We start from the raw sequence: 41,131 nt of genomic DNA on the forward strand, positions 1-41,131 counted from the left end.
CCGCTTCGTCATGGGCTGACGCCGGGGATGGCTCCGCCGTTGCAGGCTGCGCCTCGTTTAAAGCGGCTTCAGCAGCCAGCGCGGCGGCCTGCGTGTCCGGCGTTTCCGCGGCGGCGACGGGCTCAGCCGGCGTCTCGATCGCGGCTGCTTGAACCATAGGTTCCGCCTCGTCGCCGACCACCGCCGGTGACGGCTCCATCACAGGCGTCGGCGCGTCGCTCAACTCGGTTTCCGCCGCCGGCACGGCAATGGCTGCGGCCGTCGGTTTCAGCCCATCCAATTGCGTCTGCAAACGCTGCAGGCGCTGTTCTATTTCCACGTCTCTTTGCTCCAGCGCCAGGAATAGCGGGTCGTCAGCGTCGATCCGGACATCCCGCGGCTGCGCGAACCCAGCTTGCAGCGACTGCGCGACCAGCACGCAGTCGCACAGCAAATCGATCAGCAGGTAATAGTCTTCTTGCGTGGGCAGCGCGCCATGCTGGAATTGCAATTTGAGCCGGGTGCGCAACGCTTCCAGGCGCGTCTGTTCGGAAGGGAAAGCGAAGAGTGTCATAAGTATCCAGTCAGTGGGGAAGGACAAGGTCGAGGCCAATGCGGCCAGCGCCGATCGGCATGGGGGGGGCGGATGGCAAGGGGAAGGCCACTTCAAAATCGAATTCGATTTCCATGGCGCCGACGCCTTCGAACAATTGCCCGCTGTCAGACAATTGCACGAACAAGTGCTGCTCCGCCGGCACCAGCAAGTCGGCCTGCGTCAGGCTGCCGAGACGCGCGGCGGTGTCCAGCCAGGGCTGGTAGTTGGCGATCCAGCCGCCCTGCTCGTCCTGATAGGCACTGCGCAACGCCACCACGTCTTTCACTTCGGGCTGAGCGCTGAGAAAGTGGCTGATGTCGCTGAGGTAGACCGCGCGGCCTTGCCCGCGCTGCCAAGGCGACAGGAAATCCACCAGTCGCTGGTTCAAGTTTTGCAAGGCCTGGCCGGCGTCGTAATCAGGATTCAGCACCAGGATGTTGGTGCAACGGAACACACGGTAGCGCGGCGGACTGATGGTCATGGCCACGCCCGGCGGCAGGCGGCCTGCCATATAGGCGGCGATGTCGTTTTGCAGCTTGCGCGTGGGCTGCGGTTGCAAGAGACCGGGCCGATCCGGTCGCGGCGCCACGATTAGCCTTACGCGGGCGGGGCCTGACAGATCGCGCTCCGCCCGCGCCAGCGCGAGTTTCGGGAACGCGTCCAGCGCCAGCCGCTCGTAATCTCGCGCGGACAAGGCCCGGTTTTTATGGCTGAGCCGCTCTGCGGCCCGGATGGCGAATGCCGCGGCATCCTCCCCGGGATGGCCTTCTTGCGATTGCGCCGGTTGCGCGACCCCGCTGATTTCGGGCCGAGGCGGCACTAGGCCGACGATGGTTCGCGCGGGCAAGGGGGCGGCCAAATGCGTTTCATCTTCTCCCACATAGCGAACCCGCACCGCATGCAGGTCCAAACGCAACAGGCGCGAAAAAGCCGGTGGCGCGACCTGGGATTCATTGTCCGCAGGCTGTTCGATGGCGATCCAGCTCAAGCCTTGCGCGTCTTGCCACAGCTTGGGCAGACGCAAACGGACAATGCCGCTGTTGCACAAACCATTGCTTTGGTCGCTCAATACCGCGGCGATATCGCCGGCCTGGCCTTGCTTGTCGGTTTGCAGCCGCAGCCAGCCCGTCGGCGTCAACACCTTCCACTGCAGGGGGGCGGCCGGCGGCGCGCTGTTCTGGCTGACGACATCGGGACGATGCGTCAGCACGCAAGGCGTGGCCAGGCTAGCGATTCCCAGATACAAGCCGCTGCCGGCGCCCATTTCGCCGGCGACCGGCGAATACGGCAGCGCGGGACTGACGCCAGCTTGCTGAGGCGAGGACAACAGGCCGATCGGGTGGTATTGCAGCAGCGTCAGATCCTGCCCCAGACGGGCCTCGCTGACGTAACCGACGCGGACAGCGCTCAACCGCGGGGTGTACGGCGGCGGCAGGAATGCCGGTTGCGGCAGCGGCGGCGGCGTCAATTGCAAGGCCAGCGTGGCCAGCGTAATCGCCTGGCCCGGCGCGGCATCGGCCTGATAGCGGTAATAGCGATAGCCGGTTTGGCCAGGCAAGGCATAGACCGCGCGGCCGTTGGCCAGCGCGCCGGCGTCCACATCCAACAGCTTGCGCCAGTTGATGCCGTCCGCGCTGGCCCACAGCTGTGGATTGGTGCCCGCGAAGGCTCCGGCTTTCCCGCCGATGTCCAATGCCAGACCCGCGGCGAATACTTGCCGGTCATAGCTGAGCGTCAGCTGCTGCGCCGCCTTCTCGTCGCTCGTCCAGCTGCACCTGGAATTGTTGCCGTCCGCGATGACGACCGGCGGCGATACGCTGTTCGATTCCGCGCGCAGCGTCGCCGCCGAACCGGCTTGCTGGCTCCATTGCAGCAAGGCGGCGGTATAGCGCCCGGCCAGCACGCTGCCGGCCTGGGCCTCTTCGGCGTGGCCGAAACTGCCGCCGCTCCACTCCAGCGCGAACCAGTTCGGCCACTGTTGCGGGTCGGACGGCAGCGCGTCCGGCAACGGCGCCAAGCCAAGCGCGGCGTCGCGCGACAAGGAGAAACTCAAATTTTCCGTATCCGCGTTCAGAATGCTTTGGCGGGACTCGCCGTCGCGATAGCCGCTAGTCGGGTTCACGACCAGGCGCACAGCTGCCGCCGGTGTCGGCATGCCGACGGTGTCTTTATAAAGTTGGTAATAGCTGTCCAGGCTAGCCGGACGGCCTTCCCAATCGAGCGCAACCTTCAGCTGGGTCAGCGGCTTGTTCCACCACTCGCCGTGCGCCAGCCATAAGCGGGCGCCATTGCTCACCGGTCCCGGAAAAGCGTCGAAAGCGGCGCTGACATCCACTGTGCCAGCGCTGTTGCGCCCCGCCTGCACGGGCAGGCCGTCGCACTCGGTCCGCAGGACAAGGTCGGCCCATTGCAAGCTCTGCCAGCTGTCCAAACCCAACACCCGGCCGCCGTCGTCTGGGCGCAAGGTCAAATCGAGCCACGGCGTTTCGCCGGCTGCGCCGCTGATCGGCGGCGCCGTCGGCTCCAAGTTCCAGCGCATCGCCAGCCCTTGCCCCTCCCATTTCAGCTCGGCCGGTCCCAGCGGCAAGCTGCCGTCAGCCAGACTTAGCTGCGCTTGCCAGCGTTGATTGAAACAAACGGCGAGCGCAGGCAGCGCATTATCGGCAAGCCGGCCGACTCGCCGCAGCGCCTGGGTCCAGCCCAAACTCTCCGCCGCCCCGAAGACCAGCGTGACAGACCGCCGCCCCGCGGAGAGCGACAGCAAGGGCGAAGCAAGGCGGACGCCCAAGGTTTGCCATTGCTCGCGCGCCGAGTCCAGGGTGGCGCGCGGCGTTTCGCCGACCACCTGGTTGCCGTCGGCAGCCCAATCCAAGCCCGCAGCCGCATCCTGGCAGCGCCGGCGCAGCAATTGCGCTTGGGAAAGACCAGACGCCGAATCCGGACTGCGGCTTTGCCCGAGGCTGACCGTCTGTTGCAAAGAGGCATGCGTCAACGGCAAGGCATCCAGACTGCGGTACAGTCTTTGCGCGCCGTTGTCATCCAATCCGGCGTCAAAATCGCAGCCCGCCGGCAGGGTGAAGGCGGTGAAATCGTCATTCAGCGTCAACAGCACATCGGCTTCGTCCGGCTGGCCTGGCTTGGGCGACAGCGCCAGCCGGCGACGATAGTAGTCCTGGCGATGACGCTCGGTCAGCGCGGCAAAGGCCGCCCGCGGATGGCGTTGCAGCCGCAGGAAAGCCAGCAGCAACGCCATGTCGGGTTGGGCCGCGCGCGCTTGCAAGGCCGCCGGCAGCGGCGCGCCGTGATCGACCCAGGCCGCCAGGGCGGGCCAGTTATCCGGCGATGGCAACAGGCGGGTCCAGCGTCCGGCTTCCTGACCGTCCAGGCCATAAAAGCGCAATCGTTCCGTTAGCGCCTGCCACACGGTCAACCAATCCAAGCTGTCGCGCTCTTCCACGCTGAAAGTGGCCGGATCTTGCGCCGACAACGCGCGTTGCGTTTGCAGGCTGCCGCTGGACGGAGAAACATTTGGGGTATCGGAAGGCATGGGGAGCTCAGGGAAAGAGGAGGAAAAAGCGTCAGACGGTTTTCAGCTTGCCGGGCGGGGCGATGGGGGTGCCGCCTTGCGGCGCCAGGTATTCGCTGTTGCTGTCCGGTTGCGGCGGTGCCGGCGGTGGATTCGGCTTCATCGCCGGCGCGGTTCGCTTAGCCTTGATAGGTGCCGCGACTTTGAGCAGGACCCTCTTGCGAATCACCTTCAGCTTGGTGCTCAGCTGTCCACTTTTTTCTTTGTCGGCCCGCAGCAACAGCACGCCAGGAATGGCGAAGGCACCGGCGATATATGGTGCCGGCAGCTTGGCTTTGCCAATGTCCCTTTCCAGCACCACTGGCTTGCCGCCCACTTTGAGCTTATGGCCAGTGCCGGTGAGCGGCAAAGGCACCGCGCCCAGCAGCATGGCCTGGCCTAACATGCCCTTGCACAGTACCTGGTCGCCGCCGACCAGCACTTGCTTGCTCATAGCGAGGCCTCGGTCAGATAGAAGGGATAGACCAGATTGCTGCGGGTATTGGTATCGCGCACGGTGTAATCGATGGCCAGCAGCACGCAGCCGGGATCGTCCCCCATGCTGGCGGACACATCGTTGACGTCGATGCGCGGCTCCAGCTTGAGCAAGGCGTCCTGCACGCTGTGTTCCAGCTCGTGCAAGGTGTCGGAGTCAATGCTGGAAAACAGCGACGAAGCCAATTGCGAGCCAAAGTCCGCCCGCATGATTCGTTCGCCCGGCCCCGTGCCCAGAATCAGACGGATGGACTGCTGCACCAGCGTCTCGCCGGCCAGCAAAACGGGTTGGCCAGGTTGGCTGAAGCGCGGCGGAAAGGCCCAGCCCTGGCCCAAGAACGCGTATGAATCCATCGGATGGTCCTCAAGAGATATTGACGAAGGTCTTCACTTTGATCTCGATCTGGCCGCCAGCCTGCATGTCTATGCTGCTATCGGGCGCGGTAAGCAGCAGGCCCTTCTTGCCGCGAAGCGCGAGCTTGCTTTGGCTCGACTCCAGCGCCAGCCCCTCCTTGGCGGAAAGCTTGAACTCGGTCTTGTCGTCGCTGCCCAAAACAATGTTCTTGTCCTTGGCGTCGAAAGCCAGCTGCAGCTTGTCTTTCTCCAATACCAAGGCGTGCTTGGGCATCTCTTTGCCGTATGGGAAAGGCGGTTTTTGCCTGGGGTTATGCACAGCACCGAGGATGACCGGATGGTCCCAACACTCGCCCAGAAAGCCGACGATGACTTCGTCGTTGGCTTGGGGCGGCAGATACAAGCCGCGCTCTTTGCCCGCCAAAGGCGTGGCCAGGCGCGCCCATACCACATTGTCCGGCTCGGACAAGCCTTGCAGCTTGACCGGCAGCCTCTGCAAGGCGTCTGGATCCTCCTTATAGGCCTGGATCACGCCATGCATCAGCGGCGGCGGCGGCAAAGGCGCGGGCGGATCGAAGCGTTCGGCGTCCAGCCCGAGCTGCACAACGGTGCGCAATCCTTGGCGATCCAGTTCGAGGCGGACGCCGCCTACCCAATAGGGCCCCTGCAAGGCCTTAGGCGCCTTGTCGATTTTGATCTGTCCTCCCGGACTCACCGCCACATAGCCTTCCAGCTCGATGCTGCCTTGCTGAAAGGCCAGCGCCGCGCGCGTCACGCGCGCCAGCGCCTCGGCTTCGCACACTGCCTTGCTGGCGGGGTCGCCGCGGCGCAGCGTGATGGTTTTGCGTCCCAACTTGCCGGCGACCGTTTTGAGCCGACCCGCGCTCTGGCTGCTTTGGGTGCCGACCGCCTTTTGCTCTTTGATGCTCCAGGCGTCCACCTTGGCGGCGGGAACAGCGCGTTCGCCGTTCTGTCCCAAATCCATGCCTATGATCTGGTGATCGGCCATTTTCAAGAGCAAGGGGGTGCCTTGGGCCAGCGGCTTATGCAGCTTGACGCCATCCTTGTCGCTGAGGATGACCAGACCATTTGCAGCCGCCAGATGACGTACAAATAGCCAGGGGCTGACTGGCGGCAGGACGCGTTGCGAATATTCGGCCTTGGCCGGCGCCTGGGCGCCCGCCAGCGTCACCCCGGCTTTCTGCAATACTTCCTTGAACAGCGCGTCGTCTTGGATCTTGCTGTTCTTGGCGTAGCCGAGCACGCCCTCGCCCGCTTTGAGAGCGCTGCAATGACAAATCAGCTCCATATGCAACTGTTGGTCTTCCAGACAGTAGCGCCGCTCGCTGAAAACACCCTTGAACAAGAGCAATGGCGCCTTTTGCTCCGGCGGCGTCAGCTGAAAGCTTGCCGCACTGCCGATCGCCAGCGCTTCAATAGACTTAATCCATTCAGGCTTTTCATAAAAGCCGGCTTCGACCCGCACGCTGAGCCGAGTCGGTTGGTTGGCGCAGGCCTCGTATTCGAGCCGATAGATATCCACCGTCTTGAGCGTAAGCGAGCCTATGGTGCATTGCACTTCGGTCATGCCGCGCCCTCCTCGCTTTGATACGGCGGAAACGCTATCGTCATGCCAGGGCGCAGCAAGCGCGGGCTGTCCAAGTCGTTATTGCGGGCGATTTGCGCGGTGAGCGCGCTATCGCCATAGATGCTCCAGGTCTTCAGGTCCAATCTATCGCCAGCCACCACCTGACGCACATGAGTCAGGTCAGGGGAATTCAGCTTAGCGGCCTTGAGCCGCTGTTTGCGGCTGATGCATTCCTCGAACTGGCATTCGACGGCCATCGTGCTGGCCTTGCCATCGGAGCTGACACTTTCCGCCTTGAGCCGGATGCTGCGCAGCACGCCTAGAAATTGTTTGCGCCCATAAGGCAGGGGTGTCGTTTTATCCCATTGCAGCTTGAGAAAACGCGGTTGATGGCTGCCGCCGTCGATGCTGTAGCAGCAGGCGTAGAGCTGGGACAGTTGGCCTTGGATGCTGTTGAGGCCGGCGGTGAACTTAAACACATCTCGATACACGCCTTCGTACAACAGAAAAGTCACCGTCAATTCGCTGCTGCCGCCGCCCTGAAAGGATAAACCGCCGCTGGGGCTGCCCAGACTGCGGTCCTTGGCGTATTCATTGTTAAACGAAAGCTGGAGGCTCTCGCTGCGATAGGCCAGCGTCAGCGGCCTGCCTGTTTTGCTGATGCGATCAATGTCGCTGTAGGCCTGCAGCGTGAGCTCCGGCAATTCATTCGGATTCATCGGCACTCCTTCGAAAAACTACCAGCGCCGCAATTGGCGTTGGCGTTGCAGAACCTGCCGCCATTCGCGGCGCTGGCGCTCGGCTTCGGCGAGGCGGTAGCCTGGCGGAGGCACGGCGACTGGATCCGTTTGGCGCGACACCACATCGACGCGCACGCTCAGTTCTTTGATCAGAATGGTCACAGCGTGAAGGGCCGTACTTTTTTGCAGCTGAATGTCATGGTTTCAATAATCAGCTTGCCGGTTTCCGCGTTGAGGTCCCCCCACGCCACATTGGTCAAAATAGCGCGATCAAATTTCCACGCGGCCTTGGGCACGCCTTTCATGTCGATGCTGGCGACCAGGACGTCTAAGGCCAGCAGCCGGCGCTCCCATAAACGAAACTGCGCCAGATTGGTCGCCGACAGCATCGAGACGGCGCCGTCGGCAATGGAGGTCAAGCCGCGTTGCAGCGTGAGGGTCTTGGGTTCGCCCTCCTTGATGGCGGGGTAGTTCTTTTCCCAGTTCAGCGTGCGCGATAGCGACAGGCCGCCAACTGATTGGAAGCGCACATCGGTAAGAAAAGGCAAGATTCCGGCGGAGATGAACACGGCGAAACGGTAAGCCTGCAACGGCAAAGGGGGGCTGGCGACGGCGCTCGCCGCTTTCTTGGCCAGGCTGGCGATCGGTTGCAAATGCGCTCTCCCTGTAGAAGACCGGGCCGCGCGGCGGCGGCCCGGTTTGCGGCTTAGTGGAAGGTGACGGTGATGTTGTCCGCCATCAGTTCAAGCTGCTCGACCGATACCTCGTTGGAGCCGCCGTTGAAGCTCGGCGCGGCCAACTTTTTGGGAAAGGCGTTGGAAACGCTCCAGGTGACCACCGGTTTTTGACCAGTAGCATCGGTCAGGCTGACGGTGATGTCGCGCTTGTCGACTTGATTGAGCGAGATGGAGTGGATCCAGTCGTAGAACTGGGTCTGCTTCTTCACCAATCCGCGTTTGAGCGTAATGTTGATGTCCGACTGCTGGCCCGGCATATGGATCTTGCCTAGGCCATGCTTGTAGGTGATGGTCTCGTAGGCAATGTCCAGACCCGACACTTCGGAGAAAGACATCGACTCGCCGCCGACGGAGACGACGAAACGATAGACCGGAATAGGATAGGTATTGGCGATATCTGAGGCTTTGACGGCCATGTCAGGCTCCTAGCTTAGGCGCTGATGGATTTGTGGGAGAAGGCCAGCTCGATGAACTCGGCCGGGCGCACGGCGGCGAGGCCGATCTTGATGTTCAAGCGACCGTTGTTGATGTCGTCTTCGGTCATGGTGGTGCCGAGGCCCACCACGACGTAGAACGCTTGCTCGGCGGTATCGCCAAACAGCGCGCCTTCGCTCCATAGATTGATCAGATAGGTGTCGATCATCGATTTGACCTTGAGCCAGGTCATCGGCGCATTCGGCTCGAACACCGCGAAAGCGGTGGCCAGCTTGACCGATTCTTCCACCATATTGAACAGGCGGCGCACGTTGATGTAGCGCCACTCGTTGCTGTTCCCCGCCAGGGTGCGGGCCCCCCATACCAGGGTGCCCTGGCCGGTGAAAGCGCGAATCACATTGATGGATTTGCCGCTGATAGGATCAATGTTCAGCTTGCCTTGCTGATCGGCGGTGACGACCAGGCTCGGGCCGCTGACCGCGGCCAGCGGCACATTGGCCGGGGCCTTCCACACACCGCGGCTGCCGTCGGTTTGCGCATAGACGCCGGCGACCGCAGCCGAAGGCGGCAACACCGGATACTGTTGCGCCAGGAAGGCCATGATTTGAGCGTACTCGGCTTGACCGGGGTTCAGCTTGTCCAGCGTATTGACTGGATTGTTTGCGCTGTCGTTGATGTTCACCAACGTGATTTGCGTCGGATCGACCATAGGGGACAGCGTCGTGCTCAGATTCGGATAATAAGCGGCGCCGTACTTGAGCGTGTCGAGCGTACCAGTGACGTTATCCCGCAGCGCTTTGGCGGCGGCGGCGTGATCCACGTCAGGGACGGTATCGATCAACACAAAGCGATCACCCAGGTCGCTGGCCTGCTTCAGCATGCTCTGGACGATATTGGCGTAGTACTTGGTCTGAGATACGGCTTCCGGCGCCAGCAGCAAGGTGACTTCATCCAACTCCCTCACCTTCTCTATGCCCTTGGTGAAGTCGTCGTCGAGATGGGTGCCGCTATGGGTGCCCACGGCGATGATGTAGGCATCGCCGCCGCCGTTCAGGTAGAAGTGCTGCACGGCGTAATACAGATAGTTGTTGGCGATCAGGGCGTCGGCATCGCTCTGGTAGCTGAATTGGCCAGAGGCAGACTTGGTCACCTTGCCTTTCAACGACGCGCCGCCGCCAAAGTATTTTTGGTAATCCAACATCGAGCTGATGCGTCGCGTCACCGGCCCTTTTTTCAGGTCTTGCGCTTGGCCATTATCGTCCAGCGCGGTTTGCACATAGCCGATAAAAGCGGGAATGGCGGTGGGCACCTGCGCCACCGACGGCGCCAGGTTGGACACTTCGGTCACATAAACGCCAGGCGTGGTATACGGTTTACTAGCCATGAAGGGAAATCCTTAATCTGACCCGGGACACGCCGGCCCATCGTTTTACGACGGGCCGGGTTGCGGGGCGGGGCTGTGGGAAGGGATAACGTACGGGGCAGGCGCTTGCGGGCAAGCTTAGAGCCGGAAAACGGACTGGGCCGTGAAAGTGGGGCTATCTTAGCTGGCGTTAGCCGCCTTGCGGCAAAGACGCGCCACCATGTGTGAATACCAAATTAGTCACTTAATCTTTTTCATCTTTCCATTTGTAAGTCATAATATAAATGACTTGTTAAGTGACATGATTCGCTACCGACGGGCGGTATGGAACATACGTCACATAATCGATCATATAAGTGACAACAAGGATACGACTATGCTGATAGGCTATATGAGGGTGTCCAAGGCGGACGGCACCCAGGCCACCGACCTGCAACGCGACGCTCTGACAGCCGCAGGCGTCGCAGCGGAGCAATGCTACGAGGACCGGGCTTCGGGAAAACGTGAAGACCGCCCAGGCCTCGCCTCGTGCCTGAAGGCGCTGCGCCCCGGCGATACCCTGGTGGTGTGGAAGCTGGATCGGCTGGGCCGCGACCTGCGTCACCTGGTCAACACCGTGCACGAGCTGACCGCGCGTGGCATAGGTCTCAAGGTGCTAAGCGGGCACGGCGCCGCCATCGACACCGCCAGCCCTGCCGGCAAGCTGGTCTTCGGCATCTTCGCCGCGTTGGCTGAGTTCGAGCGAGAATTGATTTCCGAACGCACCACGGCCGGTTTGGCCGCGGCGCGCGCGCGCGGCCGCCATGGCGGCCGCCCCTATAAAATGACCGCCGCCAAACTACGCCTGGCTCAAGCTGCGATGGGTCAGCCCAGCACCAAGGTTGCGGAACTGTGCGCCGAGCTGGGGATCACCCGTCAAACGCTGTACCGCCATGTCTCCCCCTTGGGCGAGCTGCGGCCTGATGGCGAGAAACTGCTGGCAAGGGGTAGATCGCGATAAGCGTCCTGGCTTTCTTCCACTCGGCGCCCATCTGGCGATCCATCTCGTCTTGATGATCCCCACCGCAGTGTATAGGCAGGCGCTTTCCCTCTCATTGCTCGAATAGATCATGGTTTGGAAACCGAATCGCACAAGTCTTGGACCGCATCCACAGCCGGATTTTTCCATCGCGTGTTGGAGCGCCGCCCAGAACACAGCCGGTTGTAATCACGCCGGTTCCCGGCGGTATTACAAACCCTACCCTGTCCTCGATGAAGGTCTTACTTTCAGCCCGTCTAGGCGATACGTGATTTGCATGGAGGGAAACCATCAAGCATCCATGATGGAAAACAGGAAGCAACGGCAAAGAGACATCGCCAGAGGACGAACATTTGAACAGAGCGCAAACACATCGGACAGGCCGGTAAGCGAAAGATCATCCTTGGCCAAGAACTCGTGCTTGGCGGGCTTTTATCCAATGATTGAACTCAAAAGCGAGAACACCGTGGAAACGGTTTCGGAAACATGCGGAATCTCTTCGCGGATCAAGATGGCCAGTCGATTAAAACATATCGGAAACACATGCTTTTACATTGGTTTTGTTGTAGAAACCAAATACAACCTTTATGATGTTTTTTGTTTTTACAACCTGAAAGCTGTATTTTAGGAGTTCTCCATGCACTACCCTGTCCGTACTCTGGAGCAGCTGCGCCCACTATTGCTCGGCCTGCGCAAAGCGGCGGGGCTGACGCAGGCCCAGCTGGCCGCGCGCCTCGGCGTTACCCAGCAAAGCTACGCCCGCCTGGAGGCCAACCCCGCAGCGGCCAGCGTGGAACGGCTATACCGGGCCTTGCGTGCGCTGGATGCAGAGTTGGCTTTGTCTGGTCCGGACTCCTCACCTTCGCGGTCCGTGGTAGCGATGCCCGGCGAGGACTGGTGACATGGGACGCCGCAAGCAGCAACGATTGCATGTGTGGATGAACGGTCTGCTAGTCGGCAGCTGGGAGCTGGGTCGCGCTGGCGAGCGCCTGGTTTATTTCGATGACTGGCTAGCGCACCCACAGGCGCGTCCCTTGTCTCTATCCCTCCCCTTCCTCCCCGGCAACACGCCGCATCAAGGCGCGCCAGTCACCGCCTTTTTCGATAATCTGCTGCCTGACAGCGAAGCCATCCGCCGAAGGCTGGCGCAACGTCATCGCCTAGCCGAAACGTCCCCATTTCAACTGCTTTCGGTCCTGGGACGGGATTGCGTCGGCGCAATCCAGCTGCTGCCTGAAGATGAAACACCTCTCGATCTACAGACAATTCGTGGCGAGTCGCTGGATGAGGCGGGCATCGCGCGCTTATTGCGCCAGGCCGTGGCGGTGGAGCCGATCGGGCAGCGGGAAGAAGACACGGATCTGAGGTTGTCGATCGCCGGCGCTCAGGAAAAAACCGCGCTATTGCTCCATGATGGCCGCTGGGTATTGCCGCGGGGCAGCACCCCCACCACGCACATTTTCAAGCTTCCATTGGGCTTGGTCGGTGGCATGCAGGCGGACATGAGTCATTCGGTGGAGAACGAATGGCTATGTTCGCGCCTGGTCGCAGGTTTCGGTTTGCCGGTGGCGACGTGTCAAATGGCGCGGTTCGAAGAACAAAAGGTTCTAGTCGTCGAACGTTTCGACCGCAGGCTGTCGGCAAACGGCGATTGGATTCTGCGCCTGCCGCAGGAAGACATGTGTCAGGCGACAGCCACGCCGCCGCATCTCAAATACCAGGTTGATGGCGGACCCGGTATTGGCCGCATTCTGGATATTCTGGGCGGCTCGCAAACGCGAGAGCGCGATCGCATGAATTTCTTCAAGACCCAGCTAGTTTTCTGGCTGCTGGCAGCGACAGATGGCCATGCCAAGAATTTCAGCCTGTTCCACCTGGCAGGCGGGCAATATCAGGCCACACCCTTGTACGACATTTTGTCCGCTCATCCCATCATTGGAACAGGACGCGGCAGGATCGCGTTGCAAAAGGCCAAGCTGGCCATGGCAGTGCGCGGCAGCGCCAACCACTATTTGTTGGAGCGTATTCGTTATTCCCATTGGCTGGCTCAAGCCAGACAGGCCGGGTTGGCATCTGCCTTGGCTGCGGATTGGATCGATGAACTGCTGGAAAAAACTGAGTTGGTATTGCAAACCGTCTCTCAAGAATTGCCGGCGGATTTTCCTCAGGATGTGGCTGTCACCATTTTTCAGGGAGTCCGTCGCCAGCGGGACAAATTGGCAGCGGGAAAGCTTGCCGGCGAAAAATAGATTTTGCAGACATCAGTCACCCTACCCTGCCGCGATAAAGTGTGAACCTTATTAAAAGCCTCTTCATCTTAAATATACGAATGTTTCGGAATATCCTTGGTAGAAAGCAGCCGGCTCATCTACGAGAAATGAACCGGATATTAAGTTTTTTAGTTAAGTAACGCGCGCATATTACAGTGTAAAATATTTATTTGTATTCAGATGGTTACCCATTCTTTTTGCGTTTGCTTTCCCGTTGCAGCGTGGGCAATTGCCCGTTCATTTGGCATGAAACGTGGCTGTTTTCCCGGCGCCAGATCATGCGGCTACCTTTCAACCGTGGGTGGAGTCCCGATAAAGGCTGATCCATATTCATGACTTGCAACTGATCTCTGATGGCATCCCATAGCAGTTGGTATCCCGGCAATGGGCTTTCCGCCAGCACGGTTTTCAACATGCGTCGAAACTCGCGCCGGCTGGACTGGCTGCCGCTTTTCAGATGCAAGGCGTCGATGCCTATGCGCCACTCCCGTTGCCGCCCACAATGTTTGCGAGCCATTTCATAAAGGCGCTTAGCCAACGGTTTTCTCAGTTGCAGATATTCAGGATGCAAGCTGAGTACTTGGCGCCGCTGTACCGCGTCCAGCAGCCAGGACGGCAGTTCGACTTCTATCCGCTGTTCTCCGGAATATGAGAGTTTGACCCAGCTTGCCAATAGCGGTTGTTTGAGCTCCAGCAGGCCCTCCTGGCAATAATCAAATTCTGTATTGCATAAGCGCTGAAGACTCTTCTCCACCGCACGGTAGCCCCGCCCTCCCTGGTCTCTGCCGGTATCGCGCAAGAATCCAGCGATGCTGAAACGCAGTCGGTTTGTCAGTGAAGATCCTTGAGATTGATGTTGGCATAGCTGAGAACAAAAATAGATCAATAATTCCCGGTCATATATCGTCGCGCGGCCTAAAGCGGGATCTTTCACCCGTATGCAAAGCTGACGGCTACCGCCACGATTTTGCCACTGCCATATTCCAGTAATATCCTGACCACTTAACGCAAATAGTGGCAACTCCAAGCTGAAAATATCGCTTTTCCAAGACCGTATCTCCAAGCTTTCTAAAGGCGTTGGGGATAAGGTGCTGGTTGGAAACGTTTTCAGTGGCTCAGGCGTGATTTTACGAAAGTTCAACAAGCGTAATAGCAATGCAAGGCGTTGCTCACTTTTCTGCTCAAGAAATTTCAGTTGGACCCAATCCTGCTTTTCTTTGGCTAATAGCCAGCTGATTTGTTCAGGCAGGGTGAGCAAGATATGCAGGGCATTTTCTCGGTGAACTTGTTGATTTAACAGGTGTAGATAGTTTTGGCGTTGTTCTTTTGGCAGTTGAAGGAACTGTTGCAGCAAGCTGTCCATAATTTAAATTGACATCTTTCAAGATTAAAAATCTTGCTTAATAACAGATATCGATTGAATCTTGAGATATTCAACTAACGAAACGCCATTATCGGGAGAAAACGCCCACACCGTATGCGTTAGAGAGACGTTTCCATACAGCGGTGTTTCCGATCGATTGCGATGAAAGGGTAACCGGGGGGGGGAGGTTGGACTTTCCCGTGTAGGACGGAAGCGGAACTGCAACAGTGTAGCAAGTTGCTACACTTGTCTGGACTTTCCTTTTTTCTCGGCGTATCTTACACGAAAATACATCCTATCGAACACGGTATTGGACAACGATATGACCAAAGTCATTGCAGTCGCAAACCATAAAGGGGGCTGCGGCAAAACCACCACGGTCATCAACCTGGCGGCGGAATTTGCTCGTAGCGGCCTCAACGTCTTGGTGGTGGACATGGATCCGCAAGCCAACGCCAGTTTGCATCTTGGCAAGAAACATCCTAGCGAAGTACCTATCACATGCGCTGAGTTGTTGTTGTCGGAAGTGGAAAAGCTGCCGGCGGCCATCTACGAGGACAACCATATTCCAGGTGTTGGATTAATCTACGGCTCTCTTCAACTCGGCAAGGCCGAGGATGAGTTAAAGGATGATACGCCACGGCCATCTGAAGAACTCAGACAAAAGTTGGCGCCGTTGATGGGACTATACGACGTCATTCTGATCGATTGTCCACCAAGCCTGAAACTGCTGACTAGCAACGCCTTGGCCGCGTCCACTCATGTGATCATACCAATTGAATCCGGCTCGCAGTATGGCATGTATGGTATGACCGATCTGCTACGCCATGTAAACCGCATCCGCCGCATCAATCCGCAGCTGGAACTGCTGGGCGCTTTATTGGTGAAGCATGACGAGCGGCAGACGGTTTGCCGCTTGATCGAAGCTGCCGCGCGGGAACAGATTGGCAAACTGCTCCCTATCCGTATTCCCACCAGTACCCGGGTCAACCAGGCGGCAATGGCGCAAACCAGTTTGCATAACATGGACCGCAGTGCCAAGGTCACGCGCGAGTTCCGCGCGCTGGCGCATTTATTGGCGGAACAGCTGCAACTGCAAGCCACGTCTCAATTAGAAGAAGATGTAGAAATCAATGGCGAAGAATCTTAAAGCAATGTTGGCCAAGAAATTGGCCGAGAATAATCTGCGACACCGCGAATCGCCGCAGGAAACGGAATTCGACGAAGGCCGCCAGCATGTGCGGCTTGATTTAGACCTGATTGATCCAAACCCCTATCAACCGCGGCGCAGCTTCCCCCTGCAGGAGCTAAATGCGTTGGCATCCTCGATCGCGGAGACTGGCCTGCTACAACCCGTTACCGTACGAAAATATGAAGGCCGCTATCAGTTGATTGCCGGGGAGCGACGTTTGCGGGCTCATGAACTGCTGGGTAAGACCAGTATTGAAGCCATTGTCGTGCCTTCGGAAGATGCTGATCTGGCGGTATTTGCGCTGGCTGAGAACATTGATCGCCAGGATCTGGCAGACTATGAAATTGGCCTAGCCTTGAGGCGCATTGAAAACCTGTTTCCGTCAAAGAAAAAGTTAGCCGAGTCGCTCGGACTCAATCGCGAGGACATGTATCGTTATTTCGCGTTCGAGGCCTTGCCGGAACGTTTGCGGGCCAAACTGGATCTGGAACCACGCTTGCTGTCGCGTTCCGCCGCCAGCGAGCTGAAGCGGCTGTTGGAACAGACGCCAGCCAGTCCAGAGTTGGATGTCGCCTTGGATCTTGCCTGGTCCTTGTTGGAGCAGGGTTCATTGGAACAGGGAAAGATGGTCGGCTTCATTAACCGCCAATTGCAACAGCAGGATGTTAGCCGCCCTTTGCCATCGCAGAGACAAGCTTGGAAACTGGCTCGTGGAGGACAACAAGTGGGATCGATGTCGCGTGATGACAAACATGTGATGTTGAAGCTCAAAGCTGGAGTATTAAACGATGAGGAAATCGTTCAATTGGAGCAGTTTGTCCGCCAGTTGTTGAGCCATGAAGTGTAGCAACTTGCTACAGGAGTAAGACGATGTCGGATCTGTTTGTGCAGGAAGACGAGCAGCCGGAACAGAACCCGTTGCTGACTCAGTTACAGGCCATCAGTCAGAAGGCTAAGCAACGGCGTTCGGAAAGCAGCATCGCGCCGATCAAAAATCCGCAGCGTGACTTCTTTGTCGCGGATTTTGTCGATTACACCTTTAAAGATGATGTGGCAACGATGGATGCGCCCTTTTTTAGTCTGTCGACTAAAACGGATCGCAATATTTTCCGCTGGGAGAGTCCGGATGCACGCCGTTATGTGGAAGTGGCACCGTCTGCTTTTGGCCGAGCCACGATGCTGGACAAGGATGTGCTGATCTTTCTGGCCAGCCAGGTGACGGCTGCGCGTAACGCAGGCGTTGAGATCAGCCGTACCGTTCGTTTTGTCGCCCATGACTTTTTGGTCAGCACTAACCGAGATACCAGCAGGAATGGCTACAAGGGTTTGAAGGATGCGTTGACGCGTTTGCGGGGCACGACGATCCGAACCAATATTCGTACTGGGGATCGAGAAATTACCCATATTTTTGGCTTGATCGAATCCGCCCAGATCATTTCTGCCGAAAGTAGCGGACGCATGAGCGCGGTGGAAGTGACCTTGTCGGAATGGTTGTGGCGTGCTTTAGCTTCTTTCGAAGTGTTGAGTATAGATGAGGCCTATTTTCGTTTGAATAAACCGTTAGAGCGTCGCCTGTACGAAATCGCTCGTAAGCATGTTGGCCGGCAAAGCAAGTGGCAGATCAGTTTGGAGACGCTTTGGAAAAAAACAGGCTCTCTGAGTCCATTGAAGAAGTTCAAGCATCAGTTGAAGCAAAGCATCGCCGATGATGCGTTACCGGGCTACCGTTATCAGCTAAACGCTGATGACTCAGTAAGCTGTGTTCCCAAGAAACACACTGTAACCATGGATGAGCTTACCCAGCGTTTGGTACAACCTTGAATCCGTGAGACTCACACTGTGGGTGTCTAGCTCGTACACACTTCGTGATTACAGGAACCTATTTTCACCGTTTAGTGGTTTCGTGGTTTGGAAAGTGTTAGCTATCCTGGCTGAACGAACTGAGCAAAAACGTGGTTTTGCGCGTGGTTGTTGAAACAGGGCTTGATAGCTTGCTGGCAAAGCGGGTCGCTTGCGCTTCTTATAGACGATTTTTATGGTTTATCCATCTTATGGTTGGATTCAACGTTCGCTACTGTTATTTATAGTTAAAAAGTTAACGCGCGCGCGTGTTAAGAAATCTGGATGCCTTGTTGCATAAGGCGTTGAAGACGGTTTTGGTTCCTGAATTCACGATGCCTTGGTTCCTGCATTCTCGAATCATGGTTCCTGCATTCTCGAATCATGGTTCCTGACTTCCCGAAATCGGTTCCTGACTTCCCGAAACGTTAGCTGCATGGCTTGCCAGTGCATACCAATCTTGCCAGCCTATCAGCGCTTCGCGCCACTGCTGGCAGCGGGCGTAGTTGTGGCTGACGGTATCGAGGGCGGCAAGGTCATCAGTGGCAAGGGGGCGATCAGCAGCTCCGGTGGCGGGCTGGGCAGAGGCGGACAGGCGGGCCGCGGCGTCGTGCTGCAGGCGCCAAGCAGCAGGCAACACAATGCGCTGGCGGTAATGCTGGCGATAGGCTTCAAGATTGCGCTCCAGGGATTGGACGTGTTTGTCGTGCTGCAGCTGCAGCCACTTTTGTTGCTGGGCCAGGCCGGCCAGCCGGGTTTGCCATTGCCGCTGCTCGCTCAGCTGTCGTTGTTCCGCTTGGCGTTGGGCGCGTTGCTCTCCGGTTTGGAAGCCGAACAAAAAGGCCAGCAGCAGGCAGGTCAGCGCCAGGAAGAGTTGGTTCATGAGCGGGCCGTCGCATCCAGGAAGCGATAGCGGCCGCGCCGCTTCAGCATGATGTTGCTCACATACTCGCGGCTGATGCCGTAGAACGAACGTTGGCCGTAGCCCGCCTTGCGGCTGGGGCCATCGGCCTTCTCGACGTTGCCGAACCAGCGCGACGGGTCGCAGCCGTCCTGGGCGGCGCAGCGGCTGCGGCTGATGGCTAGCATGCCGGGTCCGGCGTTGTAGCAGTTGAGCGCCATCGCCAGCCGTTCGGTCTTGTCGGCCGCGCCGCGCACCGGGTCATAGCAGCGCTTGTCTTGCAGTACCAGCGCCCGCGCCTGCAGCCGGGCGTCGTAGGGGTGGGTCCAGGACCAGCCGGCCAGCAGGCGGCTGTGCTGGTGCTTCAGGTCGCTCAGAGTGTCGAAGCGCGCGGTGCGCGTCACTTGCCCCAGGCCCACGCCGCGTTCACGCGGCGTTTTCAATTCCGCCCGCTCGGACCAGCAGGATTTCGATTTCAGCCCCGGACAGGTTTCCTGTTCCACCTGCGCCGCCAGCACCGAAGGCGCCGGATGGTCCGGCCACAGCGCCTGTTGTTCGCCGATGACGATGGGCAGATTGCGATAGGCGTTGTCAGGCAGGCCGCCGGGCAGGGAAGCGGCGTGGCCGGGGGAGGTGAACAACAGCACGAAGGCCAGCAGCAGGCAGGCCTTGAACACGACCACCGCGGCGAACACGATGGCCGAAGCCAGCGGCTCGCGCTGGGCCGAGGCCAGCAACAGGCCCAGCTGCACCCGGGGAAACAGGATACGGCGCAGCACATGGCTGAGCAGCACCATCGCCGCCAGCACGAAGGCCAGCGCCGATAGCAGATCGCCCGGCGTGCCGGACCAGGATAGGCGGTTGAGCGCCAGTAGGCTCACACCTCCAACGACGGCTAGCAGCAGTAGGCGCGCGCAATCGCTTGCCAGGTCTCGGCGCAGCGGATGCAACGCCAGCCAGATACGGCCTATGGGCCGTAGACGGGTCAAGAGCAATGACAACATGAGTGCCTCATTGAGAGTAGGAAGCGAGAGTCGGATCCATCAGGAAGATGTTCCGGAGAGGAAATGAGAGGGGAAGGCGCTACTTGAGGCTAGCCTTCAACCATAGCCAGACCGCAGCCATCGCGACGCCTACAGTGAATATCCAACGTGCCACATGACCAAGCGCTCGCAGCAGGTTAAAAGCACCGCGGGTAGCCTCCCACGCCTCCAGCAAATCGCGCAGGTCATGCAACGTGGCATTCAGTTCGTCCAGCGCTTTTTGCTGCGCATCACGTTGACGCACTACTTCGACCAGGGTGGTTTCTGTCGTGGCCAATCTTTGTTCTATGCCTCGCCAGCGCTCATCCGCTCGTAACGCTGGCGAAGAAGGAGGATTGCTGCGCTCAGACATTGAGCAGTCCTTGCAACACATGTTCCCAATCGGCTTGCTGCGCGGTTACAGTATCGCCGTACCAGTCCCAGCCCAGATAGCTGATCCGGCCGTTGCCATAGGGGAAGCTGACCACGACAGGATTATTGCTTGCATCTACGTATAACGGCTGCGCGCCGCTCGAGGGCGGACAAATCAAAGCATTGGTGGCATCCTGTCCGATTAAAGTCGCCGGCAGCGTAGCGGGTAGGTTTGGAATTTGCGGCGAAGAAACCTTGTTCAGCGTCTTGCTTCCTGCATCCGGTCCAATCGACACGTTTAACCCGAACAAATTGAGTAGACCGATGGAGCTGGTTTCCGACGCGCTGCAGTAAAACAGCAGTGTGTGGCCGCCATCGTTGACAAAGCGCTTCAAGAGGGTCTGACTCTCGACCGGCAAATCGGCGAACATGGATCCGGTTTCCAGCTCAGGAATCAGCAAGATTTGGCTCCCTGCCAGACCAGCCGATAGCCCACTGGGCGTAATGTCAGAAAACAGCTGATAGCCAAGGCGCAGGCGAGTGGACAACATTTTCATCAAGTTGTCGGCTTCATCATTCTGATATGTGCTGTTCTTCATCAGGCTGATCCGCTTAAGCAGAGGCTGCGCATGCCCAGCCCGCATGGCGTACAAGCCGGTGATGGGCTGCGCCGCGCCGGAGGACGAGGCGCGCCAGAATGAATAGTTCAAGACCTGCGGTCCGCCAGGTGAAAGTCGATATAACGCCATATCAAGCCGCCTTATACGTTGCGACCAAGATCGCGCCGGCGTTGAGTGCGGCTTGCACCGCTTGCAGCGTCAAGTCCGGCGTGGCGGCTTCCGCCACGAAGACGATGCGCTGGCTTAAATAGTTGGCGTCCAACTGTGCGTAGTTCAGGCCCAGGGCGCCGGAGCTGAACGCCAATGGAGACATGGCATTGACTTTCAGACCGGCGGCGTCCACAGACAGGCCGCTGTTGGCGGCCAGTTTCACATTGACGGCGCTGCCGCTGGCGTCCAGGCCGTTGCCGGCGACGACCTTGACGCCAGCGCCATCGGCGGCCAGACCAGCGCCGGGCGCAACCTTCAAACCGGAGGCGTCCACAGACAGGCCGCTGTTGGCGGCCAGCTTCACATTGACGGCGCTGCCGCTGGCATCCAGGCCATTGCCGGCGACGACCTTGACGCCCGCGCCATCGGCGGCCAGACCGGCGCCGGGCGCAACCTTCAAACCGGAGGCGTCCACAGACAGGCCGCTGTTGGCGGCCAGCTTCACATTGACAGCGCCGCCGCTGGCGTCCAGGCCATTGCCGGCCACCACCGATACGCCGTTGCTATTAATCGTGATGCCGTTGCCTGGATCTACCGCCAGGCCGGTGCTGTCGGCCTGCAGTCCGCTGTTTGGCGCCAGTTTCAAGTTTAGATTCAGGCCTTGCTTGGCCAAGCCATTGCCGGCGCGCAGATAGTCCAGGTCAGTGCGATAGGTCCAGCTTGGTTTGGCTGGATCGCCGTCCATGACCCACAGCGTGCCGCCGTAAACGCCGCCGTCTGTCGCCATCACAGCCGTGCCGCGCTCCAGTTCGTAGTACGGATTGCCGTCCAGTTCCGGCGCGCGGGTCCAAGCGCCTGTCTGCACCACCCACAGCACATTGTCAGGGTGGCTATCCACGCCGCTGCTGCCGCCTTGCCTCGTGGCCAGAACCTTGTCTCCAGCTTGCAGCGCCACGCCGTCCACTGCCGGCGGCACGCCGCTCAGGCTTGCCGGGTTGGTTAACACCGCGCGCGCCTGCGCCCGCAAGGTCAAACCCAACGCGGCATTGCTGACGAATTGGCTGACCGCGCTGGCGGTCACCAGCAGTTGTTCCGGATGATTGGCCAGATTGATGTCTTGATTGACGACGCCGCTGACGGAAGGGCCGACAGCCAGTTGCAAGGCGCCGCCGATGGATAGATTACCGGGAATGCTGACGGTGTCCTTATCGTTATTTCCCAGCGAAATGGCCACAGACAACCCGTCCAGGCTGGACGCGCCGATGTGATCGTCTGCTTTGTTCAGCGTTGCGTCGAACACGTTGGCGAAATCGGCGGCGGTAGGTTTTTTTCCTGCCAGAAAACTCGTCTTGAGCATGCTGCGGGTAAGAGAATTGGCATTGTCAGGCATGTGGATATCCATTCAGAGAGGGCGGGCGCCACCCAAACCCGATGCGGGCGAACAAACCGGAAAATGGGATGGGTGTGTGAAGCGGAGTTTCGCCCTGGAGCCAGGGCTTGGGTGGCGCAGACATTATGGCAAAGAGCGCAGGCGCAAAGCACAAGGCGGCCCACGCCCGGTGTAGAGGAGTCAGGCCGCGGAAAGAAGACGCAGTGAACGGCGGTTGCCGGCCCACACCTCGGTGCGGTATGCGCCATCCAGCAAAGCCAGCGCCTGGCGCGCGATACCGCGCTCGCGCCACTCCGGGGCGACCAACACGCACAAGTTGCGCTCGCCGCTATCCTCGTCGCGCAGCGCGAAGAAGCCCAGCAAGCCTGCATCGGGATGCAAAATGGCCAGCAGCCGGCTGTTGGGATCGGCTTCTTCAGCCGCGATCCAGGCGGAGGCCGCTTCAACGTCGGATAGGTCGGGCAGCCGCGTCAGCGCCATATCATGCGGCCGGCGGCAAGCCCAAGCCAGTTCACGCGCATGATGCAAACAGAGTGGAGACAAGCACAGGCCGTCTGCTGACGCCTTTTCCGCTGGCAACTTGGCGCGCCAGGCGTCGAAACGGCGGCGCAGCTTGCGGGTCTTGGGATGGTTGGGCTCTACCTCTTCCAAAGTGGCCAGCACATCGGCGGCCAGCGCCGCGTCGCCCACCAGCATTTCCAGCAGTGCCAGATTGTGCAGCGCCGGGCCTGCCGGCGCGTCGTGGCGCAAAGCGTCCAAAAAGGCCGCGCGCGCCGCGCCGTAATGCCCCAGCCGCATCGCCAGGCAGCCTAGATCAAAGTGATAGCCAGCGCCGCTCAGGCTACGCGACCAAACGCGTGCCAGCGCGTCTCCCCATGCGGGGCGCAGCGCCGCCGTGGCATCGGGCAGGGAATCGAAGTGGCGCGCCAGCCAGCGCGGGTTGTGGCCAAAGCGCGCCAGCGCGTCCAGGCTGGGTTCTGCGTCGCCGTCCAGCGCGTCGCACGCCTCCTCCGGCATGGCTTGGCGCACCAGCGGCCATGGGCTATGCCCCGGTTGCAGCACGCCGCATAGCAACAGCGCGTTTTCCTCGCGGTTCAGTCGCAGATGCAAGGCCGGCCAGCGGCGGGCCAGCGCTTCGGCGTTCAAAGGCAGGATAGGGTCCAGCGCGGAGGGGAGCGCGGTCGGCAGCCGGCTGCCGTGGGCCTGGTCGGCCAAATACAGCAGCAGCCCGTCCGGATGCGCGTCTGCCAGCGCGTCGGCATGTTGGAACAAGGTGATCGGCAGCGCCGTCACGCCGACATCGGCGCGTCCTTGTTGCCGCGCCGCCAGGGTTTGTTCGTCCGCGGCGGCGAAGAGCGGCGCGGGAGCGTCTGCCTGCAACGCGCCTCCCACCTCCAGCGCAACAATAGCCCCGGAAGCCGCGTCCGCCGGCTCCAGCCGCCAGCGCGGCCCGTCGTCGCACACCGCCACGCTGGCGCGCCAGGCCGCACCGTAATGGCACCAGGCCACGCGCGCCGGCCGGCGGCTGTAATGGCCATGGGCGATCAAGGCGGCATGGCGGCCGGGCTGCGGCGCGGGGTCGCCATCGGCCAGCTCCCATACGCCATCGGCCAGCAACCGGGTGACGGGCGGGTGTTCCGCCAATTGTGGCAGCGCGTGATAGAGCCGGAAAACCAGCGGCGGCAAGCCCATCTCGCCTGCCAGATCCAGCAGATTGCACCACAGCTGCCAGGCGAAGTCGCCGTCGTGGCTGCCGGGCAGATGCACGGTTAGCGGCGCCTCGTCGCCGGCTGCGCCGTCCAGCAAGAACGCCAGCAGCAGCCTGGCCGCGGTCAGGCTGCTGGCGGCCTGATTGGGCAGGGCCGGCGGCAAAGCGGACAGGTCTTCGCGCCATAAGGGCGCGTCCTCATAGGCTTGGGTGGGAATATGGGCGTCGACGCTGGACGCGGGCGGCGGCAGCAGCGCTTCCGGCGTCAGATCCGGCGCGGCGGGGGCATGGCTTAGGCGCAAGGGATGCGCATCGGCCGGCAAGATGAGGGCGGTGGTCATGGCGGCAGGGACAAGTCAGGCGCGGGCGGCCGCCCGCGAAGTGAGAGGAAGACGGTTTGGCGGTTTAACCTTGCAGCTCGCGCGCCGGCGGCAGGGTCAATTTGCCGGCGCGGCGCAGCCGGTGGCGGGCGTAAGGCGCGTAAATGCCTTTCCAGTCCACCTGGCCCAGGCTCAGCTCGACGATTTTCAGCGCCTGCTGCGGGCTGGGCGCGCGCTCCATCCGCCGCCAGCTGCTGGCGGTGCGCAGGGCGACGCCGAATTGACGGGCGGCGGCTTCGTCGCCGATGCAGTGGATATAGACCGATAGTTCCATGGCGGGGCTTCCGGTGGAATGTGGGCTGGCTGGCGCGTCCGGACAGCCGGTTTTCAGCCAGAACATCATGCCATTTAGTTTAAATTGTTTCAAATAACGACATGGATAATCCATGTTATGACAAAAGCCTGATTTTTCCTAAACCTGCTCATAGCAGCCGGGAAAATACTCGCGCGCCAGCCCATTGCGCAGCAGCAGCCGCACGGCGGCGCGTTCCGCCGTGGTCAGCCGTTCGGCGGCCACGTAGGAGAAAAATGATGGGCAGCAATTTTTCATGGAAATTAATCAAATTGGCATTTCTGCCATTCTATGGCCTGCCGCCGCCGCCGGGCGCGGCCCCCTCCACCGTCTGTGAAAGACCGGACCGTCCATCCGGGCATGCCGCCATCGACATTGCTCGACGCGGGGCTGGAGCGTCTACCGGTTTGCCCATGGCTTGAGTGATTAAATTTGATTGAAAGTAATTCAAGTCGACTCGCACGCGGCGCGCGCCCTTCACTCAACAAGCAGGAGACGGCCATGCCTTCCCTCGATATCCGCGTAGTCACAGCCCCCTCGCCGACAAGATCGATCAAATGGCGGAGCGGATGGAGCGCTCGCGCGGCTGGATCATCAAACAGGCGCTGTCCGCCTGGGTCGCGCAGGAAGAAGAGCGCGACCGCCTCACCCGCGAAGCCTTGGCCGACGTCGACGCCGGCCAGGTCATCAGCCAGCAAGCGGTGCAGGCCTGGGCACCCTGCCGGCGCCGCGCTGATGGAGGTGCAGTGGACCTGCCAGGCGCTGTCCGACCTGGTGCGGCTATATGAATGCCTCGCCTCGGTCAACCGCCAGGCCGCGGCCCGGACCGTGCAATGGCTGACGGCGGCGCCGATCGCCACCTTGCTGAAAAACCCACACCTGGGCGAACAGCTATTCGATTTCGAGCCGCGCGAAGTGCGCCGCCTACTGGTGGGGCCATACGAGCTGCGCTACGAGATCCAGGGCGACATCCTCTACATGCTGCGGCTGTGGCATACCCGAGAGGACAGATAAGGCCTGGCGTCTTATGCGATTTGGTGGAGAGGAGGCGTAGGGTGAGATACCCGGCCTCCTAGTCTGATTATTTTAACTTCATTTTCTGTCTCGTCCAGTTTTGTCCCTTCTACTTTACGTCCCTTACGACCATGCCGATTTCTAAAATATATTACACTCACAGTTCATCCCCTTCTTTTCATTTCCTTTCTTTTTTCTCTCGAACAGTGTATTAAATAATGCCTCATTAACTAAATTATAACTGCCTGCCTGAATAGATTGATCTTTTTCCATTTCACGAATATCTTGCACATGTTGATTCCCGATTTTCCATACTCCGATTCGGTCTTTGTCTTCCTCCGCAGCCAGGTGCATTTGCTTCGACCGTTCACGTCTCACTGTTTCCGACGATAACTGATCCCTAGGCTTCCTCCCCATGACTAGTGTTAGCGCGGACTCACAACGTCCATCGTTGATAAGTAAATTCATTACTTTAGCAGCCAGCGCGTCCCCGACTGATTTGTATTTTTCCGCTTCGTCTAGTAATTCCCACACCGAAGGCAATATAATATTCAAAATCTCGTCCGCTGCAGCTTGCACTTCTTTAACCAATCCTCCCTTTCGATTTTTACATAACTCAACTTCACGCTTAACTTCAGCGATCAATCCCTTGATTTTCTTTTGAAGACTTGTCGCTAAAACGACCCATACCACCTGTGCTCTCAGAACCCCGGTCGCTACCTGTTCGATACTCTTCAAATCCTCTTTAATGAATCCCCACCACTGCTCTATTCTGATATCTGTCGGGTCTCCATATCGTTCAGTATTGATTACACCCTTCGCTTTCGTCACAAAGTCCGCCTCACGCCAGTACCTTTCAGCCGGTATCCCTATCGCTTCGAGCGCTTGGATTTCCTCGCCGCGCCTTCCATCGGAAACAGTATGTTTCTCCCCTACAACATTCAATTTTGAGATGCTAAGCACTTTTTTTATCTCTTTCGGCTGACTCACTCTATATTTTTCCATTCCGTTATTCTTTCCTGTTTTGTTCTTTATCTGAATCACCATTTCTCTCGCGGGTGATTCCTCATCTGGGAGAATGGAGCCCTGAACAAATTTGCCAAATTTCCCCCAAAAGTCCGTGAGCACACCGTACGCATGGCCTCTGAAACCAAGAATCAAAACCGTAGATTGGGATGAGTAAAATGAAGTCAAACATCTACCACCATGCACTCTGGCAAACAGCATCGTCCTACTTGTAATCCACCACAAAAGGCTTCAGAATATCCACCTTCACCACTGTTTTCAGGGCCGTAGGGGGCGATCCTCGGCTACCGCGGCATCCATGTGACCAATTCAATAGCCGGGCATTTCACCGAATTCGATGCTGCGTTAGAGCTACGGTTGCATCGTCCTACCGTGGAACCATCCTTCGTGTAGGGCCAGAATGGAGAGTCCTCTAAAAAGTAGTCCAAATCTCCTGGGGGTTATCAGGAGATGGTAGTTGCATTTTTACCTTCTCCTGTTGGAACTTATTCATTATTCCTTGAACTTCTTCATCCTTCATTTTGTATGTAGCAGGGACTCCGAAACCTACTACTTTTATATCCTCCTTGCTCACTGCTTTATTAGTCTCGACTGCTCTAACATTATTCTTTTGGGGGAAAGTTGCCGCCTGAACATCCTTATCTTGGTCTTCTTTTTTTAACTGCGCGACTGCACCCTTCACTTGGCCAAGGTCCTGATTGAACAAAAATCTCTCAATACCATCGTTGGCGTTATCCTTTGCGTAGTCGAAGGCTTCTCCGCCGTTTTCAACCGCCCAATTCGGACCCGACACGTTCTTCTGCCCCATTTGCCACCCTTTAATCCCCTTGCCGCGATAATCCCAACTATTCCATAATTCAAATTTATTTACCCGTATCATCAGCAAAACTCCGAGCTCTAGAGGCTGTTTACCCATCTGCTCTGGATCCGCCGGTGCCAACGCATATTTCATCGCTACATTTGGATCTACTCCGAATTTTATACGCCCTTTTGCATCGTCATGAACCTTCTTTTCATATATAACTGCTCCTTTCCCCGATCCACCCCAAGCCGGGTCTAGCCCTGTGGCTGATATCCCATCTATATTTTCCGCCCGTGTGCCGTGGAAAAAATAATAATTGTTTTTATCACCACTCTTAATCGTAGCCACCGGAACGAACTTCGGTTTCTTATCCGTACTTTCTTGGTAATACATATGGCTAATCCTTCTTTCCTTACCAACGTTATTCGTGTTACTGCTCTATTATGACTACCCTCTACTCTACTGTTATTATGGTGATTGGCATCATATATCTGTGAGACCACTCGTAACCTGCGCGCGCCCCCCCTTAGCCTGCTATCATTAGCCGTACTTCTTGACCAGCTTGCCAGGACCGGAGGGGGCGATACCCGGCTTCGCTCGAATCGATGCGGCCCACCCAGCCGCCGGGCATCGCGCCGATTTTCGTGTTGCATGGGAGCGGTGCGACGCCCGGCGGGTGAGGTTTTGCGTGATGGAGTTTGATGCCGGGTGTCGCACCCTACGATTGCACCGTACTGCCGTGCTCCTGTGCCCGCTTTCACCCGCCCCCCGTGAAGGCCTCCCGGTCCATCATTTGTATCTGCCGCGTCGTCCCTCATATACCGAGGGCTCCCCAACCACTAAAACATCCCACTTCCGCGGTTCACACATAGTTTGCTCTCCCCGGCCGCTACGATTTTGAGATTGTGAAAGCGTGCGGCCTTCCATAGGCTCGGGCGACCATCCTCTAATCCACCACGTTAAAATAATGAATAGCCTTGAAGACCGGCCCTCCTTCCGTAAACAACTTGGCCCTGAACGCAAATCTCCGATACTGACTCGAGTTAGGGACATACATTCCGTCCACATACGTCTTCTGGTGGTATGAACTGCGAGTCGCTATCCTTTTGCCGTCAACCGGCGGGTCTTCCTCCCTATTCCATCTTAACAATCCCATCACTATCTCATTATGTAGCTCGCCTCTGGTCATGCCAATCAACGTATGCTGTTCCTTCGCTCCCATATCTTCCCGACCCTCGTAATGAAGCTCCTGATTTACGTTAACGTTTTCCACATGCGGGAATAAATGCCACGCAAATCGGGTCGTCGCACAGTCCCCCTCCCCTGGTGCTGCTGCTGCCCACCCCACCATCGACCACGCGTCACTCCTCTTCACCTCGTCGTATATTGATATGGCTGACCCTGCTTTACTTTGTTTTGCATACATCTTGATTCCCTTCTATCAAAGCCTCTGTTATCTACCTATCTCACTCCACCGAAGTAGCCCTACCCGTGCTATCAGCCTTCCGATCGGCTGCCTCCCTCCCTTATATGTTCCCCCGTTTACCCCATTTCTCTTCCGCTACCCTCCTCATCCACTCCACTTCCCTCCAAACTACCCTCATGACATCTACCGCCTTGTTCAAACATGTGCTACCCCCCAGGCCCGTAGGTTGGGCTGATTGAAATGAAGCCCGACGTTTACCGCGATCCCCCTTGCCCGATCCGGCCCCGCTACTTGTAGACCACTACCAACTCCACAGGCTCCGCCGAACCCACCCCCACCACCCCCCACCACCGTTTGCCGCGGCTGAGGTCGTCCGGCGTCAGCCGGATCATGTAGTCGTCGTCCGGCAGCCCCGACAGCGCAAAATGTCCATCTGCCGACGGGCGGATCCAGGCGCTGCGGGTGCCGGTTTCCATGCCGCGGAACTGCAGCTGCAGCTGGTTGGGCGGGAAGGGGGCGGTGACGGTGCCGCTGATTTGCGGCCGCAGCGCGGCTGGGGCGGGGGCGGCCGGGTCCCAGCTTGGGTGGGCGTCGTAGTCCATGCCCTGGATCAGCGGCAGCGGGTCCGGGCTGCCTTCCGGGATGGGAATCAAGGCGGTGAGCTCCAACAGCGGGCGCGGCGGGGTGCCCAGCGCCTGCCAGTAATCGCCGCTGCGGATTCCTCCGTCGCGCTCGTGCAGCATGTCCAGCTGCACCGGGTAGCCGTGGGTGTCCAGCTGCGCCGCCTGGGCCAACTCGTCCGGTAAGTCCGGGAATGCAGTCATGCCGGCCAGCGCGCGGTAGAGCAGGTCTTGCTCCACCAGCGCGTGGTCGGCGCCGGCGCGGCTCCAGGCGGTGAGCATGTAGCTCAGCGCCATGATGCGCGGATACGGGTCCGGGGTGCCGTTCTGGTTGTCGGCGCCGCGCTGAACCCGGCCTGGGTCGCTCAGGCGGCGGCTGAGGTCCTGGCGCACGCCGGTGAGGTAGAGGTTGAGCACCGGGTCGTTGCCCAGCTTCTGGCGGAAGTCCGCGTCCGGCACCTCGGTGCTGATCTGCACCTGGGGCAGGCTGGCGAAGACCCGTTCGCGCAGCAGCCGGGTCAGCGCCTGGGTGAGCAGGGCGAAGTTGCTGTTATACATGCTGGGCTCCTTGCAGCCAGGTTTCTATCCTTTGCGCCATCGGGTAGCGCTGGTTGGTCTTGTCGTACTCGCGCGCCAGCGCGTGGGCCAGCCGCTGCGCCGGGCTGGATTGCGGCCGAGCCAGGCCGGCCAGGCGCGCGCCCAGCGCGATGTTGGCGATTTGCGCCGGGCTCAGCTCGAAGCTGTCGGCCAAGGCCGCCAGCGCGGCGTCGGGCAGCGCCAGGCGATCCGCGTGGCGGCGCCACAGGCAGAGGCGGCGCAAGGCGTCCGGGGCGCTGAATTCCACGGTGAGGGCGAAGCGGCGCAGGAAGGCCGGGTCCAGGTTCTGCTTGAAGTTGCTGGCCAGCACCGCCAGCGCGCTGCTGTCGTCCAGCCTTTGCAGCAGGTAGCTGACCGACAGGTTGGCGTTGCGGTCGTGGCTGTCTTTCACCTCGCTGCGCTTGCCGAACACCGCGTCGGCCTCGTCGAAAAACAGCAGGCAGGGCTGGCGCTCGGCGGCGTCGAACAAGGTGGCCAGGTGTTTTTCGGTTTCGCCTATCCACTTGCTGCTGAGCTGGGCCAGGTTGACCTGGTACAAGGGCAGCGCCAGCTCCGCCGCCAGCGCGTGGGCGGCCAGCGTCTTGCCGGTGCCGGGCGGGCCCCAGAACAGCGCGGTGAGGCCGCTGCCCTGGGTCAGGCCTTCAGCTCGCAGCAGGTGGCGGCTTTGGTAGCGCAGGCTCAGTTCCGCCAGCGCCTCGCGCTCGGCCTCGGCCAGCTCCATGTCGGCCAGGCGCGCGCGCGGTTCCACCCGCCGCGCCAGCGCGCCCAGGCTGGCCGGCTGGTGGGCCAGGCAGGCGCGGACCAGGGCGGCGGCGTCCGGCGTGGCGTTACCCACCAGCGAGGCGGAGGCGACGCGGCGCATGTCGCCGGGCAAGAGCGGAAACTGCCGCGCCAGCGCGGCCAGATCCGCCGGGGCGATGCCGTCTGGCGGCAGCATGGCGCGCCACAGCCTTGCCGCTTCCCGCTCGGTCGGCAAGCCCAGCGCGCAGTTGACGGCCAGCGCCGGCGGCGCCTGCTCCGGCGTTTCCGCCAGCCTAATCAGCGCGCGGCCGGGGTGGCCGGCCAGCCAGGCTTCCAGCAGCGGCAGCAGGCTGCTTTGCCGCGCCAGCTTGTCCTCGTCCGGCCAAACCAGCCAGCCGTGGTTGAGATCGACGAAGCTGAGCAGGTCGGCCAGCAGTTCTTCCGGCGCGTCGAACTGGTAAAAACGCTCGCTATTGAGCAGGTAGACCGGGGTGTTGCCGGCGGCGGCCAGCAGCGCGCTCTTGCGGCCGCTGCCCGGCGCGCCGGTGAGCTGCCAGCCGCCGCCTGTTGGGAAATCGCCGCGCGGCAGCGGCGCGGCCGGGGCGGCCAGCCTTTGCAGCAGGCGGTTCAGGTCATGCGCCTGGCCGGCGCCGGCGGCCAGCTGCTGCAACAGTTGCGGGCTGAGCCGCAGCCTCGCCCAGTCCTGGCCGGGGCCGGCCAGCAGCAGGCGGCGGCGCAGCAAGACGCCGTCGGCCAATGCCGCCAGCGCGGCCGGATAGTCGGCGGCGTCCGGGCTGAGGAGCTGGGCTAGCACCGGCAGGCTCAGGCCGCGCTCTCCGCATAGCGTCTCTGCCGCCCGGTGGCCGGCTTCCAGCGTCAGGGCCAGCGCCAGCGCGGCGGCGTCCCGCGGCGGCAGGCCCAGCCGGGCCAAGGGCCGCGGCGCTTGGACGGCGTCCAGCGCGGCGCGGCAGGCGGCGGCCCATTCGGCTTCGTCGCCGTGTTCGATCATCGCCAGCGCGGCGTCCAGCAGCGCGGCGGGGGAGAAACCCCAGTCGAGCTCACGCATCATCTTGCTCCTGGTCCGGGTGGGCGGGATCGGCGGGGGCGGTGAGTTCGGGCGGCGCGGCCGGGATGGCCGGGCGCGGCCAGTTGACGGTGAGCAGGCCGTCCAGCCAGGGCAGCATCACCACGCCCAGCGACCAGGGCAGCCTCGCCAGCAGCACGTCCTGGGCGGCGTCTTGCGCCGTCAGCTGCCAGCCGGCCTGGCTCAGCCGCCAGATGCCGGCGCGGCGCAGGAACAGCGGGGCGATGCCGTCGCGCAGCGGCATGGCCGGCAGCGCGGCGGCCCAGGCTTGCTCGATGGCGGAAACCGCCTCTTCCAGATGGCCGCGCTCGGCGTCGGACAGCTCCGGCGCGTCGGCCAGCGGCTCGTCTATCTCCAGGCCCAGCAGCACACGGGCGGTGTAGCCCTGCTCCTGGTCCTCGTCCCGGCCCATGAGGCCGGCCAGCGCGCGCCAGGCCTTGCGCTGGCTGTGCTCGTCGCGCCAGCGCTGGCCGTCGTCCAGCCAGCCGCAGCGGCGGAACAGCTCGGGCAGGAAGGGCCACAGCAGGGCCAGGCCGGCGTCGTCGGCCCAGAAGCGGCTGTCTTCGTCCAGGTTTTGCCCGTCCAGCAGTTGCTGCAGGCTGGCGGCGGCGCGCTCCCATTGGCGGCGTTCTTCGCCGCGCAGCGGCCGGCGCGCGGCGCGGGATGCCTGCCACAGCCGCAGCAGGGCCGGGTCGCGCTGCTGGCGCAGCCGCGCCTCCAGCTCGTCTTCCGGCAAAGCCAGCAAGTCCGGCCATAGGCCGGGAATGCCGGCCAAGCCGACGCTTTGCGCGGCCAGGGTGTCGGCCAGCGGCTGCCAGGCGGCCGCGGCGCCGCGCCACAGCTTGAGGCGGCGGCGTTTGAGCTGGGCCGCCAGATGCGGCGAGGCCTGCAGCTGCGGGTGGGCGTCCAGCAGCGCGGGAAGGAGTTTTTCCAAGGCGTACAGCGCGGCGGCCAGCCGCTTGCGGTCGGCGGCGGCAGGCTGGCTGCAGGCCAGGGCGGCGTCGCGCATGGGCGAGGGCGGCAGCGCTTGCAGCCGGGTCCGCCAGCCGGCCAGCAATTCGCGGCAGTCGTTTTCCCAGGCGTAGTCCGCCGCCACGCTCTTGCCCTCGCTCCATAGCCGCAGCTGGCGGCTGAGCTTGCGCCGCCAGGCCAGATTTGGGGCGGAGGCGGCGAGGAAGCGCTCGATCTGGTCGGCCAGCCGCGCCGGCAGCGCCGGGCTGGCGAGAAAGCGCGGCAAGGCCGCCAGATCGCACAGCGCGCGCGGGTCCAGCTGGCCCTGCGCGGCCTGTTCCAGCCGCTGGCGCAGGGCATGGCCCAGGGGTGCGGCGGCGTCGGCCGGCAGATCGCGCAGCGCCAGGCGCAGCCTGTGGATGGCGTCGCCGCTGCGTTGCGGCCAGCGAGAACCTTGCGGCGGTAGCAGCCTTTGCGCGTCGGCCAGCCAGAGCAGCAGGGCGGCGTCCAGCGCCGCCGGCTCCAGCGTTTGCTCGGCCTCGCGCAGCTGGCGCAGCCAGGCGGCCAGGCGCGGCCAGTGGGACAGCGCCTGGGCGAGCCGCTGCGCCAGCTGGCGCGGCGCTGGCCAGTCTTCTGCGGCGCGCAGCGCGCGCACCGCTTCGCGCGCGCGCGGGCTGTCCGGCTGCAGCGGCAGCCGGCTGCGGCGCGGCAGCTGGCTCAACAACTGGCCCAGGCCCGGCGGCGCGCCGTTTTGCGACAGCGCGGCGCCGAGCTGGTCCAGCCAGCCGTCGTCGGCCTCGGTTTGCGCCAGGCCCTGTTTGATCAGCGCCAGCAGCGCGCGCCAATGGGCGCGCTCGCCGCCGCTGCGCGGCAGCGCGTCGTCCCAGATGTCGAGCAAGCGCGCCAGCCGCTGCGCCGGCTCGGCCGCTTCGCGCGCCGCCGGTTCCGGTTGGCTGTCTTCCAGCCAGTCCAGGATGGCGCTCAGCAAGGGCGCCGGCAGGCGCAACAGGCGCGCGCGCGCGGCCTGCCGCGCCAGCAAGGGGCAGAGCCAGGCCGCGCCGTCGCGCTTGCGCAATTCGCTGTACAGCAGCGCGCCCAGCGCGGTGGCGCCCAGAGTGGGCTGGGACCACAGCGGCGCGCCATGCTGCAGCCAGCGCGCCAGCTCTTCGCGGCGGCTGCCTTGCGGCGGCGGCGGCAGTTGGCGCGCCAGCGCGTCGGCCAGCGCCTGGTCCAGCCGCGGCCCCAGCTCGTCCAGCAGCCGGTCTTCGTTCAGCCGGCCCAGGTCTAGCGTCAGCGCCGGCAGCACGCGGGCGACCAGATTGTCGTCCGCGCCCAGCCGGCTGGCGTCGCTCCAGCGCTGCAAGGCGCGCTGGAGGCGGTCGATGAGGGCGTTGTCGGCGCGCGGCAGGCGCGCGTCCACGGTCATCCTGTCGACGATCAGTGTGTGCATGGGTTTACAGGCCGTGTTCGCGTTTCAGGGTGGACAGGGTCTGCAGATAGGCTTGGTAGCGCGGCGAGGACGGCTGGCCGAGGCCGATGGCGACGAAGGCGGCTTCGCTCCCCTCTGGCTGGCTTATGCACCATTGCGCCAGGCGCGCGCGCATCAGGGTGTCCTGGTCCAGGCGGTCCAGCTGCTTGAGCAGCGGCGCGGCGCTGTCGGCCTGGTGCTGGAAGCTGCCCTGGCGGGCGGACGCCACCGGCCGGGGGTCGGTGTCGGCGAAGGCCGGCAGCGGCGCGAAGGCCACCACGTCGGTGGGATGGCGGCGCTGCCAGTCGCCGCCTCCCTGGGCGTTGGGCTCCACCGCCACCCAGAATAGATTGGGCTGGATCAGCTCGCCGGCTTCGGGGTACAGGGTATCGTCGATTACCAGGCCGTTGAGGCGCGAGCATTTGATGTAGCTGGTCATGGAGAAACTCCGGAAAGGGAAAAGCGGGTCGGGGCGGCCGGGAAGGGGCCGCCGAAGAAGGCCTTACAGATCGTGGCAATGCCAGCCGGGCTGGATGCGACGCTCGATGAAGTCGCCGCGCCACAGGCTCCACTGGCGGTTGCCGGTGTAGGCGGCGATGTTGCGGTTGCCGAATTGCGAGCTGTAGTTGCCGGTCCAGTAGCCGCTGGCGGTGAGGTCATTGCAGCCGTAAGCGCCGCCGCCCTGGTAGTGGGCGGTGCAGTAGCGCGCGGTCAGCGTCAGCCGCTCGCAGTTGTAGGCCGCGCCGCCGTACAGCGCTTGGCAGCCATGCGCGCGGGCGCGGCTATCCGGGCACAGCGCCACCGCGCCGCCCACGTCGGCGTAGCAGCGGCTGGCGACGATGTCGCTGTCCACCAGGCCGTAGGCGGCGCCGCCGTAGCTGAGGCGCTGGCGCGGCGCATCGCTGCTGGCGAAGCAGGCGTGGACGTTGTCGGCCAGCACGCGGCGGCTGTCTTGGCCGAACAGCGCGCCGCCGTTGCCGCGCGCCACGTGGCCGATCAGGCGGGCGCGGATCTGGATGTCGCGGGCGTGGTTGAGCGAGACCGCGCCGCCGTGGCCGTTGAAGGGCAGGCCGCCGCCGTCGAAGGTGAAGCCCTGCAGCAGGATCTGGCTGACCGGGCGGCGCGGGCCGCCCTCGATCAGGAAGCGGCAGCCAGCGTCGGCCTTGACCACGCGCACCGCGTCCTCGTTGAAGCCGACGATGCTGACGCCGCTGCCCAGACGCACCGGATTGCGCAGCACATAGCTGGCGATGGCCTGCCACTCGTCGCCGCCGGCCTCGATGCGGCTGCCGTCCAGGCGGGTGTAGGGGTGGCTGTGGCCGCATTCGCGCGGCGGCAGCAGGATGATGGTGCTGTTGTCGGCGATGCGGACCTCGCCGCTGCCGTCGCCGAACACGCGGTCGAATTCTTCCTGGGTGCGGATGCTCCAGCTGCGGCCGCCGCGGCCGAACGGGGAGGCGTAGGTGTCGACATAGGCCTTGACCGCGCGCTGGGTGGCCAGCGTCTTGTCATTGGCGTCGTCTTCGCCCAGATAGGGGTCGGCGGAGATGGTGTGCACCATTTCGCCCTGGGCCAGCGCGAGGCCGCCCTTGAGGTCGGCCAGGCCGAAGGCGGTGACGCCGCCGGCCAGCTCGCTGCGGTCGGCTACTTTCAGCGACTTCTTCACTTCCAGCGCGCCCTGGATGCGGCCATCCTTGGCCACATCCAGCGCGTCGTTCAGCTGCGTCGCGCCGTCCACCGCCAGCGTGTCGCGCACGCGCAGGGTTTTCTTGATGTCGACATCGCCCTGCAGCGCGGCCGGGCCGGCTACGGTCAGGCTGCTTTTGAGGTCGGCTTCATGATGGAAGGTGGCCGGGCCGTGGGTGGTCTGGCCGTTGCCGAACAAAGCCGCGCCATCCACCGCCAGCTGGCCCTTGAGCGCGGTGTCGCCGGCCACAGCCAGGGTGTTTTCGACGCGGGCGTCAGCCAAGACGGCCTGGCCGTCCACGTCCAGATCCTGCGTCACTTTGTGATGGCCGTCGACAATGGCGTCGCCGGCGACGTCCAGCGCCGCGCGGGCGCTGTCGCGGCCGACGGCCAGCTGGCCCTGGGCGTTGACGGTAACGGCGGCTTGCAGCGCGCCGTCGTCTTGCTGCCGCATCAGGCGCAGCGCCTCGCGCTGCGGATGGGCCACCACGTGCAGCTGGGCGGCGGGGGCGGCGGTGTTGACGCCGACATTGCCGCTGGCGCTGACCAGCAGCGGGGTGCAATTTTGATGGGGGTCGATGATTTCCAACGGCGCTTTCTCCTGATTGCGCTGGCTGATCTTGAGGCCGCCGTCCAGCGAGGCGTCGCCGCCCACGGCCAGAGTGTCGTTGAGACGGGCCGGGCCGGCCACGTCGAGGAAGCCGCCCAGCGTGGCGTCGCCGGCGATTTGCGCGGTCTCGGCCACCTGCATGCCGCGGGCCAGATGCAGGCTGTCGAGCGACAGCCCGCCGCTGATCGCCGCGCCGCCGTTCAGACGGGCCGGGCCGGCCACGTCGAGGAAGCCGCCCAGGGTGGCATCGCCGGCGATCTGCGCGGTCTCGGCCACTTGCATGCCGCGGGCCAGATGCAGGCTGTCGAGCGACAGCCCGCCGCTGATCGCCGCGCCGCCATTCAGGCTGGCCGGGCCAGCCACATCGAGGAAGCCGCCTAAGGTCAGATCGCCGGCGATTTGCGCGCCGTCGCCCACTTGCATGCCTCCCGCAACATGCAGGTTGTCGCTCAAGGCGGCATTGCCGGACAGCGCCAACGCGCCGCCGATTTGCAGATTGCCGTACAGCGCGGTGTCGCCGGCGCCGTCCACCTTGAGCGCAGGCGTCGCCTGCGGCGCGCCGTCGTCGATATGCAGCATGCGCGCGACGATCAACGCATCCTGGCCATCCGGCGCGCTGGCCTGAATGCCGTTTTCAATGCGGATGCCGCCGTTGAGGCGGGCCGGGCCAGCCACATCGAGGAAGCCGCCCAAGGCGGCGTCGCCGCCGATCTGGACGGCGCCAGCCACGTGCAAGCTGTCGTTCAGCGCCGTGGGACCGGACACGGTCAGTCCGCGCTCCAGGCGCGCCTCGCCTTGCAGATGGCTGTCGCCCAGCACCTGTAGCGTGTCGCTGGCGAGGCCGCCTTTCACCGCGGCGCCGCCGTTGAAGCTGGCGAGGCCGCCGGCGCTCAGCGTCTGGCCGATGGCGGCGCCCTGCGCCACGCTCAGGCTCTGCGCCAGATTGGCCGGCCCCTGCAGCTGGCTGGCGCCGCCGACTAGCAGGCCGCCGTCGAACTTGGCGTCGCCTTCCAGTTTGGCGTCGCCGTGCAGGTGCAGGCTGTGGCCGGTGATCTTGTCGGCCACGCTCAGATTGGCCTTGAGATTGGCGTCGCCGCTCACGCCCAGCGTGTTGAGCTGGCTGTCCTGGCGCACCTCCAGGCCTTGCGGCGCCAGGATGTTGACTTTGCCGTGCTGGCTGTCGAATTCCGCCAGGCCGGCGGCGGTCAGGCCGCTCTGGAAGCTGGCGACGCCGCCCACGTCCAGGCCCTTGGCGATGGCGGCGGCTCCGCCGATCTGGGCGTCCTGGCACAGCTTCAGGCCTTGCGCCAGCGTTGCCTGTCCGCCCAGCGCCAGATCTTTCTGGATGCTGGCCGCGCCTTGGAAGGCGGCGAGGCCAGCCACATTCAGCGCGCCGCCCAGGCTAGCGTCGCCGGCGATCGCGGCGTTGGCGCCCACTTGCAGGCCATGCCGGGCGGACAGGCTGTCGACAGCCAGCCCGTTTTCGATGGCGAGGCCGCCATGGAAGCCGGCTGGGCCAGCCACGTCCAGCCCCCCTCCCAGCGTGGCGTCGCCGGCAATTTGAACGGCTTCGCCCACCTGCATGCCGCCGCTCAGGCGCAGCGTGTCGCCGACCAAGCCGTTTTGCGCGGAGAGGCCGCCTGCGAAACTGGCCGCACCGGCCACTTTCAAGGTGTCGCTCAAAGTGGCTGTTTTCTTCACGGCCAGCGCGCCGTTCAGAGTAGCGTCCCCGCCGACGCTCAATGCGCCGTCAAACTGGGCCGGCGCCTGCACATCCAGCGGCGCGGCGATTTGCAGCTGCTGGCTCAGCGGGTCGAAGCGCAGGCCGTCGTCCTTGCCGATCAGCGCGGCGTCGATCAATTGGGCGAAGTCGTTGCCAGTGGGAATCTGGTTGTCGGCGAATTTTTTCTTCAACTCGTCGCGCTTGAGATTTGATGTCATGGAAAATCCTTGTCAGTCATTCAGGGGAAGAGCCGGGGTGAAGGCCACTACGTAAGGCTTGCTGGAGTCGCCGATGCGGCCGCCGAAAGCGACCGCGCGCCGTTGCGGCACTTGCGGATAGCCGACAGTGAAGTTGGCGTTCAGCTGGCTGACCGCGACATGGCTTTGCCAGGCCGCCTTGTCGCCCAGCGGGAAAGCGGTTTGAGACAACGCTTGCCGCAAGGCCTCGGCGCAATCCGCCAGCCGCTGGCGGCGCGACCAGGCGCCCGGCGTAGCGGGGTCGACGCCCGATGACGGCGTGTCGGGCGACGGCGCGTCCGGCCCGCCCATCTCCCGCCATTTGGCGCGCCAATGGCGGTGCAGCGTTTCCATCCGGTTGAGATCGTCCGCGCCCAGCCAGCACACCCAGGGCGTCAAATGCAAGGGGGTTTCTTCGCTGATCGTCTGCTCGACCAGCCGGCGGAAACTTGGATCGCCCAGCCGGCTGCCATAGGCCGGCAAAATCCAGAACACGCTGCTGGCTTGGCTCGGCGTCGCGCCGCCCAGCAATGCGCCCTCGACCAGATACAAGCCCTCTCGATTGCCCAGCGACAAGGCCTCGTCATCCAAGGCCATGCCCAATCGAGCAGCCACGCGCAGCTCCAGCCCGCTGCGGCTATAGAGGGAGACAGTCAAGTCCGCACCCTGGCCGCGGCTGCCGGACAGGCGAACGAAATCCAGCAGAAAGCCCGCCAGGTCCAGTACTTGCTTCAGACGCGCCAGCTTTCCGGTCAGCGTGTCCGCGTCCAGCGCCGGCGCGCGGCGGCCGGTCAACAACTGCGCGCTGTAATGGCCGAACACGCCGCGGTACCGCAGCAGCGCCGCATCCGGCAAGGTCTCGCCGAATCGCGCCGCCAAGTGCCCCAGCCTGCGCAACGTGCGGTCCAGCCAACGATCGCTCAACACGCCTTCCAGCGCCGGCTCGCCGCCTGCTTGCCTATAGGCAGCCAGATCATCCGGCGACAGCAAGCGTTCGGCCAAGGGCAGCGGTTGCGCCGCTTGCCGCAGGGTGCTGGGGGGCAAGCGGCGCACCGTTTCCCAAAACTGGTCAACGTCGGCGTCGGACAGCGCCGCGCTGCCCTGCATGCGCGCAAACAAGCCAGCCAACCGGCCTATCCAGTCGCCCGCCGGCAATTCCAACAGGCGCCGAATATTCTCCAATTGCGCCGCCTGGTCGGATTGCAGCTGTTCCAGCAACAAGAGGTAGGCTTGCAGCTGTAAGGGCGGCGCCTGTTCTTCCGGCGGCGCCTCCGGGTTTAAACCGCTGGCGCTGATGCCGAACACCGGCGGCAGACTTTGCGAAAACGCGGGAAAGTCCGATAACCGGCGATAACGTCCGAACGGCGCCGGCAAGGCGGTCTGGCTGTCCGGCCCGGACGTCGATGGGGCTAGTAGAGCCTTGAGTTCGTCCAAATTGACGCGCAAGCGCTGCCCCTTGCGATGCAAAGGATCGTAGCTTTGCAATTTCAAACTGAACTGCCCGGCCCACCAGCTCAACAGCGTGTCGACATCCAGGCTGACGAAGGTGTTGTCCGGCACGGTCCACGCCCAATCGCCTTGATTGCGGTCGCCGTCGCTGGCATCCAGCAACAGGCTGTTCACCTTGGCGACGCCGGGAACCGCCAGCGCCAAATCGATCAGGCGGCTGGCCAAAACCTGCGTCGGCGGCGAGGCTTGCCGCTGCGGCACGCCTTGCCTCAGCAAGGGGCCGTCGAACACGGTATCACCGCTTTGCCCGGCGGCGAGGCAATCGGCCGCGCTCACATACACAGGCGGTGCGGTCAACGCCGTTATCCAGCTGCGCACCAGGGCCGCCAAGGTAGCCTCGACCGCGGCGCCCTCGGCCAGCTCCAGTTCGGGATACAGTTTGAGCTTGCTCGCTTCGAGCAGGTGGATGTCCTGCAACACCATGCCCAGAGGGCGCGAGCCATGAAAACGGCGCCAGGCGGCTTGCTTTGCCTCCATCGCTTCGGCCTGCGACAGCACCCGCGCCGGGATCAGCCACAGCGAGTAGCCGCCCGGCGCGGGCTGCAGGCGCGCGGCGTTGAGAAGCGGATGGTCAGCCAAGGCCTTTTGCAGGTCTTCCAAACTCACCGGGCCGCACGACAGCGCTTGATCGATGGCCGGCAATGGTCGCCAATCGGTCTCCACGCCTGCGGGCGCGAGCAAGTCGGCTATCTCATGATCCAATCGGTAGCCCAAGTCGGTCAGGCCGGACAAGGCGCTCTCCAGCAACGTGACGCCGGGCTCGGATGGGTTGACGTCAGTCCAGGCGTTGCCGGCTTGCGTCGTGATGAAAGCGATAGCCTCTTCGCTCAGCGCATTGAAGTCCTGATGCGGCGGCAAAATCAGGTTGGGATCGATGCCGGCCGCCATCATTGGCCTCTCAGCGTATCGAACAGCCGACGCAGCGCGGAAGGCGCTTTACCTTGGCTGACGGCCTCTTCCGTCTCGACAGGTTCTACTGGCGCCTCCGCCGGCGCGACAATCTCCTTCGGCGTCTCGATCTCGTCAGGCTGGAGCCCAGATTGCGCTACGTCGTTGGCTGACGCCGGGAACGGCTCCACCACAGGCGGCGGCGCGTCGCTCAACACGACCCCGGCGGCCGGGACAGCGGCCTGGTCGTCTGGTGTTTCCGCAGCGGCGACGGGCTCAGCCGGCGTCTCGATCGCGGCCGCTTCGACGATAGTTTCCGCTTCGTCATGGGCTGACGCCGGGGATGGCTCCGCCGTTGCAGGCTGCGCCTCGTTTAAAGCGG

General features: G+C 62.2%; 34 protein-coding genes and 3 pseudogenes. 8 read left to right on the plus strand and 29 right to left on the minus strand.

Annotated elements, in window-relative coordinates; all coding sequences use genetic code 11:
• From QUG01_RS16650 to QUG01_RS16695, 10 genes and pseudogenes are all read right to left on the minus strand, one after another.
• Window positions 1-553: pseudogene (locus QUG01_RS16650) on the minus strand (hypothetical protein); the annotation flags it as partial.
• A gap of 10 nt (window positions 554-563) precedes the next feature.
• Window positions 564-4,121 carry a baseplate J/gp47 family protein gene (locus QUG01_RS16655; protein ID WP_500831078.1) on the minus strand — a complete coding sequence of 1,186 codons (3,558 nt, stop codon included), beginning with the start codon at window positions 4,119-4,121 and terminating at the stop codon, window positions 564-566.
• A gap of 31 nt (window positions 4,122-4,152) precedes the next feature.
• Window positions 4,153-4,593 carry a contractile injection system spike tip protein gene (locus QUG01_RS16660; RefSeq protein WP_500831079.1) on the minus strand — a complete coding sequence of 147 codons (441 nt, stop codon included), beginning with the start codon at window positions 4,591-4,593 and terminating at the stop codon, window positions 4,153-4,155.
• A complete protein-coding gene (locus QUG01_RS16665) occupies window positions 4,590-4,988 on the minus strand; it encodes a GPW/gp25 family protein (RefSeq protein ID WP_500831080.1) in 399 nt (132 codons plus the stop codon). Before QUG01_RS16665 ends, QUG01_RS16660 begins: the two co-directional genes overlap by 4 nt.
• Before the next feature lie 10 nt (window positions 4,989-4,998).
• Window positions 4,999-6,576 carry a phage baseplate assembly protein V gene (locus QUG01_RS16670; protein WP_500831081.1) on the minus strand — a complete coding sequence of 526 codons (1,578 nt, stop codon included), beginning with the start codon at window positions 6,574-6,576 and terminating at the stop codon, window positions 4,999-5,001.
• The gene (locus tag QUG01_RS16675; protein WP_500831082.1) at window positions 6,573-7,295 is read right to left on the minus strand and encodes a CIS tube protein; all 723 of its coding nucleotides are present in this window, start codon (window positions 7,293-7,295) and stop codon (window positions 6,573-6,575) included. Before QUG01_RS16675 ends, QUG01_RS16670 begins: the two co-directional genes overlap by 4 nt.
• A gap of 18 nt (window positions 7,296-7,313) precedes the next feature.
• On the minus strand, window positions 7,314-7,478 hold the full coding sequence (locus tag QUG01_RS16680; protein ID WP_500831083.1) for a hypothetical protein: 165 nt from the start codon (window positions 7,476-7,478) through the stop codon (window positions 7,314-7,316).
• Window positions 7,475-7,969: a hypothetical protein gene (locus QUG01_RS16685; protein ID WP_274772071.1), complete on the minus strand. Its 495-nt coding sequence runs from the start codon at window positions 7,967-7,969 to the stop codon at window positions 7,475-7,477. The genes QUG01_RS16680 and QUG01_RS16685 overlap by 4 nt, the downstream gene beginning before the upstream one ends.
• Window positions 7,970-8,022: 53 nt before the next feature.
• On the minus strand, window positions 8,023-8,469 hold the full coding sequence (locus tag QUG01_RS16690) for a phage tail protein (protein WP_274772069.1): 447 nt from the start codon (window positions 8,467-8,469) through the stop codon (window positions 8,023-8,025).
• Between the two features lie 14 nt (window positions 8,470-8,483).
• Window positions 8,484-9,872 carry a phage tail sheath family protein gene (locus QUG01_RS16695; RefSeq protein WP_500831084.1) on the minus strand — a complete coding sequence of 463 codons (1,389 nt, stop codon included), beginning with the start codon at window positions 9,870-9,872 and terminating at the stop codon, window positions 8,484-8,486.
• A 355-nt stretch (window positions 9,873-10,227) separates the two neighbouring features.
• On the opposite strand from QUG01_RS16695, the gene QUG01_RS16700 reads away from it, so the two are divergent.
• From QUG01_RS16700 to QUG01_RS16710, 3 genes are all read left to right on the plus strand, one after another.
• On the plus strand, window positions 10,228-10,851 hold the full coding sequence (locus QUG01_RS16700) for a recombinase family protein (RefSeq protein WP_500831085.1): 624 nt from the start codon (window positions 10,228-10,230) through the stop codon (window positions 10,849-10,851).
• A 655-nt stretch (window positions 10,852-11,506) separates the two neighbouring features.
• A complete protein-coding gene (locus QUG01_RS16705; RefSeq protein WP_274772062.1) occupies window positions 11,507-11,770 on the plus strand; it encodes a helix-turn-helix transcriptional regulator in 264 nt (87 codons plus the stop codon).
• A 1-nt stretch (window position 11,771) separates the two neighbouring features.
• Window positions 11,772-13,118, plus strand: a complete 1,347-nt coding sequence (locus QUG01_RS16710) for a type II toxin-antitoxin system HipA family toxin (protein ID WP_500831086.1) — start codon at window positions 11,772-11,774, stop codon at window positions 13,116-13,118.
• A gap of 205 nt (window positions 13,119-13,323) precedes the next feature.
• Here QUG01_RS16710 and QUG01_RS16715 read toward each other — a convergent pair whose 3' ends face one another.
• Entirely contained in the window at window positions 13,324-14,502 is a 1,179-nt protein-coding gene (locus QUG01_RS16715; protein WP_500831087.1) for a replication initiator protein A, read from the minus strand.
• A 322-nt stretch (window positions 14,503-14,824) separates the two neighbouring features.
• Here QUG01_RS16715 and QUG01_RS16720 point away from each other — a divergent pair, with 322 nt between their 5' ends.
• The 3 genes from QUG01_RS16720 to QUG01_RS16730 are packed head-to-tail and all read left to right on the plus strand — an operon-like array spanning window position 14,825 to window position 17,515.
• Window positions 14,825-15,652 (plus strand): ParA family protein, encoded by an 828-nt coding sequence (locus tag QUG01_RS16720; RefSeq protein WP_274772056.1) that lies wholly within the window; start codon window positions 14,825-14,827, stop codon window positions 15,650-15,652.
• Window positions 15,636-16,541: a ParB/RepB/Spo0J family partition protein gene (locus tag QUG01_RS16725; protein ID WP_500831088.1), complete on the plus strand. Its 906-nt coding sequence runs from the start codon at window positions 15,636-15,638 to the stop codon at window positions 16,539-16,541. The genes QUG01_RS16720 and QUG01_RS16725 overlap by 17 nt, the downstream gene beginning before the upstream one ends.
• Window positions 16,542-16,564: 23 nt before the next feature.
• Window positions 16,565-17,515: a replication initiator protein A gene (locus QUG01_RS16730; protein ID WP_500831089.1), complete on the plus strand. Its 951-nt coding sequence runs from the start codon at window positions 16,565-16,567 to the stop codon at window positions 17,513-17,515.
• Window positions 17,516-17,915: 400 nt separating this feature from the next.
• Here QUG01_RS16730 and QUG01_RS16735 read toward each other — a convergent pair whose 3' ends face one another.
• The 8 genes from QUG01_RS16735 to QUG01_RS16770 all read right to left on the minus strand — a co-directional run bounded on the left by QUG01_RS16735 (window position 17,916) and on the right by QUG01_RS16770 (window position 24,626).
• The gene (locus tag QUG01_RS16735) at window positions 17,916-18,416 is read right to left on the minus strand and encodes a hypothetical protein (protein ID WP_500831090.1); all 501 of its coding nucleotides are present in this window, start codon (window positions 18,414-18,416) and stop codon (window positions 17,916-17,918) included.
• Window positions 18,413-19,315, minus strand: a complete 903-nt coding sequence (locus QUG01_RS16740; protein ID WP_500831091.1) for a lysozyme family protein — start codon at window positions 19,313-19,315, stop codon at window positions 18,413-18,415. Before QUG01_RS16740 ends, QUG01_RS16735 begins: the two co-directional genes overlap by 4 nt.
• Window positions 19,316-19,517: 202 nt before the next feature.
• Window positions 19,518-19,829 (minus strand): hypothetical protein, encoded by a 312-nt coding sequence (locus QUG01_RS16745; protein WP_274772046.1) that lies wholly within the window; start codon window positions 19,827-19,829, stop codon window positions 19,518-19,520.
• Window positions 19,822-20,538: a hypothetical protein gene (locus QUG01_RS16750; RefSeq protein ID WP_500831092.1), complete on the minus strand. Its 717-nt coding sequence runs from the start codon at window positions 20,536-20,538 to the stop codon at window positions 19,822-19,824. The genes QUG01_RS16745 and QUG01_RS16750 overlap by 8 nt, the downstream gene beginning before the upstream one ends.
• A gap of 40 nt (window positions 20,539-20,578) precedes the next feature.
• Window positions 20,579-21,988 carry a hypothetical protein gene (locus QUG01_RS16755; RefSeq protein ID WP_500831093.1) on the minus strand — a complete coding sequence of 470 codons (1,410 nt, stop codon included), beginning with the start codon at window positions 21,986-21,988 and terminating at the stop codon, window positions 20,579-20,581.
• Between the two features lie 180 nt (window positions 21,989-22,168).
• Complete coding sequence (locus QUG01_RS16760) at window positions 22,169-24,037, minus strand: GNAT family N-acetyltransferase (protein ID WP_500831094.1); 1,869 nt, start codon at window positions 24,035-24,037, stop codon at window positions 22,169-22,171.
• Window positions 24,038-24,101: 64 nt separating this feature from the next.
• Window positions 24,102-24,350, minus strand: a complete 249-nt coding sequence (locus tag QUG01_RS16765) for a hypothetical protein (RefSeq protein WP_500831095.1) — start codon at window positions 24,348-24,350, stop codon at window positions 24,102-24,104.
• 138 nt (window positions 24,351-24,488) lie between these two features.
• Window positions 24,489-24,626: a hypothetical protein gene (locus QUG01_RS16770; RefSeq protein WP_500831096.1), complete on the minus strand. Its 138-nt coding sequence runs from the start codon at window positions 24,624-24,626 to the stop codon at window positions 24,489-24,491.
• 287 nt (window positions 24,627-24,913) lie between these two features.
• Between QUG01_RS16770 and QUG01_RS16775 the strand changes: the two are divergent.
• Window positions 24,914-25,156 (plus strand): annotated as a pseudogene (locus QUG01_RS16775) (CopG family ribbon-helix-helix protein); the annotation flags it as partial.
• On the plus strand, window positions 25,104-25,382 hold the full coding sequence (locus tag QUG01_RS16780) for a type II toxin-antitoxin system RelE/ParE family toxin (protein ID WP_500831097.1): 279 nt from the start codon (window positions 25,104-25,106) through the stop codon (window positions 25,380-25,382). The pseudogene QUG01_RS16775 and the gene QUG01_RS16780, both read left to right, overlap by 53 nt.
• 141 nt (window positions 25,383-25,523) lie before the next feature.
• Here QUG01_RS16780 and QUG01_RS16785 read toward each other — a convergent pair whose 3' ends face one another.
• The 10 genes and pseudogenes from QUG01_RS16785 to QUG01_RS16830 form a co-directional block, all read right to left on the minus strand.
• Window positions 25,524-26,609, minus strand: coding sequence for a hypothetical protein (locus QUG01_RS16785; protein ID WP_500831098.1), 1,086 nt, complete (start codon window positions 26,607-26,609; stop codon window positions 25,524-25,526).
• Window positions 26,610-26,820: 211 nt separating this feature from the next.
• On the minus strand, window positions 26,821-27,603 hold the full coding sequence (locus QUG01_RS16790; protein ID WP_500831099.1) for a hypothetical protein: 783 nt from the start codon (window positions 27,601-27,603) through the stop codon (window positions 26,821-26,823).
• Window positions 27,604-28,156: 553 nt separating this feature from the next.
• A complete protein-coding gene (locus tag QUG01_RS16795; RefSeq protein ID WP_500831100.1) occupies window positions 28,157-28,636 on the minus strand; it encodes a hypothetical protein in 480 nt (159 codons plus the stop codon).
• A 287-nt stretch (window positions 28,637-28,923) separates the two neighbouring features.
• Window positions 28,924-29,814 (minus strand): Pvc16 family protein, encoded by an 891-nt coding sequence (locus tag QUG01_RS16800; protein ID WP_500831101.1) that lies wholly within the window; start codon window positions 29,812-29,814, stop codon window positions 28,924-28,926.
• On the minus strand, window positions 29,807-31,663 hold the full coding sequence (locus QUG01_RS16805) for an ATP-binding protein (protein ID WP_500831102.1): 1,857 nt from the start codon (window positions 31,661-31,663) through the stop codon (window positions 29,807-29,809). Before QUG01_RS16805 ends, QUG01_RS16800 begins: the two co-directional genes overlap by 8 nt.
• On the minus strand, window positions 31,653-34,079 hold the full coding sequence (locus QUG01_RS16810; protein WP_500831103.1) for a contractile injection system tape measure protein: 2,427 nt from the start codon (window positions 34,077-34,079) through the stop codon (window positions 31,653-31,655). The genes QUG01_RS16805 and QUG01_RS16810 overlap by 11 nt, the downstream gene beginning before the upstream one ends.
• Before the next feature lie 4 nt (window positions 34,080-34,083).
• Window positions 34,084-34,536, minus strand: coding sequence for a hypothetical protein (locus QUG01_RS16815; protein ID WP_500831104.1), 453 nt, complete (start codon window positions 34,534-34,536; stop codon window positions 34,084-34,086).
• Between the two features lie 63 nt (window positions 34,537-34,599).
• Window positions 34,600-38,334 carry an autotransporter outer membrane beta-barrel domain-containing protein gene (locus QUG01_RS16820; protein WP_500831105.1) on the minus strand — a complete coding sequence of 1,245 codons (3,735 nt, stop codon included), beginning with the start codon at window positions 38,332-38,334 and terminating at the stop codon, window positions 34,600-34,602.
• 12 nt (window positions 38,335-38,346) lie between these two features.
• The gene (locus tag QUG01_RS16825; protein ID WP_500831106.1) at window positions 38,347-40,752 is read right to left on the minus strand and encodes a baseplate wedge protein; all 2,406 of its coding nucleotides are present in this window, start codon (window positions 40,750-40,752) and stop codon (window positions 38,347-38,349) included.
• A pseudogene (locus tag QUG01_RS16830) lies at window positions 40,749-41,131 on the minus strand (hypothetical protein); the annotation flags it as partial. The pseudogene QUG01_RS16830 and the gene QUG01_RS16825, both read right to left, overlap by 4 nt.

Source organism: Chromobacterium sp. CCUG 76385 (genome assembly GCF_059916625.1).

Bases quoted from the DNA above. Each gene is read 5' to 3' on its own strand.
- QUG01_RS16785 (WP_500831098.1), bottom strand. From the start codon at position 26,609: ATGCTGTTTGCCAGAGTGCATGGTGGTAGATGTTTGACTTCATTTTAC.
- QUG01_RS16765 (WP_500831095.1), bottom strand. From the start codon at position 24,350: ATGGAACTATCGGTCTATATCCACTGCATCGGCGACGAAGCCGCCGCC.
- QUG01_RS16675 (WP_500831082.1), bottom strand. From the start codon at position 7,295: ATGAATCCGAATGAATTGCCGGAGCTCACGCTGCAGGCCTACAGCGAC.
- QUG01_RS16800 (WP_500831101.1), bottom strand. From the start codon at position 29,814: ATGTATAACAGCAACTTCGCCCTGCTCACCCAGGCGCTGACCCGGCTG.
- QUG01_RS16805 (WP_500831102.1), bottom strand. From the start codon at position 31,663: ATGATGCGTGAGCTCGACTGGGGTTTCTCCCCCGCCGCGCTGCTGGAC.
- QUG01_RS16755 (WP_500831093.1), bottom strand. From the start codon at position 21,988: ATGCCTGACAATGCCAATTCTCTTACCCGCAGCATGCTCAAGACGAGT.
- QUG01_RS16795 (WP_500831100.1), bottom strand. From the start codon at position 28,636: ATGTATGCAAAACAAAGTAAAGCAGGGTCAGCCATATCAATATACGAC.
- QUG01_RS16815 (WP_500831104.1), bottom strand. From the start codon at position 34,536: ATGACCAGCTACATCAAATGCTCGCGCCTCAACGGCCTGGTAATCGAC.
- QUG01_RS16700 (WP_500831085.1), top strand. From the start codon at position 10,228: ATGCTGATAGGCTATATGAGGGTGTCCAAGGCGGACGGCACCCAGGCC.
- QUG01_RS16720 (WP_274772056.1), top strand. From the start codon at position 14,825: ATGACCAAAGTCATTGCAGTCGCAAACCATAAAGGGGGCTGCGGCAAA.
- QUG01_RS16810 (WP_500831103.1), bottom strand. From the start codon at position 34,079: ATGCACACACTGATCGTCGACAGGATGACCGTGGACGCGCGCCTGCCG.
- QUG01_RS16825 (WP_500831106.1), bottom strand. From the start codon at position 40,752: ATGATGGCGGCCGGCATCGATCCCAACCTGATTTTGCCGCCGCATCAG.
- QUG01_RS16710 (WP_500831086.1), top strand. From the start codon at position 11,772: ATGGGACGCCGCAAGCAGCAACGATTGCATGTGTGGATGAACGGTCTG.
- QUG01_RS16655 (WP_500831078.1), bottom strand. From the start codon at position 4,121: ATGCCTTCCGATACCCCAAATGTTTCTCCGTCCAGCGGCAGCCTGCAA.
- QUG01_RS16790 (WP_500831099.1), bottom strand. From the start codon at position 27,603: ATGTATTACCAAGAAAGTACGGATAAGAAACCGAAGTTCGTTCCGGTG.
- QUG01_RS16745 (WP_274772046.1), bottom strand. From the start codon at position 19,829: ATGTCTGAGCGCAGCAATCCTCCTTCTTCGCCAGCGTTACGAGCGGAT.
- QUG01_RS16690 (WP_274772069.1), bottom strand. From the start codon at position 8,469: ATGGCCGTCAAAGCCTCAGATATCGCCAATACCTATCCTATTCCGGTC.
- QUG01_RS16665 (WP_500831080.1), bottom strand. From the start codon at position 4,988: ATGGATTCATACGCGTTCTTGGGCCAGGGCTGGGCCTTTCCGCCGCGC.
- QUG01_RS16770 (WP_500831096.1), bottom strand. From the start codon at position 24,626: ATGAAAAATTGCTGCCCATCATTTTTCTCCTACGTGGCCGCCGAACGG.
- QUG01_RS16715 (WP_500831087.1), bottom strand. From the start codon at position 14,502: ATGGACAGCTTGCTGCAACAGTTCCTTCAACTGCCAAAAGAACAACGC.
- QUG01_RS16725 (WP_500831088.1), top strand. From the start codon at position 15,636: ATGGCGAAGAATCTTAAAGCAATGTTGGCCAAGAAATTGGCCGAGAAT.
- QUG01_RS16705 (WP_274772062.1), top strand. From the start codon at position 11,507: ATGCACTACCCTGTCCGTACTCTGGAGCAGCTGCGCCCACTATTGCTC.
- QUG01_RS16695 (WP_500831084.1), bottom strand. From the start codon at position 9,872: ATGGCTAGTAAACCGTATACCACGCCTGGCGTTTATGTGACCGAAGTG.
- QUG01_RS16760 (WP_500831094.1), bottom strand. From the start codon at position 24,037: ATGACCACCGCCCTCATCTTGCCGGCCGATGCGCATCCCTTGCGCCTA.
- QUG01_RS16730 (WP_500831089.1), top strand. From the start codon at position 16,565: ATGTCGGATCTGTTTGTGCAGGAAGACGAGCAGCCGGAACAGAACCCG.
- QUG01_RS16660 (WP_500831079.1), bottom strand. From the start codon at position 4,593: ATGAGCAAGCAAGTGCTGGTCGGCGGCGACCAGGTACTGTGCAAGGGC.
- QUG01_RS16670 (WP_500831081.1), bottom strand. From the start codon at position 6,576: ATGACCGAAGTGCAATGCACCATAGGCTCGCTTACGCTCAAGACGGTG.
- QUG01_RS16780 (WP_500831097.1), top strand. From the start codon at position 25,104: ATGGAGGTGCAGTGGACCTGCCAGGCGCTGTCCGACCTGGTGCGGCTA.
- QUG01_RS16820 (WP_500831105.1), bottom strand. From the start codon at position 38,334: ATGACATCAAATCTCAAGCGCGACGAGTTGAAGAAAAAATTCGCCGAC.
- QUG01_RS16735 (WP_500831090.1), bottom strand. From the start codon at position 18,416: ATGAACCAACTCTTCCTGGCGCTGACCTGCCTGCTGCTGGCCTTTTTG.